A 54418-nucleotide genomic window follows, 5' to 3' on the forward strand; every position below is an offset into this window, starting at 1 on the left:
ATCTCGGTCTCGTAGGCCTTGTTGTCGGTGTCACCCGAGTCGCCCTGGATGAGGTTGATGTTGACGCCCTTGTTGGCGGCGTTGATATCGGATGCCGCGAGCTCGGTGCCCGCGATCTCGGGCGGGCCGAGGAAGGCGAGGTTACCCGTGACGGGCAGGGCCGTACCGATGTTGTACGTGAGGTCCTTGGCGGGGCCGGTCGAGGTCGACGAGTACTCGGGCGTGTACGAGGCGGGTTCGGCGGCGTTGCAGTCGATCGGGAAGTCGCCCCCACCGGCGGCGTTGCCGGAGTCGGACGGAGTGCTGGTGCCGGTACAACCGGCGAGGACGAGCGCGGTGACGCCGACCACGGCGAAGCCGCCGATGATCTTCGCCGCACGCGAACGGGAGAGGACACTCATATGGGTGCTCCTTGGTGAGGTGGAACCGCGCGGATAACCCGCTCGGATTGTGACAAACCTAATGGCGCACTTGTAGCCGTGATGTTGCAATGTGTTAACGGTCGATTACGCGACCTAATCGTTACTTTCGCGAGGCAATTGCGGGCCGAGAAACGAAGGAAAAGGCGTCACACGGGCTCGACGACATCGACCGGAGCCCGCCGATGACGACGCGAAGCGACGACGGAGTCGACGCTGAGGATCGCGAGAGCCGCCCAGACGAGGGCGAAACCGACCCAGCGCTCCACCGTCATGGGCTCGTGCAGCACCCACACCCCGATCGCGAACTGGATGATCGGCGCGACGAACTGCAGCAGGCCGATGACGGTGAGTGGCACGCGTCGCGCACCCGAGGCGAACAGCAGCAGGGGGACGGCCGTGACGGCCCCCGCCGAGAGGAGGAGAACCGTGTGCAGCGTTCCCGCCGTGCCCAGGGTGATCCCCGTGAGATTCGCGACGAACACCAATTGGATGGCGGCGACCGGCAGGAGCCAGAGCGATTCGAGGGTGAGCCCGCTGACGGCATCCACCGCCGGCCCGATCTGCTTCTTCACGAGACCGTAGAAGCCGAACGAGAAGGCGAGGGTCAGCGCGATCCAGGGGAACGCGCCGTAGCCGATGACGATCACCGCGACCGCGACGACGGCGAGGCCGATGGCGATCCACGGCACGAGGCGCAGCCGCTCGCGCAGCACGATGACTCCGAGCAGCACGGTCACGATCGGGTTGATGAAGTAGCCCAGGCTCGTCTCGATGACCCGATCGGTCAGCGCGCCGAATAGATAGGTCTGCCAGTTCACGTAGATGAGCACGCCGGCCACCGCGGTGAGCCCCATCAGACGCGGCTGGCGCACGATCGCGAGGAACGGCCGCCACATGCGCAGCACCGTCAACAGCAGCAGGCAGAAGACGAACGCGAGGATGATCCGCCAGGCCACGACCTCGAACGGGCCGGTGGGCTTGAGCTGCAGGAAGTAGATCGGCAGGACGCCCCACAACAGGTAGGCGCCGAGGGCGTACAGCGCACCGCGGGTGCTCCCACCGGTCGGAGCGGAGGGAGCGGAGGTCACCGATCCAGCCTAGGGCTCCGCTCGCGCGTCGGGCCGCCGACCATCGCGCCTTTCCTGCCAGAGGGAGCCGATGAGGGCCGGGGACGACGAAGGCCCCGGATGCCGTGGCATCCGGGGCCTTCGAACGATCTCACTCGATCAGCGGACGACGACCGCCAGGACGTCGCGAGCCGAGAGCACGAGGTACTCCTCGGCGCCGAACTTGACCTCGGTGCCGCCGTACTTGCTGTAGAGCACGCGGTCGCCGACGGCGACGTCGAGGGGGACACGGTTGCCGTTGTCGTCGATGCGGCCGGGGCCGACGGCGACGACTTCGCCCTCCTGCGGCTTCTCCTTGGCGGTGTCGGGGATGACGAGACCACTCGCAGTGGTCTGCTCAGCCTCGACCTGCTTGATGACGATGCGGTCCTCGAGCGGCTTGATGGAAACCGACACGGTCTACCTCTTCTTTCTCGTTACAGAAGACTTGTCAGCACTCACGCGGGGAGAGTGCTAATTCGAGTGTAGAGAAGCGCTGGCACTCACGCAACGCGAGTGCCAGCAACGACCCGCGCCTAGGCTGAATCGGTGGATACCACCGAGCTGACCGCCCTGCTCACACCCGAGGGCCTGCGCCTCCTCGACGAGGTGGGCGCCCTCGACTCGACCGACGAGGTCGCCCGAGCCGTGTCGCGCCTGCGAGCCGCCGGGCACTCTCCCGATCTCGTCTCGGCCGTCGTCGGGCAAGCGCGCCTCCGCGTCCGTGCGGCCGCGAAGTTCGGCCCCTTCGCCGAGCGGATGCTCTTCACGAAGGCCGGCCTCGAACAGGCCACGCGCCTGTCCATCGCCGCCCGACACGCGGGTCGCTTTCGCGCCGCGGGGATCGACCGCGTGACCGACCTCGGCTGCGGGATCGGCGGGGACGCCCTCGGGATGGCGGGTCTCGGCGTCCGGGTGCACGCCGTCGACGCCGACGAGGTGACCGCCGCGATCGCCGCCTACAACCTCGCCCCCTTCGGCGACGCGGCCACGGTGCAGCACGCGCGGGCCGAGGACGTCGACCTGAGCGGGACGGATGCCGTCTGGCTCGATCCCGCGCGCCGCACCGCGGGGCACGCCGAGACGCGACAGGTGTCGTCCGCCGAGTGGTCGCCGTCTCTCGAGTGGGTCTTCGAGCTGCTGAAGACGAAGCCGGGTGGGGTGAAGCTCGGGCCGGGATTCGACCGCACGCAGATCCCCGACGACGTCGAGGCGCAGTGGATCAGCGCCGACGGCTCGACCATCGAACTCGTCCTCTGGGCCGGATCCCTCGCCCGTGCGGGCGTGCGACGCGCCGCACTCGTGGTGCGGGGCGCAGACGCCTGGGAGCTCACCGCCCCGGCCGACAGCGCCGATGTCGCGGACCGCGAACTCGGCGCGTTCGTCCACGAGCCCGACGGCGCCGTCATCCGCGCACGGCTCATCGGCGAGGTCGGACGAGCCCTGGATGCCGGCATGCTCGCGCCCGGCATCGCGTACCTGACCTCCGACGCGGCGTTGACGAGCCCGTTCGTGTCGTCGTTCCGCGTGCGCGAGCAGCTGCCGTCCGACCCGAAGAAACTCGCTCAGGCCCTCCGCACCCGGGGCATCGGCACGCTGGAGATCAAGAAGCGCGGTGTCGATGTGGATCCGGCGGTGCTCCGCAAGAAGCTCGCGCTTCGCGGGGACGCGTCCGCCACGCTCATCCTCACGCGCGTGGGGTCGAAGCGGCTCGCCCTCCTGGCCGACCGCGTCTGACGACCCGGGTCACCCGACCGAGAGCTGCGAGAAACCCCAGATCAACCATCCGACGCTGAACGCAATCGACACCACCGCGAGAGCGAGAGCCCAGACGGCGACCCGTCGGCTGTCGTGCGCCCGGCGGAGGGAGACGGTCGCGAGGATCGCCCCGACGACACCGATCGGCACCAGCCACCCGGTGAACAGCGCCGCCGCGAGGGCGATGATCGCCACCCCCAGGGCCCAGGGCGCGACGGACGGCGGCTTCGGCGGAACGGGCGGCGCGTACGGGATCAGATGATCGCCGAACGCGGCCATCTCGAGTTGAGCGGTCGGCAGGCGACCGTCGTCATCGTCACCCGCGTCGGGGGTCGTCATCTCGGAACCCGCCGCCCGGACGTCGGCGGGCAGAGGTGGCACGGGAGGCAGCTCGACCGCGGGGGCGACGTCCTCCTTGCGGGCCCGACGCGTGGGCGGTGGCACCTCGGTCACGGGGTGGCTCCCGCGCGCGGCGCCGGGGTCTCGGCATCCGGATCCTCCGCCACCTGGATCTCGGTGACGGGGAGCGTCGAATCGGCCCCGAAGGCGAGGGTCGAGGGGCGACGGCCCGACGAGATGAGCTCCGCCGCGAGCGCAGCGATCATCGCGCCGTTGTCGGTGCACAGCCGCAGCGGCGGGATGCGCACGGCGACCCCGGCGGCCGCCGCACGCTCGAGAGCGACATCGCGCAGGCGCTTGTTGGCGATCACGCCACCGCCGAGCAGCAGACGCGGCACGCCGTGCCGCGCGCACGCGTCGAGGGCCTTCGTCACGAGCACATCGACGACGGCCTCGCGGAACGACGCGGCGACGTCGGCCACCGGCACGGGCTGACCCGCGGCCTCATGCTGCTCGACCCAGCGCGCCACGGCCGTCTTCAGCCCCGAGAACGAGAAGTCGTAGCGGTGGGATGCCATGTCGGAGGCGCGGGAGAGGCCGCGCGGAAAACGGATCGCCGTCGGGTCGCCCTCGGCTGCGGCACGATCGATCTCGGGGCCACCGGGGTACGGGAGCTTCAGCAGGCGGGCGACCTTGTCGAACGCCTCACCGGCGGCGTCGTCCATCGTCTCGCCGAGGAGCTCGACGTCGCTCGTCAGGTCGCGCACCAGCAGGAGCGAGGTGTGCCCGCCGCTGACGAGCAGGGCGACGGTCGGGTACTCCAGCTCCCCCGCGTCGGCGTCGAGGATGTCGGCGGCGATGTGCCCGACGAGGTGGTTGACGGCGTACAGCGGCTTGTCGAGGGCGACCGCGAGCCCCTTGGCGGCACCCACGCCGACCATCAGGGCACCCGCCAGGCCCGGCCCGCTCGTCACCGCCACGGCGTCGAGATCCGCGAGGGTCACACCGGCGTCGGCGAGGGCCGCGTCGATCGAGGGCTGCAGAGCCTCGAGGTGGGCGCGCGCGGCGACCTCGGGCACGACCCCGCCGTAGCGGGCGTGCTCGTCCATGCTCGAGGCGATCGTGTTGCTAAGCAGCTGTCGACCGCGCACGATCCCGATACCGGTCTCGTCGCAACTGGTTTCGATGCCGAGCACGAGAGGCGCGTTCATCAGCACCAGCCCTTTCCGGTGGTGGTCGGGGAGGACGGCGCCTCCGCGCCGTCGACGGGCGGAGAGCTCTCGGTCGAGGCGGATGCGGGGGCCGTCGGCTCCGCCCGCCGGACGACCCAGCCGCGCAGGTTCAGCTGCATGACGATCGCGTCGACGTCGTCGGGTTGGTAGTAGCGGGGGCGACGCCCCACCTCGGCGAACCCCTCCGAGAGGTACAGCTTCTGGGCGACGGAATTGTCGGCGCGCACCTCGAGGAACACGTCGTGGACCCCGCGGCGCGCGGCCTCGTCGAGCAGAGCGGTCAGCAGGGCTCGGCCCCGCCCCCGACCCCGGGCGGCCTCGGAGATCGTGATGGTCTGGATGTCGGCATCCCGAGCCCCGCGCACAGCGCGCAGACCCGCGTAGCCGAGGACCCGCCCTGCCTCTTCGGCGACGACGTACCAGCCGTGCGGCGACCCGAGCTCCTCGCGCATCATCGCCGGGCTCCACGCGTCGGTCGGGAACGAGGCGTGCTCGAGCGCCATGATCCCGTCGAGGTCGGCGACGGTGGCGGTCCGCGTCGCCATCAGCTCACCCGCTTCGGCGCGTGGGCGGCGACGACGTCGGGGCTGCGCAGGTACAGGGGCTCCGAGTCCGCGAGCGTGCGGCCGGCGTCGAGGGCTCGCGCCGCGGCGAGCGCGATCATCGCGGCCGACACGATCGTGGCATCGTACCGACGCGCACCGGCCGCATCGAGCCGGGCGTCGAGGTCGTCACGGGGGCTCAGCTGCGCACCGGAGACCCGAACGGGAAGACCGTCGTCGTCGATGCCCTCGTAGACGCTGTAGGCGAACTCCTTGCGGCGTGCATCGGTGACGACGGCGAACCGACCGGTATCGCCGCCCGTCAACGCGTCGGAGAGGAGGACGCCGAGGGCGATGCCGTCGTGGCTCGGCACGGGCAGGACCGGCACCCCGCGCCCGAGGGCGTAGACGCGGGCCGTGGCGATGCCCACCCGCAGCCCGGTGAAGGGTCCGGGGCCCATGCCGATCGCGACGTGCGTGGGGGCGGGCGCTCCGGCGGTCGCGCGGACCAGCAGATCGCCGATCACCTCCGCGTGGCCGAGGGGATTGCCGCTCTGCTCGTCGGCGAGCACTTCCCCGTCGCGGGCGATCGCGGCGACGGCGGTGCCGAGCGAGGTGTCGATGCCGAGAATCACGGTTCCAGGGTATCCGCCCCCTCTCCACGGCATCCGACCGCGCCCTCCGCTCCGAAGAAAGGGCATGGATGCCGACGACCTCGCGCTGCGGCGCGTCGTGGTCCCCACCGGGGTCGGGCCGCTGGTGGTGCACGCCGGCCGCCGGTCGGGCAGCCCCGTGGCGACGATCCTGGTGCACGGCGCCGCGGGGTCGTGGCGCACCTGGGGTGCCCTGATCGCGGCATCCGACGGGCTCCGGCTCCCCCTGTCGGACATCGTCGCGATCGACCTACCCGGCTGGGGCGAGACGCCCGGACCCGTGCCGGAGCCGGCCGAGATCGCCGTGGCGGTCGCCGCGGCCGCTCGCGCGCTCGGCTACCCGCGTTGGCGCGTGGTCGGGCATTCCCTCGGCGGCGTGATCGCTCTCGACGTCGCCGCCCGCTTCCCGCGCGAGACCGTCGCGGTCGGGGTCGTCTCACCGAGCGGAGCGGGGGCGCGGGCCATCGCGCGGCACCCCGTCCGCAGCGCCGCCCGGCTGCCCTGGCTCGCGGGGATGGTGCTCGCGATGCGGGTGCTGCGCGGACTCGGCCCCCTCGCCCGCCCGTTGCTGCGCCTGCTGCGTCGTACCGGCGCGTTGCGTCGTCTCGCGCGACCGCTGTTCCGGCACCCCGAGCGTGTGAGTCGGTCGGTGACCGACGACCTCGCCGAAGAGATCCGCCCGTCGGCCTTCCTCGCCGCGGCGCACCTCTCGACCGGCCACGACGACGGCGTCTGGCGTCGGATCACCTGTCCGGTGCGATCGGTGCGGGGCGCGCACGACGTGTTCGTCGCCGAGCGCGACGCTCGGGAATGGGGGCGCCTCATGAACGATTACGACGATCGCGTCCTCGACGACAGCGGGCACTTCGCCCACGTCGAGCAGCCGGTCGAGACGCTCCGGGCCCTGCGCGAGGTGTGGGCGGCAGACCGCGCTCCGGCTCCCCGCGGAGGATCCGGGCGCCCCCGCTCATCCATCGCGCGGCGCTCGAACCTCAGGGGCGACGCGAGATCGTGACCCGGCGCGGGGCGTCGGCGTCGAGTTCGACGGTGTGCACCGCGATCTCGCCGCACGCGTTGTCGACGCCTCGGCCCCCGACCTGACGATCGATCTCGATCTCCCACCACGAGTCGGCGAGGTATTCGGCGACACCGCGACCCCACTCGACGATCACCGCCGACCCCGCGACGTCGATGTCGAGGTCGTCGAGCTCAACGGCGGCTCCGAGCCGGTACGCGTCCACGTGCACCAGCGGCGTCCCGCCGACCAGGGACGGGTGAGTGCGGGCGATCACGAAGGTGGGGCTCTGAACGGGACCCCGGATGCCGAGACCCTCGCCGATACCTCGGGTCAGGGTCGTCTTTCCGGCGCCGAGGGGGCCGGTCATCACGATCACGTCACCCGGCTCGAGAGCGCGACCGATGCTCCGTCCGAGCTCCTCCATGTCGCCCGGGCCCTCGACGATCCTCTCGCCCAGCACACTATCGGGAACGCTCACGCGCGGACCTCCCGTCGGGGCACGCGCGCTCCCACGCGCGTGACGATCTCGTAATCGATGGTGCCGGCGGCATCCGCCCAGTCCCGTGCGGCGGGGACGCCCAGCGTCGGATCGCCGAAGAGCACCACCTCGTCGCCCACCGCGACCGGGTGATCGCCCACGTCGACGACGAACTGGTCCATCGCGATCCGACCCGCCACCGTGAAACGGCGACCGTTGATCGACACCGGCCCGCGCCCCGAGGCCTGCCGGGGCACGCCGTCGGCGTAGCCGAGCGGCACCAGGGCGAGCGTCGTCTCGCGCTCTGTGCGGTGGTCGTAGCCGTACGAGACGCCCGTGCCCGGGGGCACGCGCCGCACCGCCGCGACCGCGCCGCGCAGCGTCATTGCGGGGCGCAGCCCCAGGTCGGCGGACGAGCGGTCGTCGAAGGGCGAGATGCCGTACAGCCCGATGCCGATGCGCACGCACCCCAGGCGGGTCTCGGGGAGGGCGATGGCGGCGTTCGTGGCCGCGAGATGACGCAGCGGGGGGTTCAGCCCCACCGAGGCCGCGAGCACCACGCCCTCTTCGAAGCGCGCGAGGGCGGCACGATCGTCGTCGACACTCGTGTTCGACAGGTGCGAGAACAGACCGACGACCCGGAGTCGCCCGATGCGTTCGAGTCGCGCGGCCTCCGAGAACACCGTGCGCCAGTCCGCCGGGGCGATGCCGTTGCGCGACAGCCCCGTCTCGATCTTCAGGTGCACGGCGGCGGGGCGCTCACCGCGGGCCGCGTCGGCCGCGCGCAGAAGCTGGTCGATGTCGGAGATCCCCAGTTCGACCTCCTCGCGCACGGCCTCGACGAAAGAGGCCCCCGGCGCGTGCAGCCAGGCGAACAGGGGCGCCGTGATGCCCGCGCGACGCAGCGCCAACGCCTCGTCGATGTCGGACACGCCGATGCGCGTCGCTCCCCCGCGCAGAGCAGCGGCCGCGGCGCGGTATGCCCCGTGCCCGTAGCCGGCGGCCTTGACCACCGCGATGATCTCGGACCCCGTCAGCGCGCGCAGGTGGCGCACGTTCTCGGTGATCGCGTCGACGTCGATGACGGCTTCTCGCAGCACTCCCGGTTGCATCGTCATGCGCGGTCCTCTCGGAGGGGCGGGATTCGGGATGCCGACGACTCGGCGCCGACACGCGCCTCGGCGATGACGTACGCCGTCGCCAGGCCCGCATCGTGCGACATCGACAGGTGCAGGGCGGTGATGCCCCGCGCGGCGACCGTCGCGGCGGTCTCTCCGCTGAGCGAGAAGACGGGGCGTCCGGACGCCTCAGAGGTGACCTCAATGTCGGTCCAGTGCACGCCGTCCGACCCGCCGAGCGCCTTGATCAAGGCCTCTTTCGCGGCGTACCGGGCAGCCAGGGAACGGGGCTTCAGCACGCGCTCCGATGCCGAGAACAGACGAGGGAGCAGCCGGGGCGTCCGCTCCAGGTGCTCCTCGAACCGCGGCACGTCGACGAGGTCGACGCCGATACCGACGATCATGCGCCCTCCCCTCCTGGCATCCCTCTATTCTGCCGGTGCCCACCGACACCGAGACGACGAAGGGGCCGGATGCCACGGCATCCGGCCCCTTTTCGACGCGAGGTCTACTCGACCGTCACCGACTTGGCGAGGTTGCGCGGCTGGTCGACGTCGAGACCCTTCGCCTCGGCGAGGCCCATCGCGAAGATGTGCAGCGGAACGACGGCCAGCAGCGGCTCGAAGAGGGGGGCCGCGAGCGGGATCCGCAGCACCTCGTCGGCGGCGGGCAGCACGGCGACATCGCCCTCTTCGGCGATCGCGATGACGCGGGCGCCGCGGGCGCGGATCTCCTCGATGTTCGAGACGACCTTCTTGTGCATCTCGCCCGAGCCGCGGGGGCTCGGAACGACGACGAACACGGGCTGGCCGGGCTCGATCAGCGCGATGGGGCCGTGCTTGAGCTCTCCAGCGGCGAAGCCCTCGGCGTGGATGTAGGCCAGCTCCTTGAGCTTGAGCGCCCCCTCGAGGGCGATCGGGTAGCCGACGTTGCGGCCGAGGAACAGCACCGAGCGGGTGTCGGCCATCCAGTGCGCGAGCTGCTCGATGCGGGCCTGCTCGGTCTCGAGCACGCGAGCGATCTTGCCCGGGACGGCCTCGAGCTCGGTCACGGCTTCGACGGCGGCCATCGGGTCGATCGCGCCGCGCACCCGACCCACGTGCAGGGCCAGCAGGTACAGGGCGGTGATCTGCGCGACGAAGGCCTTGGTCGAGGCGACGGCCACCTCGGGACCCGCGTGGGTGTAGACGATCGCGTCGGACTCGCGCGGAATCGTCGCCCCCTGCGTGTTGCAGATCGACAGCGTCTTCGCACCGCGGGAGCTCGCGTACTTGACGGCCATGAGCGTGTCCATGGTCTCGCCCGACTGGCTGATCGACACGACCAGCGTGCGAGGGGTGAGCACGGGGTTGCGGTAGCGGAACTCGTGCGCCAGCTCGACGTCGACGGGAACACGGGTCCAGGTCTCGAGGGCGTACTTGCCGACCATGCCCGCGTAAGCGGCGGTGCCGCACGCGATGACGAGGATGCGATCGATGTCGGCGAGGAAGTCGTCCATCCCCTCGAGTTCGGGGATCTCGACGCGGCCCTCGTGGATACGGCCTCGGATGGTGTTGGCGACGGCCTCGGGCTCCTCCGAGACCTCCTTGGCCATGAACGACGACCAGCCGCCCTTCTCGGCGGCCGACGCGTCCCACGTGACCTCGAAGGCCTCGACCTCGACAGGAGCGCCCGAGAAATCGGTCACCTCGACACCCTCGGGGGTGATCGCAACGATCTCGTCCTGGCCGATCGCGAGCGCGTTGCGCGTGTGCTCGACGAAGGCGGCGACGTCGGAGCCGAGGAAGTTCTCGCCCTCGCCGAGACCGATCACGAGCGGCGAGTTGCGACGCGCACCGACGACGAGACCGGGGTGGTCCTCGTGCATCGCGAGGAGCGTGTAGGCCCCCTCGAGGCGCGAGACGACCGAACGGAAGGCCTGCACGAGGTCCTTCGTCCGTGCGTACTCGCGGCCGATCATAACCGCCGCGACCTCGGTGTCGGTCTCGCTGCGGAAGGCGAAGCCGTCACCCACGAGCTCGCTCTTGAGCTCGGCGAAGTTCTCGATGATCCCGTTGTGGATGACGGCGAGCTTGTCGTCGTCGGCCAGGTGGGGGTGGGCGTTGGCGTCGGTGGGGCCACCGTGCGTGGCCCAGCGGGTGTGGCCGATGCCCGTGGTGCCGTTGGGCATGGGCGTGGACTCGAGGTCGTCACGCAGGACGGCGAGCTTGCCCGCGCGCTTGCGCATGTCGAGCTGGCCGTCGCCGTCGATCACGGCGATGCCGGCGGAGTCGTACCCCCGGTACTCCAGACGCGACAGACCCGCCAGAAGGATGTCCTGGCTCTGCCGAGGACCCACGTAACCGATGATTCCGCACATGGGGTCGAGTCTACGTGGCGGGGCTGAGCAAACCCCTCCGCACCGAACCGAGGCGCGAACCCCGCCTGTTCCACGACCCGTCGCGGACCAGGAGCAAGTCGAGGGCGATCATCGCGAGCGAGAACGGCCACAGCCCCAGCAGGATCGCGATGCTCAGGTGCATTCCGGTGATGACGAACACCGCCGCGTAGCGCGTCGGCTTCCACAGGATGAGCACCGGGAACAGCATCTGCACCCAGAGCGCGGTCCAGGTCGCGAGTGCCACGACGGGCGCCGACTGCCAGGCGAGCTGGCTCAGGGCGGGCAGGACGTGGAACTGCTCGATGCTCAGCGCGTAGTAGATCGCCGTACCGTCCAGCCATTCCTCCCCCTGGAACTTCAGCACGCTCGAGACGACGTAGACGAGCAGGATCTGGAACACGCAGAGGATGAGCGCCGTGTTGTGGGCCCAGATCGCCAGCCACGGCGGCACCCAGGTCGGCATCCGTCCGGAAAGACGGGAGGGCCGGATGCCGCGGCGCCGGCGCATCCACGCATCCACCGAGAAGTGCCGACTCAGGTCGGCGAAGACGACGAAGAAGAGCACGATCCGCATGAGCGTGTCTCCGCCGTTGCCGAGCAGCGTGCTGTTGGTCGAGAGCCCCACCCAGAACACGAGCAGGACCGGGGTCACCCACCGCGTCTGGAATCCCACGACGAACAGGATCGCGAGAGCCAGCAGCACGTGGAACGAGAGGTCGAAGACCACCGCGTTGTCTTTCGGGAAGAGCATCCTCAGCGGTTCCCACCACCCACGCCGGTTGGCTTCGGGGTCGACCCACCAGGCTCCCGCACCCCAGAGGTAGTGGCGGTCGGCGTAGCTCGGCACCAGGACGATCAGCATCGCAACGCCGAAGAGCACGCGGAGGACGGAGAACCCGATCGTCGAATGCTTGCGCCCGGTCAGCCAGAGCTGCAGGCGCGGCCACAGCGTCGAAGGCGTGACGCGGTCCCGCCAGCCGGTCGTCGCGATGGTCTTCTCGTCGTCGACGGATGCCGATCGGTTCATCGTCCCGTGTACCTCTCGATGACTTCGTCGTAGATGGCCTGCACCTCATCCGATGGCGCGACCGCAGGTTGCCGCCACCCGAACGTCGTGTAGGAGGGTTCCGTCTGGCGCTCCGTGTCGAAGCGGTGGAGGAAGTCGTTCGGCCGATCGTGCTCGATGCGCCACCGGACGCGCTCGACATCGTGGTCGACGTACGCACTGCCGAAGGCGGACGAGAAGCGCACGAGCATGTAGTCGTACCGCAGGTAGCTCACCAGAGCGGCGCGGCTGCCCCCGAGATCGTCGAGCTCCTCGAGCAACGCCGACGGGTCCATCGGCGCGAAGGCGCCGTCGTTGACGCGGCGGATGAAGGTATCGCGCACGCGATCCCTCTGGTCGGTGCTGAGCGCCTGGTACCGCGTCAGGTAGGTCTGAGCGGCGTTGAAGCTGTTCTTCGAGATGCGAGAGGGAGTCGGGATGCCACGCGCCGCGGAGAACTCCGCGTCGGTGACGTCGACCCATTCGCTGCGCTGGAGCTCGCCGTTCTCCCGCCACTGCACCTGGATCTGGAGCGAGCGGTTCACCTTCATGATGTTCGGGGCGAACACGTTCCACCGTTGCTGGAAGTACGGGGCGAAGGCGGCCGACACGGCGGGACGCGTCGGGCTCGAGGGGACGGTGAACGACACCGCCACGAAGGCGTAGCCGAGGACGATGGCGAGGGTCATGGCGGCGGCGACCGCCGCCATGACCCCACCCGACCGCCGGGCGGAGGAAGGCCCCTCCGACACCCCCGCTTCGGGGGCTTCCTCCGCCGTGGTGGTCATCGTCAGCGCTGCTCTCCGCTGGCGCTCCGTCGACGCAGGGTCCACAGAGTCGCACCCGCGAGGATCAGTGCCGCAGCCAGGCCGCCGGCCAGAGGACCGTTGAGGTCCAGACCGGTGGCCGGAAGCGAGGAGCCCCCGCCGGTCCCCGCTGCGGCGGGCTGCGCCGTGACGGTGAAGGCGGTGTTCTCCCGCTCGGTCGGGAGTTCACCCGTGACCGAACCGCGCACCTCGACCCGGTGAGCGCCGAGCTCGAAGTCGGCGCCGACCGCGAAGGTCATGCGCGCCGTACCCGCGCCGTCAGCGATCACGGGCTTGAGCTCGAACGGAGTGGAGTTCACCGTCGCCGAGACCGTCTCGCCGGGCTGGAAGCCCTGGACGACCACGGTCTGGCTGACCCCGGTGCCGCGCACGATCTGCGGCAGCAGCACATCGGCACGCGCCTGCGTGGTGACGTCGCCGTCGGTCGCGTCGGCGTCCGTCGCGTCAGCGTCCGTGGCGTCAGCGTCCACAGCGTCGGCGTCCACAGCGTCAACGTCCACGGCGTCAGCATCGGCTGCGTCGGTGTCCGTCGCGTCAGCATCGGCTGCGTCGGTGTCCGTCGCGTCAGCGTCGGTCGCATCGGCGTCCACAGCGTCGGCGTCCGTGGCGTCAGCGTCCCCGGCGTCTGCGTCGGCTGCGTCGGCATCCATCGCGTCGGCATCCATCGCGTCAGCATCCATCGCGTCGGTGTCCGTTGCGTCCGAGTCGGTCGCATCGGCGTCCACGGCGTCAGCGTCCACAGCGTCGGCGTCTGCGTCCACAGCGTCAGCGTCAGCGTCAGCGTCAGCGTCAGCGTCAGCGTCAGCGTCAGCGTCAGCGTCAGCGTCAGCGTCAGCGTCAGCATCCATCGCGTCAGCGTCCGCCGCGTCAGCATCCATCGCATCAGCGTCCACGGCGTCAGCATCCGCCGCGTCAGCATCCATCGCGTCAGCATCCATCGCGTCCGCATCCATCGCGTCAGAATCCATCGCGTCCGCATCCATCGCGTCAGCATCCATCGCGTCAGCATCCATCGCGTCCGCATCCATCGCGTCCGCGTCCGCGTCGGCGTCAGCCGCGACCGCGGTCACCGAGAACGACGTCGTGTCGACCGAGCCGTCGATGTCCTGGATCGCGGTCACCGTGAAGTCGCCCACCGGAACCTCCGCGAAGGAGACCGACCAGAGGCCGAGTCCCGAGACGGTCGTCGTCTGCGCGCCCAGGGTCGGGATCGAGACGGCGATCTCGGCGCCGGCCTGGCCGGAACCGGTCACGGTCACCGAGCGCGTGGCATCCGGCTCTCCGACCTCGTACTCCGTGCCGGCGATGGGTGCCGTGATGTCGACGGCCTCGGCGAGCACGACGCTGAACGCGACGGTGTCGACCGAGTCGTCGGCATCCTGAGTCGCCGTCGCCGTGTAGTCGGCGATCGACAGACCGTCGAACACCACGTTCCAGGTACCGTCCGGGGCCGCGGTCGTCGTCTCGACGGCGCCGTTGTCGAGCTCGACCGTGACGGTCGCCCCCGGCGAAGCCGTTCCCGAGACGGTCACCGTGGTGACACCCTCAGCAGAGCCGACCGCGATCTCTGTTCCGTCAGCGGGCTCCTCGATCACGACATCGGGCGTCTCGGCGATCGAGAAGTCGACCGTGTCGATAGACCCGTCGAACTCCTGCGTCGCGGTCACCGAGTAATCGCCGATGGGCAGGCCCGGGAACGTCGCCGTCCAGGTTCCCTCCGCGGTCACGGTGACCGTCTGGGGGGAGCCGCCGACCTCGACGTCGACACCCGAACCCGCGTAGCCGGTTCCGGTGACGATCACGTCCGAGGTGTCGTCGGCCCCGGGGACGACGATGATCTGGTCGGGGGTCGGAGCGGTGATGACCACGTCCGGGGCCTCGATGACCGAGAAGTCGACGGCCGCGGTGGTGCCGTCCGCATCCTGAGTCGCGGTGGCCGTGTAGTCGCCGACCGGGAGGTCGGGGAACGTGACCGTCCAGGTGCCCTCGGGGGTGACCGTGGCGTCCTGATCCTCCTGACCGGGGATCGAGACCGTGATCACGGCCTCGGGCTCGCCGGTACCGGAGACGGTCACGTCCGAGACGTCGTCGGCTCCGGGAACGACGAACTCGTCGCCGCTCTCGGGAGCGGTGATCGTCACGTCGGCGTTCTCATCGAGCGCGTTCGGTCCGACGGTGGCGTTCGCCAGTTCGATCGTCGTGGCCGCCGAACCCGGCAGGACCGTCACGATGGCCCCGGTGATCGAAAAGACACCGTCGGCAGCCGTCGACTGGTTGTTGACGGTCACGCTCGCGACGGCGGGAAGCACGGCGCCCAGCGCGGGCGAGAGCAGCGTCGTCACCGGGGTGACGGTCGTGTCGACCGCAGCGCCGACGTTCCCGATCACGGTTTGCACCGGAGCGAGGATCGCGCCCGCCACGACACCGAGGCCGACCGGAAGGGTGATTCCGCCCAGCACCTGGATCCCGGAGGTGTTCCCGTCGAGCAGCTGCCCGATGGTGGTGTTCACGCTGAGGACCGGGATCTGCGGGGTGATCAGGGTCGGCGGGATGACGACCCCGCCGAGGACCGAGAGACCGCGCACGGCGTTCAGGACGGCCGTGTCGATCCGGTCGGTGAGGCCGCTGACGGCGTCGACGACGGCGGCCTGGATGTCGGGCAGTGTCTGCGATCCGAGCAGTTCCGTCCCCGCGGGGAGGCCGTTGAGACCGGCGATCTCGTCGAGGTCGACCGTGATCTCGCCCGTCCCCAGGTCGATCACCACGCCGGGGTAGTCCTCCGAGGTGATCTGGCCGGTCAGGAGACCGCTGATCGCGTCGGTCAGGCTGGTCGTGCCCACCTGCAGGTTCGCCTGCACGCCGAGGAGTCCGAGGGCGCTGCCCACAGCGGTGTCGACCAGACCGTCCACCCCGTCGAGCGAGTTCTGGAGGCCTGCCACCGCGGTGTTCAGCTCCGCGGTCAACGTCGACAGCGTCGCGCTTTCGACGACGAGCTGACCGCCCGCGATCGTGTAGCTGCTCGTCGCGTCGTCGGGAGCGTCCTGCGACGCCCTCGCCGACACGGCGCCCAGGGTCAGGTCCACGGCGGCGATCTCGTCGACGAGCTCAGCGGCCAGGGATCCCGCGAGGGAATCGACCGCGCCGCCCAGACTGATACTCAGCGGGCCGGTCGCCGGGCCGCCGGTGCCGATGACCCCGCCGTCGCCCACGGCGCCCGAGGCCCCGACCGACGAGCCATCGGGATCCGCGCTCGCGTACTGGCCGACGACGCCGAGCGATCCGAAGTCGATGGGAACCTGGATGCCGCCGGGCACGGTGACGTTGATCACGCCGAGGGCCGTGAGGTCGAGCGTGTTCTGGTCGGTTACCGTCGGGACGGACCCGGCGTTGGTGGCGACCGCGCCCTGGATCTGCGCCAGGTCGTCGAGATCGACGAGGCTGAGAATCGACCCGCCCACGAACGTGCCCGAGGCGTTCGACAGGTCACCGGGGGCGGCGTTCGAGGCGGTGACGCCGCCGAACAGGCTGAGAGAGGCGGCCCCCACCGCCGCGGCCGTCTTGACCGATGCCCGTCCGATCCGGGAGCGCGTCCACAGCGCACTCCGACTCCGTGTGGCGGTCCGTCCGGGCGATGCGCCGGACGCCCCCTGATTCGCGCGATCCATAGAAACACTCCTGTACGTGGTGCTCGGGACGCGCGTGTGCAGCGCCCTCTGCGGCCTTTCGACAGCCGTACGGGACATTCAAGGGGGCTCGGAGAACCCTGAGAACACGCTGAGCTACGGGGATCGGTACGGGTCCGCGCTCCCGGTAGTACCGAGGTCGACGGGCATGCGACGGCGCGCGCGAATCGCCCGGATCGACAAGCGGCCGGGCCGAAGCAACCCGCGATCGACGCCGATACCGGTGGCCCTCGGTATACCGACTCACTACCGTGCCCGCACCACGGCGGGCACCTCAGAGCTTGCGGAGCAGGACCGTTTCGACGGTGTGATCCGCACCCTTCTGCAGCACGAGCTTCGCGCGGTGTCGCGTCGGAAGCACGTTCTCTTCGAGGTTCGGGAGGTTGATTTCGCGCCAGTATCCGAGCGCTCGCTCGACGGCCTCTTCATCGCTGATGTCGGCGAAGACGCGGAAGAACGACGTCGGGTTGGTGAAGGCGTTGTCTCGGAGCGCGAGGAACCGGTCCACGTACCACCGCTCGATGTGCGCGGCGTCCGCGTCGACGTAGATCGAGAAGTCGAACAGGTCGCTCACCGCGACCTCGTTCGGAGACGGCGGCGGCTGGAGCACGTTCAGGCCCTCGACGATGACCACGTCCGGCCGATGCACGGTCACGTGCGCGTCCGGCATGATGTCGTATCGCACGTGCGAGTAGAAGGGCGCGCGCGCCTCCTCGGCACCGGACTTCACCTCGCTGAGGAACTCGACGAGCGCCCGCCGGTCATACGACTCGGGGAATCCCTTGCGGTCCATGAGGCCGCGGCGTTCGAGCTCCGCGTTCGGGTAGAGGAAGCCATCGGTGGTGACCAGCTCGACGCGAGGGGTGTCGGGCCAGCGGCTCATCAGCTCGCGCAGCAGTCGCGCGATCGTCGACTTCCCGACGGCCACGGATCCCGCGACCCCGATGACGAAGGGGGTCGTGGCGTCCGGTTCGCCGAGGAAGCTGCTCGTATCGGCGCCGAGGCGGCGCGTGGCGCGGGCGTAGAGGCTCAACAGCCGGCTGAGGGGGAGGTAGACCTCGGCGACTTCGCGCGGATCCAGCCGGTCGCCGATCCCGCGCAACTGGACGATCTCGTTCTCGGTCAGCGGCTGTGTCAGCCCGCCGGCCATGCGAGCCCAGTCGTCGCGGTCGATCTGGCGGTAGGGGCTCAGCGACGGTGCGGGAGCGGTGGTCTCGGCTGCGGACACCCGCTCATGCTACCCGGGGCGCCGCCCTCCCCCGCGGTCGGAGCCGTGCGCACCGCGCCCACTACGCTCGGACCGTGCGCTTGGGAGTCCTCGACATCGGTTCGAACACCGTCCACCTGCTCGTCGCGAACGCCCGAGCGGGAGGGCGCCCCACTGCCACCACCTCGCACCGTTCCGTGCTCCGCCTCATGCGTTATCTGCTGCCGGACGGATCGATTTCGGCGGAGGGTGTGCAGGGACTGGTGGATGCCGTGACCGCCGCGCGCGATCGCGCTCGCGCCGAGGGGGTCGACGAGTTGCTCGCCACCGCGACCTCCGCGGTCCGGGAGGCGACCAACGGCGACGAGGTGATCGCTCTCATCGAGGAGGCGCTCGGACAACCGCTCCAGGTGCTCGGCGGCGAGACCGAGGCACGGTTCACCTACCTCGCGGTCCGGCGCTGGTTCGGGTGGTCCGCGGGGCAGATCCTTCTGTTCGACATCGGTGGGGGATCCCTCGAGATCGCCGGTGGCGCGGACGAACTTCCCGACCTCGCCGAATCGGTCCCGCTGGGAGCGGGGCGGTCCACCGTGCAGTTCCTGCCCCACGATCCTCCGAGCGACGACGAGATCGATGCGCTCCGCCAGCATGCGGCATCCGTCCTCGCTCCTGTCGCCGAGCGATTCGCGGCGCTCCCCCGCCCCGATCACGTGGTGGGGTCGTCGAAGGCGATCCGATCCCTCGCGAAGTTGGCGGGCTACCCCGTGCCGGGGTGGTCGGGGATCGATCGCATGGTGCTCCCGCGCAGAGAGCTGAAGGACTGGATTCCGCGCCTGGCCCGCATCCCCGCCGATGCGCGCGAAGCCCTGCCGGGCATCACCGCCGACCGCACCTTCCAGATCGTGGCCGCGGCGATCGTCGTCGAGCGCGCGATGAAAGCCCTCGACGTCGAGGAGCTCGAGGTGTCGCCCTGGGCCCTGCGCGAGGGCGTCCTGTTGCGCTACATCGAATCGCTCGAGTACTGAGACGACGAAGGCCCAGGGCTCCGATGAACGGAGGACCCTGAGCCTGTCGAAGGGAACGGGACCTACAGCGCCAGACGTTCCCGGACGACGTCGGCGAGCCGGTCGGCGTGCGCGCGTGCGGTGTGTTCGTCGGCCGCTTCGACCATCACGCGAACGAGCGGCTCGGTGCCGGACGCGCGCAACAGCACGCGGCCCGAATCGCCGAGTTCGGCGGTCGAGACGGCCACCGCCTCCTGGACGCCCTCGTCGCTCACCCCGTCGCGGTCGACGCCGCGCACGTTGACGAGCACCTGCGGGTAGACGGTCATGATCGAGGCGAGTTCCGCGAGGGTCTTGCCCTGGCGGGCCATCTCGGCCACCAGGTGGAGGCCGGTCAACAGCCCGTCGCCGGTGGTCGCGAACTCGCTCATGATGACGTGCCCCGACTGCTCGCCGCCGAGGGAGTAGCCACCCTCGTTCATGGCCTCGAGCACGTAGCGGTCGCCGACCCCGGTCTGCAGGACCCGGATGCCATGGTCTTCCATGGCGCGGTGCAGGCCGAGGTTGCTCATCACCGTCGCGACGAGCGTGTCGTCGACGAGCGCACCGCGCTGCTTCATCGCGACCGCGAGGATCGCCATGATCTGGTCGCCGTCGACGATGTTGCCGTGCGCGTCCACGGCGAGGCAGCGGTCGGCGTCGCCGTCGTGGGCGATGCCGACGTCGGCTCCCAGACGGACGACGGCTTCAGCGAGCACGTCGAGGTGCGTGGAGCCCACGCCGTCGTTGATGTTCAGACCGTCGGGCTCGGCCCCGATCACGGTGACCTGGGCACCCGCGTCCTTGAAGGTCTCGGGCGAGACCCCGGCCGCGGCGCCGTGCGCGCAGTCGAGGACGACGTGGAGGCCGTCGAGACGGTGCGGAAGCGACCCGAGGAGGTGCAGCACGTAGCGGTCCTCGGCGTCGGCGAAGCGGCGGATGCGTCCGACGCCCGCGCCGGTCGGCTGCAGGCGCTCCCACTCGAGGGCGCGCTCGATGCGCTGCTCGACGATGTCGGGGAGCTTCGTTCCGCCACGGGCGAAGATCTTGATGCCGTTGTCGGGCGCCGGGTTGTGCGAGGCCGAGACCATCACACCGAAGTCGGCGTCGTGATCGGCGATCAAGAAGGCCGTCGCCGGGGTGGGGATGACGCCGGCGTCGAGGACGTCGACGCCCGAGGAGGCCAGTCCTGCGGCGACCGCGGCCGAGAGGAACTCTCCCGAGACGCGCGGGTCGCGCGCGACGACGGCCGTGAGTCGACGACCCTCGGCCTTTCGCGCCTCCGCAGAACGGCCCTGGCCCAGGACGACAGCAGTCGCCTGGGCCAGGTGCAGCGCAAGTTCGGCGGTGAGGAGGCCGTTGGCCAGCCCCCGCACCCCGTCCGTGCCAAAGAGAGGCATACGGAGGTTCGAACTCAGCGCTTGGAGTACTGAGGCGCCTTGCGGGCCTTCTTGAGACCGGCCTTCTTGCGCTCCTTGACGCGAGCGTCGCGCGAGAGGAAGCCGGCCTTCTTGAGGGTCGGGCGGTTGTTCTCGGCGTCGATCTCGTTGAGCGCGCGGGCGATGCCCAGGCGCAGCGCGCCGGCCTGACCCGAGGGGCCGCCACCGGAGATGCGCGCGATCACGTCGTACGAGCCCGCGAGCTCGAGCACCGTGAACGGGTCGTTGATCAGCTGCTGGTGCAGCTTGTTCGGGAAGTAGTCCTCGATCGTGCGGCCGTTGACCGTGATCGTGCCCGAACCGGGGACGAGACGCACGCGGGCGATGGCCTGCTTGCGACGGCCCACGGCTGCGCCGGGAACCGAGAGCACGGGGCGCTCGGTGGCGACGGCCGACTGCTCGGCCGGCGTCTCGGTGCTGTAGTTGCTGGAGTCGATGTTCGACACTGTTTCGTCCTTATCCGGCGGCGCTTACTGGGCGACCTGGTCGAAGGTGTATGCCGTGGGCTGCTGGGCACCGTGGGGGTGCTCGGCGCCGCGGTACACCTTGAGCTTCTTGAGCTGCGCCGCGCCGAGGCTGTTCTTGGGCAGCATGCCGCGGATGGCCTTCTCGACCGCGCGGACGGGGTTCTTCTCGAGGAGTTCCTCGTAGTTGACCGACTTGAGGCCGCCCGGGTAACCCGAGTGACGGTAGGCCATCTTCTTCTGGAGCTTCTGACCCGTGAGCGCCACCTTTTCGGCGTTGATCACGATGACGAAGTCGCCGGAGTCGATGTGGTTGGCGAAGGTCGCCTTGTGCTTGCCGCGGAGGAGGACCGCCGCGTGCGAGGCCAGACGGCCGAGAACGACGTCGGTGGCGTCGATAACGACCCACTCGCGCGTGACCTCAGCGGCCTTGGGGGTGAAAGTGCGCGTCACAGTAGTGCTGCTTTCTTGATCGAACGGAGGAGTTCGTGAATCCCGCTCCGGTGGTCCGTTCACCGCTTGAGGGCGATGGAACAGGGCCGGTGGAGGGCTCACGTTCGGGTGACCCGCTCGCAGAGAGGCAGGCACCAAAGATCAAGACTACGTCATCCGGATGCCATGACCAAACAGAACCGATCGCGCCCAGTCCACCCCCGGGAGGGCCCCGGAGTGTCACCCAGCGCCTCACCCGCTTGCTCGGACTTCTGCCCCGAACGCCGTGATGCCCCGTCACCGATGAGGCGACGAGGCATCATGGCATCCGCTCATGCCCTCCGCGAGTGCGGGCGAGAGGTGAGGGCGTGAGCGGAGGCGGGTTCAGCGCTTCAGGAAGTCGAGAAGCACGCGATTGAACTCGTCGACGTGGCTGACGTTGACTCCGTGCGGAGCGCCCGCGACGACGTGGAGCTCGCTTCCGGCGATCGCCTCGTGGGTCCGTTTGCCCGAGCCCTCGAAAGGGACCGTCGCGTCGCTGTCGCCGTGGATGACCAGGGTGGGCACCGTCACGTTCGGCATGTCGTCGCGGAAGTCGGTGGTCGCGAACGCCTCCATCGCCTTCAGCGCGGCGTGGTGGTCGGCCTGGTTCGCCAGGCGCTCGGCCTCTGCACGGTCGGCCTCCGAAACCATGAGCTCCCCGTCGACCGAGAAAAAGTCGGTCGTGAACTGGTGGGAGAACGCCTTCTGGTCGTCCTTCAGACCCTGCTTCATCCCGTCAGCGGTCGCGTCGTCGAGCGGCCCCTCCGGGTTGTCGTCGGTCTGGGCCAGGTAGGGCGGAACGGCCGCGGCGAAGACGACGCTGTGCACGCGGTCGGAGCCGTGACGCGTCAGGTAACGAGCGACCTCGCCGCCTCCCATCGAGAACCCGACCAGGGTCGCATCGCGCAGGTCGAGAGCCTCCAGCACCGCCTCGAGGTCGTCGCTGAACGTGTCGTAGTCGTACCCGGTGCGCGGCTTGTCGCTGCGACCGAATCCGCGCCGATCGTAGGTCACGACCCGATATCCGGCACCCTCGAGGGCGGGGACCTGGTGCGCCCACGACTCGCCGGAGAGGGGCCAGCCGTGGATCAGGACGACGGGGCGTCCGGTGCCGCCGGTGTCGTCGACGTGGAGGTCGATGTCGGTCAGAAGTCCGTGGTGTGCAGTGATCTCGCTCATGGACGTCATGATTCGAGTCCCGCCTGAATGTTCGGCACCTGTTGACGGCTTGCGGCTCGCTTGATATGCCCGCGCTACGCACACGTCACGGTCGACGCGCAACACCTCGGGAGGGCGCCCGGCCGCTGACTAGCCTTCCCCCATGGCCCCGAGTCGCATTCCTGCCGCCGCCCTGTTGCTCGCCGCGGTCGCCCTGGTGGCGACCGCCTGCGGTTCCGACACCTCCGGGAGTGCCGCCGCGAACGATCGCGAAGCCGTTCGCGCGATCACGACCGCCGAGTCGACCGCGGGCGGACGAGCCTTCCAGCTCGAGGCGGATGACGGGGCGTGGGAGGTGCACGTGGCATCCGGCGATCGCGAGGTCGAGGTGCGCGTAAGCGCCGACGGAGGTTCGGTGCGTTCCTCCTCGGACGGTCGGGCCCTCGACGCCGAGGATCGCGTGGCGCTCGATGCGGCGAGCACCACCCTCGCCGATGCCGTCCGCATCGCCGCCGCCCAGGGCACGGGCGGCGCCGTCGAGGATGCCGAACTCGAGCGGGACGACGCCACCGCTCGCTGGAGCGTCGACCTCGCGGGCGACGTCACGGTGCGCGTCTCGGCGGCCGACGGCAGTGTGGGCTGAGCAGAATCCGCGCATCCACGCAAGCCCGCCGGCCTCTGCCGGTGGCGAGCGCGGCGCTCATTAAACTCGGCGCATGAAGCACGCCCCCGACGCCGACGGCCACAGTCCACGCGCCCGGGTGACCCCGGGCGACACTCTCTCACCCGCCGGGGCGGTGCGCCGATGAACGACCTCGTCCTCAACATCGTGCTGGTCGTCGTCTTCGTCCTGATCGGCGGGGTGTTCGCGGCCACCGAGATGGCGCTCGTCACCTTGCGCGAGAGCCAGGTGAACGCCCTCGCGGCCCGCGGTCGCCGCGGCCAGAAGGTCGCCGATCTGGCGCGCACCCCCAACACCTTCCTCTCCGCCGTGCAGATCGGCGTGACGGTCGCCGGATTCGCCTCGGCGGCGTACGGGGCCTCCTCCATCGCCCCCTCGGTCACGCCGTTGTTCACCGGTCTCGGTCTCGAGCAGGGGGTCGCCGCCACGGTCGCGACCATCGCCCTCACCCTGGTCATCGCGTACCTGTCTCTGGTTCTCGGCGAACTGGTCCCCAAGCGGCTTGCCATCCAACGCAACGCGGCGTTCGCGTACGCGGTCGCGCCGGTCCTCAACGGCTTCGCCACGCTCATGCGCCCCGTCATCTGGCTGCTGTCGATCTCGACGAACGTGCTCGTGCGCCTCCTCGGGGGCGACCCGAACAAGACCGGCGAGGAGCTCACCGAAGAAGAGCTCCGCGACATCGTGTCCAGTCACGAAGGACTCCCCGCCGACGAGCGGCGCATCCTCGACGACGTCCTCTCGCTCCGTGATCGCCACGTGAGCGAGGTCATGCGGCCCCGCCCCGAAGTGGTGACCCTCGACGCCGGCGGCACGGTCGCCGAGGCCTACGAGCGGGTCCGCGACCTCCCCTTCTCGCGTTACCCGGTCGCGGAGCAGACGATCGACGACGTCGTGGGTTTCGTGCACGTCCGGGACCTGACCGACGATCCCGAACGCGCGCTCAGCGCCGTCATGCGCGAGATCCGGTACATCCCCTCCACCGCCCGCGTCCTCCCGACGCTCACGTCCATGCGCGCGGACGGGAGCCACATCGCTGTCGTCGTCGACGAGTACGGGGGGACGGACGGCATCGTCACCCTCGAAGACCTCGTCGAAGAGGTCGTGGGAGAGATCTTCGACGAGTACGACACGGATGCCGAACAGCCGCTGTCCGAGGGAGAGCACGGCACCGTCGAGGGGCGTTTGAACCTGCAGGACTTCGAGGAGGCGACGGGGGTCCCGCTTCCGCGCGGGGCGTCCGACACCGTGGCCGGCTTCGTGGTCGAGCGGCTCGGCCGCCTGGCCCACGTCGGCGATGTCGTCGAGGTCGAGGGCGCGACACTGAAGGTGAGCGCGGTGGATCGTCGCCGGGTGGCCGAGCTGCTCGTGACCCGGCATCCCGTCGACGAGCCCGCGGAGGAACGCGACGGCTCGACCGCCGACTGATCGCCCGGGGCGGGCCGAGGACGCGAGCTCGTCAGCCCGCACGGGTGGTGGTCAGGCGAGGTCGCCGGCGAGCGGGGCGATCGACCCGCCCAGGTCGAAGTGGTGCCCGTTGATGGCGAACAGATCCCGGTCCCCGTCGGGGAGGAACCCCGGGGGCGCGGCTGCGCTCGCGTCACTGCGGCTGATCATGGGACCCATGCTCCGTCGTGACGGGGCTCGATGTCAGGGCTTGACATCGTCGGTGTGGGGCTGATCCTCACGATTCAGTTGTGCGCAATTGAGTTGTGTGCAATAGTTTTCGCATGCCCGCCGTCGACCAGCTCGTGTGCTTCGCGCTCTACGCCGCCAACCGCACGACCACGCAGGCGTATCGGGCGCTGCTCGAACCGTGGAACCTCACGTACCCGCAGTACATCGCCCTCGTGACGCTCTGGAACGACGGCGATCAGACGGTCGGCAGTCTCGGCGAGGCCCTGCAGCTCGATTCCGGGACCCTCTCCCCCATGCTCGCCCGCATGGAAAGCGCCGGCTATCTGACCCGATCACGTCGCGCCGATGACGAGCGCGTGGTGTCCGTCACGCTCACCGCCCGCGGCACCGAGCTGCGCACCGAACTGGCCCACATCCCCCGGTGCATCGCCGCGGGGTCGGGGATCACCGACGCCGACAGCGCCCGAGAGCTCATCGACGCACTGCACCAGCTCACCGAGGCCATGAAAGGCCTGCGAGACCACCCCGACGAGGTGCGCGACGCCGACGCGGCGCGACACCCGGCCTGACGGCCGCACCCCCATCCGTCCCCAGAAAGGAACACCATGGACGTTCTCTACACCGCCGAAGCCGTCTCCACCGGCCAGGGCCGCCTCGGCCACGTGACCGCCGGCACCTACCTCGACCTCGATGTCGCTCCCCCCAAGGAGCTCGGCGGCTCCGGCGCCGGCACCAACCCCGAGCAGCTCTTCGCCGCGGGATATGCCGCCTGCTTCCACAGCGCGCTGCACTCCGTGGCCCGCGCCCGCAAGGTCGCCATCGCGGACTCGTCCGTGGGTGGCCGCGTCCACATCGGCCCCAATGGCCAGGGCGGCTACCAGCTCGCCGTCCTGCTCGAGGTCGTCCTGCCCGGCATCGAGTCCGAGCTCGCTCAGCAGCTCGCCGACGAGGCGCACCAGGTCTGCCCGTACTCGAACGCGACGCGCGGCAACATCGAGGTCACCGTCACCGTCTCGGAGGACTGACCTCTCCCCGACCCCGGGGCGAGGCGCTGAGCCCCACGTATCGTGCCTCGTCCCGGCCTGCCGCCCCGTATCCCGCGGGGCGGCTTCGTCGTATCGGCGTACAGTGACTGGCGTGATCCGGGTTGTTGTCGTCGACGATGAGGCCCTCGTCCGCTCCGGCTTCGCCTTCATCCTCAACGCCGCCGACGACATCGAGGTCGTCGCGGCCGTCGACGGCCCCGACGCGCTCGACGCGATCCGCGCGCTCCGCCCCGACGTCGTGCTCCTCGACATCCGGATGCCGGGACTTACCGGCCTCGAGATCCTCGCCGAGGTGCGAGGCGATGACGATCCGCCCGTGGTCGGCATCCTCACGACGTTCGCGGCGGACGAGTCGATCGCGAGAGCCCTGAGAGAGGGCGCGACGGGTTTCCTCGTCAAGGACACCGACCCGGAACACCTCGCCGCGATGGTCCGCTCTCTCGCGGCCGGCGGCGTCGTGCTCTCTCCGGAGGTCTCTCGAACCCTCGTCGACGGGTTCTCGGGCGGCCCCGACCTCGACGCCGCGCGCCGCGTCGCTCTCCTGACGGAACGCGAGCGCGACGTGCTCGAGTGCCTCCCCACCGGAGACTCCAATGCCGAGATCGGGCGCCGGCTGCACTTGAGCTCCGCCACGGTCAAAGACCACGTCAGCTCGATCCTGAGCAAGTTGTCGGTCTCGTCCCGGGTCGAGGCCGCTCTCATCGCGGAGCGCGCGGGCTCTCCCGCTTCGCGACGCTGACCCGCCTCGAACCGCGAGGCGTCAGGTGAGGCGCAGCTCGGCCTCGGTCTTTCCGTACGAACGACGCAGCCACTGCCCGAACCCCGGCTGCGCGAGGCAGGCGGCGGCGCCGTCGCACGTGACCACCGGGTCCTGGGCGGCGTAGGTGGCGTACACGTCGACCTTTGCATCGAGAGCGTCACCCTCGACGTTGACCGGCTCGTGCTGCGAGGGATACCCGATGTAGTACGTGACCGCTTCCGGGGCGATCCCCGAAACGGGGGCGACGGCGCGGACGAGCGAGCCGACGCACGAGTGGTCGGGGTGGTCGCCGCGCGCGAAGGCGCTCTCGTGCGGGATGTTGGTCGTGATGTGGTCGGGGCGACCCGCGTGGATGAGCTCGGCGACCGTCTCGGCCAGTCTGCTCGCGTCGAGCGTCGGCCCGTCGTCGATCGGGGCGAGCGCGGGGACCGTGCCGTTGATGAGCTGGGTGAGTCCCGCTTCGCCCGTGGTCGCGAACCCCTTTCCGCTGAGGTTGCCGTCGGGGAGGCGCAGCACCGTGATCGACAGGCGCGGGTCATCGGACGGCACGAATCGGGTGACGCGTGCACCGCTCCGGAGGGTCAGTTGGGCGGTGTTCCACGGCTGCGTGCTGCCGCGCATCTCGTCGTACGCGGCCCGGATGCCGGCCTCGCGCTGCTTCGCGTAATCGAGGCCGCGGCCGGCGTCACCGGCGGTGACGAAGATCGTGCGCAGGGTCGCACCGGAGCCGATGATTCCGGCGAGGTGCGGGTTGGCGAAGATGATGTCATCGTCGGCGTGCGCCCAGACCGCCACCGTGGTGTCGCTTCCCGGCTCCTCGGAGGCCGGTGACACGGGCCGCGGTGAGGCTTCGGGCACCGGGACGATGGGGCTAAGTTTCACCCAGGTCCCCTCCGGCGGCGCTGAGCGACGGATCTCGCGGTAGACGAGCGCGCCGCCGCCGAGCGCGGCGAGGCCGCCCACGGCGATGCCGCCGAACACGAGGGCTCTGCGGGAGATCCCGGAGCGACGCGGTGCCGCGGAGTCGACGGGTGCCTGATCGGCGCCCGAAGGCTCGTCGATGTCACTCACGGCGACTCCGTCCTGTACTTCGCCCCCCGGCGACGGATTGCGGGTTCCCCCTCGCCCTCGGGCGCCTTCCGACGCTATCGCGACGGTGCCGGTTTCCGGATCCGAAACCCCGCAGCCCCGCCACCCGGCGGGGTGGGGTGAAACCGATCGGCGGATCACGCTCCCACACGGGCGGCGCGATGAGGACGCCGCGCACCGTACGCATCGGCGATCCTCAGCGCGCACCTAGAGAGGGTGACGACACTCGCCCTATGCAGACGTCCACACCGCCGCGGTCATTGTCGCCCGTAGCCCTGCGCATCCGCGCCGTCCTCAACGAGTGGGATCCCATCGGGGTCCACCACATCGGTCAGGGCTGGCCCGATGACGAGTACGACGACCTGATCCTGCCGATCCTCGAGGCACTCGACACAAGGCCCTCGGTCGATGAACTGGCCGCGGAGTTGCGGACGGTCGTCGAGAACGACTACGGCCTTCCTGCTCCCGAGGGGTGCCGCGAGACCGCGCACTCTCTTCTCCGCCTGCACGGCTGAGCGCTATCCGGCGTCGGGCCGGGATGCAAGCCCTGCTCCCCGGCCACCGGGCGGTTCTAGCGTGCCTGCATGGCTGATCTCTCCCGACCGCAGACCCCCGATCCGTACCCGCTCCTTCCGTCCGTGCCGTCCTTCGCGGTGACCAGCGACGACATCGCCGACGGTCAGCCCCTGAAGGACGCCCAGGTCGCCGACAAGGGCAACACCTCCCCGCACCTGGCGTGGTCGGAGGTCCCGGAGGGCACCAAGTCCTTCGTGATCACGGGCTTCGACCCCGACGCGCCGACCCCGAGCGGCTTCTGGCACTGGGTCCTGGTCGACGTTCCGGCGGATGTCCGCGAAGTGGCCTCGGGCGCCGCTTCCGGAGAGCTCCCGGGCGCGGCCTTCCACGTTCGCAACGACGGCGGCGAGAAGGGGTTCCTCGGGGCGGCTCCCCCGCAGGGCGACCAGCCCCACCGCTACTTCTTCGTCGTGCACGCCGTGGGCGAGGAGACGCTCGGCGTCGACTCGGATGCCTCCCCGGCCGTCGTCTCGTTCAATCTGGCGTTCAAGACGCTGGGGCGGGCGATCCTGCACGGCACCTACCAGCACTGAGGATCCGGACCATGACGAAGCGCAACGAGGGTTTCGACAAGGACGAGACGGTCGCCGGAGTCGAGGAGCGCGTCCAGGCGCGCTTCCCCGACGCCCAGCCGGAGGTGGTTCACGAAGAGGCCGTCGTCGCGGTGGACAAGTACGCCGAAGCTCCCGTCAAGGACTTCGTCGACATCATCGCCGAGCGTGAGGCCCGCGCGGCCGTCGAGGAATCCCTCGCCGCCGACTCCTGAGTTCGGGCATCGGGACCGATTCACCCCATCTGCAGGTCGGCTTCGGCCTTCGGATAGGACCGTTGCAGCCACTGGCCGAACTTCCGGGTCTTCAGGCACGCGCTGCGATCGGCGCACCGGACCACCTGATCCTGCTGCGTGTAGATGCGGTAGGTGTCGACCTTGGTGTCGAGCACCGCGCCCTCGAGATTCGCCGGCAGGTTCTCGGAGGGGTACCCCACGAAGTACCGGATGCCGGGCCCCACCGCCGCGTCGAAGGTCAGTGAGTCGCGGATCAGGGTTCCCACCGCCGAGTGATCCGGGTGGTCCCCGGGGGCGAAGGCGCTGCCACGCGGGATATGGGTGAGCGTCCCTTCCGGGTGGAATGCCGACACCAGCTCCCGGACGGACGCGATGAGCTGATCGCGGGTCACGGCCGGTCCCCCGTCGACGGGTGCGAGGGTCCCCGCGGCTCCGTCGTAGAGCTTGCTCAGGGTCGCGTGCGCCGTCGCGTCGAATCCCTCGCCGGTGAGGTTCCCGTCCGGGAGGCGGAGATACAGAACCGACAGGCGCGGATCGTCCTTCGGAACGAGCCGCCGGACCTGCATTCCCGTGCCGAGCGTGATCTCGGCGGCATCCCACTCCCCGTCTTTGCCGCGCATGGCGTTGTACGCGCGCAGGATGCCGAGCTCCCGCGCCGCCACGTAGTCCAGGCCCTTACCGGCGTCGCCCGCGGTCACGAACACCGTCCGCACGCACCGACCGGTGGCGATGGCGTCCGAGATGGTCGGGTTGGCGAAGATGATGTCGTCGTCGGGGTGCGCCCAGATGGTCATGAGGGTCGACGACCCCTCGCATGCCTGTGCCGCGGGTGACGATGGGACGGGTGACGGGGGCGGCGGGATCGTCACGGTCGGCGAGGCCGACGGGGAAGGTGCAGCAGTCGTCGCCGACGACGACGGGGGCGGTGTCGGTGCCGACGTCGCCGCGGGCTCCGGACGGAAGAGGGCGAAAGCGAAGACGCCGCCGACCGCCAAGACCACCACGGCGGCGATCGCGATCGCGACGACGAGGCCGGCCTGCACCCGACGAGGGCGAGAAGTCGACGACGAGGCTCGTGGCATCGGAACCTTTCGGACGGGGTGTGACGACCCCACCGTGCGGCACGATCTCGCGGCAGCCGAGTTCGGCTGATCCGCGCCCGAGTGTAGAGGAACGCCCTTACCTGACCAACACGTCACCCGCCAGGTGAATTGCACACGCCTATCGTTCAGGTTTCCTCCGTATGACAAGAGATGAAGGGTGACTTGACGGGTGAATTTCGCCTGTTACTGTTCGCGGGAGGGCTCCCACGTGCGCGTGGGATGGGGGGAGGAAGACACATGGCGATGTCCGACCTGCGCCCCGGCGCGTCCTCCGCAGATGCGGATCCGGTCGGTGCCACCGCCCCGGCATCCCGGACCGTACCGACCGAGGTCTCCGCCGGAGTGACACCGGTGACGGCACCTCCCCCGTCGCACGTGAAAGACCGCTGGCGCGGTCGGTACCGGCGCAATCTGGTCCTCACCGACTTCGCCGCGCTGGTCTGGGTCGTCTACGGCACCCAGCTGCTCTGGTTCGGCCTCGGGAATGCGCAACTCGCCGCGGGCAGCGACAGCCGCATCAGCGATCTCTCGTATTGGGCCTTCTCCGCCATCCTCATCGTCACGTGGATGTGGGCGCTCGCCTTCGTCGAGTCCCGCAGCGACCGGGTCATCGGCACCGGCTCGGCCGAGTACGTGCGCATCGCCGACGCCAGCTTCCGCCTGTTCGGCGCTGTGGCGATCATCGCCTTCCTGACCCAGATCGACGTGGCCCGCGGCTACCTACTGGTCAGCCTGCCGTCCGGCATCCTGGTCCTCTGCTTCACCCGATGGATGTGGAGGCAGTGGCTCGTCGTGCAACGGTCCCGCGGTCGGTACTCCGCGCACGTCCTCCTCGTCGGTTCACTCCCCTCGGTGACGCAGCTCGCGCGAGAGTTCGCCCGCACGCCCAGCGCCGGCTACCGCGTCGTCGGCGCGTGCGTGCCTCACGCCAAGACGGCCGACACCATCCCCGGCACGGAGATTCCGATCATGGGACACGTCGGCGACGTGTCGCGGGCCCTGGCCGCGACCGGGGCCGACACGGTCGCCATCACCAGTGCCGACGAGCTGCCCGCCGAGAAGGTCAAAGAGATCTCGTGGAGCCTGGAGGCGGGTCGCCAGCACCTCGTGCTCGCCCCGAGCATCGTCGACATCGCCGGGCCGCGCTTGCACACCAGGCCCGTCGCCGGTCTCCCCCTCATCCACGTCGAGACGCCGAAATTCTCGAGGGGACAGAGTTTTCTCAAGAGATCCGTCGACCTCGCCGCGGCGAGCCTCGGGGTGGTGCTGCTCAGCCCCCTGCTGCTCTTCCTCGCCATCGCCGTGCGATTGTCGAGCGAGGGGCCGGTCCTGTTCCGCCAGACCCGCGTCGGCTTCCGCGGCCGCGAGTTCACCATGTTCAAGTTCCGTTCGATGGTCGTCAACGCCGAGGAGCTGCGCGCACAGTTGATCGCGCAGCAGCGGGATTCCGGCAACGAAGTGCTGTTCAAGATGAAGAACGATCCACGGGTCACCCCCATCGGCAGGGTGATGCGCAAGTTCAGCCTCGACGAGCTTCCACAGCTCTTCAACGTGGTGGGTGGCTCGATGTCGCTGGTCGGACCGCGCCCCCCGCTTCCCTCGGAGGTGGCGGTCTACGCCGACCACGTGCACCGGCGGTTCCTCGCCAAGCCCGGCATCACCGGCCTCTGGCAGGTCAGCGGGCGGTCCTCCCTGTCCTGGGAGGAGTCCGTACGGCTGGACCTGTCGTACGTGGAAAACTGGACCCTCCTGGGCGATTTCGTCATCCTCGGCAAGACCGCCCGCGCGGCACTCGCTCCCGGCGAGACCGCGGCGTGACCGTCGCCACCACCCCGTTCCGGTTTCCGGACCGTCGCCGTCGGTTCTCGCCGCGGATATCTGAAAGGCTTTGATCGTGCGTCTGTCTGTCGTGGGTTGCGGATATTTGGGAGCTGTTCACGCGGCGGCGATGGCCTCCATCGGCCACGACGTGGTGGGCATCGACGTCGACGAGCGCAAGATCGCGACGCTCTCGCGGGGAGAAGCACCGTTCTTCGAGCCCGGCCTGCAGCAGATCCTCACCGAGGGGATCGCCTCGGGACGGCTCTCGTTCACGACGGACATGTCGGCGGCTCGAGGTGCCGCGGTGCATTTCATCGGCGTCGGTACACCCCAACAGGCGGGCGGCCACGCTGCGGATCTGACTTACGTGGATGCGGCCGTCGACGCGCTGCTCCCCTTCCTCGCCCCCGGCGACGTCGTCGCGGGCAAGTCGACCGTTCCGGTCGGCACCGCCGCCCGTCTGGCACCCCGGGTGTCCGAGCGCGGCGCGGTGCTCGTCTGGAACCCGGAGTTCCTGCGCGAGGGCTGGGCGGTGCAGGACACCATCGACCCCGATCGGCTCGTCGCCGGCGTTCCTTCGATCGACGGCTCTCCGACGGCGGAGGGTGAGCGCACCGCACAGATTCTGCGCGAGGTCTACCACCCCTCGATCACGAAGGGAACGCCCTTCATCGTGACCGACTACGCCACGGCCGAGCTGGTCAAGGTCGCGGCGAACGCCTTCCTCGCCACCAAGATCAGCTTCATCAACGCGATGGCCGAGATCGCCGAGGTGACGGGGGCCGATGTGACCACGCTCGCCGATGCCATCGGCCACGACGCCCGCATCGGGCGCCGCTTCCTCGGAGCCGGCATCGGGTTCGGCGGAGGGTGCCTCCCCAAGGACATCCGGGCCTTCTCCGCCCGGGCCGAAGAACTGGGCCGCGGCGAGTCCGTCGCCTTCCTCCGCGAGATCGACGCCATCAACCTCCGCCGCCGGGACCGCGCCGTCGAGCTCGCGACGACCGCTCTCGGCGGAAGCGTCTTTGGAGCGAAGATCGCCGTACTGGGAGCGGCCTTCAAGCCGCACAGCGACGACATCCGCGACTCTCCCGCGCTCGATGTGGCCGTTCGGCTGCACGGGCTGGGGGCCCAGGTCACCCTGACCGATCCCGCGGCGATCGAGAACGCGCGACGGGTGCACCCGCAGCTCACCTACGACACCGACCTGGACGCCACCCTCCGCGACACGGACGCGGTCATCGTCGTGACGGAGTGGGACGAGTACCGACGCGAGCTGAGCCCGAAGCACGCCGCCTCGCTCGCGCGAGGTCGCGTCGTGATCGACGGACGCAACTGCCTCGACCCGGCGGCGTGGCGCGATGCCGGCTGGACCTATCACGGCATGGGGCGCCCCTGACCCGGACACGGTCCGCCTGAACGTGAACGCGTCTGCTCCGAAGGGCGTCGCGCCCCGCGCGCGCGATGACAGACGTCGGCGCCGTCGACCTTTCCTCCACGGCGCGTGACGAATCAGCCGCTCGCCACGTCTCCTTGGTGACGGATCTCGCGCCGAGGGCCCCCTCCCGGCGAAGTGCATCGAGATCCTCGACGACAAGGAGGATGCCATGCGCAACAAGCTCATCGTGATCGGCGCCGTCGCCCTGATCGCCTACGCGGTCGGCACCCGGACCCCGCGCGTCCAGGTGAAGAACCGGGAGTCCGTCGGCCACCAGATCGTCCGACTGTGGAACGACCCGCGCGCCCGCAAGCGTCGCCACAAGGCGGCGAAGAAGGCTGCCGCGGCTGCGGAGAAGCGCGCGAAGAAGACGTTTCACGACCTCCGGAAGTGATCCGCCCGTCCCTCGAACGGAGGCTCCCCATGTTTCGTTCCTCCTCGAGCGGGACCCTGCTGCAATCGCGGCGCAGCGTCATCGCGGGAGCAGTCGGGGCCGGCGCCGTCGCGATCATCGCGCTGGCGCTGTACCTGCCACTCGTCGGCTTTCTCGGCGGGGCGACGGCGAGCACAGCCGGTATCGTGCCCTTCCCCGCCCTCAGCGTCCTCGCGGTCACCGTCGTCGGTGCCGTCGTGATCGCGGGGCTTCTCGCCCTCGCGATCACGCGGCACCGGGCACCCGCCGCATGGACGCTGGCGGTCATAAGCGTTCTCGTGGCGCTGGCCGTGACGGCCTTCCCGCTCGTCGCCGTCGTGCTCGGATCGGCCCAGCGCGTCGGCGAGATCGGACCAGTCGTCGCGATCCTGTGGGAGCAGGTGTCGGGGATCTTCTGAGCAGCGGCCTGTGGATAACACAGGTGCCCGCACATGCGCATGTCAAAATAACTCATGTCCATCTTGGCCTCCGGCGACCGACCCGTGTTTCAGGATGACGGCGACGACGAGATCGCGGGCTTCGCCCCCGCCTGCGCGTCCTGCGGGGGCGTGACCGAACCCGTCCAGCGAGGCTCTGCAGCCTGGTGGGCCTGCCACCGCTGCGGGCTCGCCCGGATCGCCTGAGCCTCGCCCGGCTACGCTGACCACGTGATGGCCAGCCTCCTCATCTCGATCACCGCCGTCGTCTCGGCGCTCCTCGTCGGGTTCGTCGCGCGTCGCGTCCTCGGCACGGCGGTGGGCTGGCCGCGCAGTATCGTCGTGGGTCTGCTGGTCTTCCTCCTGGGAGTCCCCTCGGCCGGATGGACGCTGCGACAGACCGGGTTCCCCGATTCCTCGGCATCCATTCCCGCGGAGGACGGCTGGATCTGGGCGGGCCTGATCGCGCTCTCGCTGGCATGGGTCTTCGCCCTCGGCGTCGCCGCCCTCGTGGCGAGCGAGGCGATCTTCCCGACGCGCCCCCTCCCGAATCCGATCGACGTCGTGCGGGCAGCGCTCCGCCAGCGCAAACGGACCCGGCGGTACCTGGAGATCCTCGCGATCGCCTCTCGGCACGGGGTCGGGTGGCTCTTCCACGGCGGCCGCGCGCGCGTCGAGGAGCAACTGAGCACCTCGGAGGAACGGGCGCGAGCCATCGTGGCGACGATCAACGATGCCGGGGTGAGTTTCGTCAAGCTCGGCCAGGTGCTCTCGACCCGTCGTGACCTCGTTCCCGAGCCGTATCTGAGCGCCCTCGCCTCCCTGCAGACGAGCGCGACGACGCTTCCCTGGGAAACGGTGCGCGCGGTCATCGAGAGCGACCTCGGCCAGTCGATCGATGCGGTCTACGCCGAGGTCGACCCGGTCCCCCTCGCCGCCGCCTCCGTCGCACAGGTACACCGCGCGCGGCTGCTCGACGGTACCCACGTCGTCATCAAGGTCCAGCGGCCCGCCGCGCGGGCGCAGGTGGAGGCGGATGCCGACATCATCGGCCGCCTCGCGCACCGGGCCGAGGCGCGCACACGCGTCGGACGCGATCTCCGCATCGAATCGGTCGCCCGCGGCTTCACCACCACCCTCCTCGAAGAACTCGACTACCGCATCGAGGCCCGCAACACGCAGATGATCGGTTCGACCCTCGAACTGATCGATCGCGCCGAACCCGGACGCCGCGGGCTCGTGAGCGTTCCGCGCATCTTCTCCGACGCGTCCGGCCAACGCGTGCTCACGATGGGTCTCGTCGACGGAACGGCCTTGAGCGACGCGGCGCCGCTGATCGCCGACCTCGATCCGTCGCAGCGCGATCGCCTCGCCGAGACGCTCATGGCGACCGTCCTCGAGCAGATCCTCGTGTACGGGGTCTTCCACGCGGACCTCCATCCCGGCAACGTGCTGCTGAAGAGGGACGGGACCCTGGGGCTCATCGACTTCGGCGCCGTCGGCGTCATCGAGCGCAGTCGACGTCAGCACATGACGGCTTTCCTCCTCGCCGCCCTCAGCGAGAACGACGTCGCGGCGACGGACGCCCTGCTCCTCATCGTCGATGTCCCCGACGACGCCGACCTCGACGCCTTCCGACACGACGTGGGAGTGGTCCTCACCACCGAGCACCTGCGCACCAGCGGGCACGGATCGATCTTCACGCGGATGGTCGACGTGATCCGCCAGCACCACATCGCTCTGCCCGGCGAACTCGCCTCGGCCTTCCGGAGCTTCGCCACGCTCGAGGGGTGCCTGCGCGTCATCGTCGACGACTTCGACATGGTCGGTCGAGCGCTCCCACTCATGCCGAGCCTCCTTCGTCGGACGGTGTCGGTCAAGCGCATGGCCACCGACCTCCAGGCGCAAACGGTCATCGCCCTCGCTCGCCTCGAGCAGATCCCCCGTCGCCTCGACGCCCTGCTCACCGGTGTCGAGAAGGGATCCATCGGGATCACGTTGCGCAGCGCCGACGGCGAGGACGTCAGCGGCATCCTCGGCCGGGCGACGGGTGAGATCGCCACCACGCTCGTCTCGATCGCCGCCGTGGTCCTCGCCGTCGTCCTGGTGATCGCGGGGGGCGGGCCGGTCCTCGGCGGGTCCATCACCCTGTTCGCCGTCCTGGGCGCCGTCGTCGGCCTGTTCGGCTTCCTCGGCCTCTTGCGCATCGTGCGCAGGACGTTCGGCCGCCGCGGCTGACTCGTCGCGGACCGACGAACGGTCCCGTCGACGCCTCCGCCGTCGGCGCGCTGTCCTTCCTGCGCAGGAGATCAGTGGGTCTCGGGTTCGGGAGCGAGGAGGGCGACGAGTTCCCCCTCCTCCTGAAGACCGATCGCGAGTTCGCGGACCGCGCTGACCGGGAGGGAAACGGACGCCCCGATCCCGGTCTCCACGATCACCCACGTCTCGGCATCGGTGGTCCGTCGCAGCAGACCGATCTCCACCTCCGCGAGGAGGCCGGGGCCGAACCCCATCGCGTCTCGCACCCTCGCGCTGACTCCGACGCCTGCGCTGCGGTGATCTTCGTCGTCGGGATGAGCGGTCGAGCCGTGCTCTGTGACGCACCAGCGGAAGGCACACCTTCGGGCACCGGAGGTCCGTTTGGCGCGAGACTGCCGAGTCATGCATGACACCTTTCCGTCGGGGTCGCCGCGGGCGGCGAACCGAACACTGGTGGGCACGAACGCATTACATCGCGAACCTCCGACACCGCCGTCACCGTCCGGGCGGGAGCCCCTTCGGCGGGGTGGGGATCAGGTCGGGCAAAGCGATCCCGAGGACATCCGACAGGGCCACCAAGGTGCGCAGACGCGGGTTCGCGGCGGTCCCGGGATTGGACTCCCCCTTCTCGAGCTTCCGATAGGTGAAGGTCGCGAGCCCCGCTTCGTGGGCGACCTGCTCCTGAGACATCTGCTTCTCGGCGCGGGCGCGGAGCATGCGCACGCCCAACTCGCGGGCGAACTCTGTCCAGGGGTCGGGCGCGTCGTTCATGAGACCAGCTTGATCGGAAGTCAACGCTCACATGAACATGCATACATGCCCGGCCGGTGGGCGCGACCCCCATGGTGGGGATCGAGGCGGGCGGAGGACGGGCGGCCGGAGGTGGAACGCGCCAGGCAGTCTTCGTGTCGTCACCCGACCGCCCGCGCCCCGCGCAGAGAGCGAAGCCCCCGGAATGGAGCCCGAGCCGGTCATTCCCGCGTACCCGCCCCCGCGCGGCGCACCAGCCCAGGGGCGCCGGCGCCGGGGCGGCACCACGCCCCCGCGCCCGCCCACTCCCCTGATCAGAGCGCCGGGAGGCCACCGTGCATCGGACGCGGATCACGAGAGACGGCAAATATTTCACCCGCGGCATCACCCGGACGACCGACGACGGCTCACCCAACGCCCCCTCTTCCGAGCACGGCGAGGCGACGCCGCTCTTGACGCGAGAACGGCGAGCGACCAGGCGAAGGACGTACCGGCCCGAGAGGGTGATGCGGAGGGGGTGAATCGGGGATGACGCGGGGGATGAAACCTGCGAGATTCGTCCGACCATCGTGCGCAAAACCCGCAGGATCTTCTCGACGGGGTGGGAGTTCACCGCGTCGACCGCAGCCCCACCTCAGAAGGGCGGCAGTCCTTTCGCTCTTGGAGGTCCCGATGTTGATCGGTGTAGATGACATGGTGATCGGCGTTCGAGCCGCCCGCCGCACGAGCCGGTTCTGGGCACCGCGTCCACAGGCGCTGGGCCGTCTCGAAGCGGCATTGCGCACCGATGTCGTCCTGCTCCGTGGACCGACCGGCGTGGGGAAGACCGCGCTGCTGCGCCAGTTCGCCGACGCTCTTGCCTCGGACACCGAGCATGGCGTACAGCTCATCGACGGCGCCCTCACCTCGCCGGAATCCCTTCCGCATATCGCGGAGGCATTCGCAGACGGGCCCGCCTCCCATGTTCTCCTCGTGGACGATCACGTCGAAGGACGCGGGGTTTCGACCCACCATCTGCTCGATCTGCTGCGCGCCGACCGCAACCTTCGAATCGTCGTCGCCACCCGTCAGCCGACGGGTTTCGAGAATCCCCTCGTCGCACTGGAATTCGATGTGCAGGCGCTCCCCTCAGGAGACCTGCTGATGACCCGGGAAGAGGTCGCATCGGTCCTCGCCGTGAACGGGGTCGAGTCGACCGACACCGCCACCGACGAGCTCGCCGCACTCACGCACGGGTGGCCCGCCCTCGTCCAGCTGGCCAGCACTCGGCTCCGCCTGGAGGGCCTCCCCCTCCACACGCGCGGCGAAGCCGCCACGGCGGCCGCCTACGCGAGCGCCGCGCTCACCCGCGACATGGAGGCGCGATTGGGCGCACCGGTCACGGACGATCTCCGCCTCCTCGCTCTCGCCCCCTACGTCACCGAGCCCCTCGCCCGCGCCCTCGGCGTCGAGTCGCAGAATGGGGCCACCCCCGATCTTCTCGATCGGCTCCAGAGCGCGGGTGTGGTCTGGCCCGGCACGACGCGCGCGCTGTTGGCCGAGCCGATTCGCGAGCGGTGGTTCCAGGAGATCGCCGCGAAGCAGCCTTCCCGGGTGTCCGCAGCCCGGCTCCGGCTGCTCGAGCATCTCGTGTCGAACGGCGAGTCCCTGCTGGCGACCCGGCTCGCCGCGGACGCGCGACAGTGGACGACCCTGGCCGGGATCCTGCGCAGGTCGGGGTCCGAGGTCTGGGCGCGCAGCGCCGACGGCTTTTCGAGCGCCCTCGCGCGGCTCCGATCGAGCGCGTCCTCAGCTCCGGTGGTCGTCGAGGCGCTGCTCTCCCTCGACCCCGAGACCGCTGTGTCAGCAGAGACACCCTCGCTCGTGGCCTCCGCTCTCAACCGCCTGTCCGACGTCTCGAGCGTCACAGCGGGCCGCCCCGACGCCCTGATCATCCGTGTGAGTCTTCTTCGCGCCGCGGGGCGATTCGCACTCGCCTCCGAAGCGTCGGACATGCTTGCCGACGCCCTCGGCCGCGCGCGAGATCTCAAACTCGAGACGAAGGCCGAGGGGTGGTATCAGGTCGCGATGACCTTCCTCGCCATGGGGCAGCTGCGCGCGGCGAGCGAGTGCATGTCACGGGCCGAGCAGACGGCGCTACCTGCGCAGCGGCTGCGGGCGCGCGGCGCCCTCGCCGTCATTGCTCTGCTCGAAGGTGACGTGCGCACCGCGCGAGCACTCGTCGAGGCGGAGTGCTCGGACACCTGGGTGGCGTCTCCCTGGGGTGAAGGCCTCCGACTGGCGTCCGCGTGGGTCCTCCTCGAGGCCGGCGAAGCGGAAGAGGCGCGCCCGCTCTTCGACGCCCTGTCTTCCACCGCCGCGGCTCGCGAACTGTGGCCCTACGCGGCGTCGGCCCACGTCCTGACGCTCCTCGTGTCGGGCGCCGCATCCGACGCGCTCGAAGTGCTGCGCACGTGGACGACAGCAATACGCAGCACACCCCCCTCGCACTTCCAGTCGACGCTTCTCCTGACGACGCGAGCGAAAGTGCTCATCGCGCTCCGGCAAGCACGGGACGCTCTCGCCCTGTTCGAGGGCCCGTTCATGCTCTCCCCCCTCACCGCTCCCGCCATCGCGCTGTCTCAGCTGTACGCCGGGCGAGCGCACGACGCCTTCGTCCTGAGCATCAAGTGGGGCCGCCAGCACGAGCCCTCCCCACGCACGACTCTCGAGAGCCTCGTCGTCAGTATCGTGGCCGAGGTGCGCTTGCGTGGGGCCGCCTCCCGCCGCCCCACCCTGGAGCGCGCCGAAGCGCTGAGTATCCGACACGATCTGTGGAGCCCCTGGAGCGCGTTGGCACCAGAAGACCGCGCGGTGGTCGCGAAGACGCTGTCGTCCACGTCGCGCGCTCACATCGAAGCGCGCGCGTCTTACTTCGTGTCATCGGCGAGCGTGCCTCAACTCACCACCCGCGAAAAGGTGGTGTTGGACCACCTCACACCGTCGGCGACGATCGCCGTCATCGCCCGCGAGCTCTCCGTTTCCCCGAATACGGTCAAGACGCAGCTGCGGAGTCTTTACCGGAAGCTCGAGGCGTCGGATCGGTCGAGTGCGATCCGAGCGGCCCACGCGTGGGGACTCGTCGAGAGCCCCGAGGACGTGTGACGGAGCGGTCGCGCCGATGACGGCGAGCTCGTCCGATCAACAGGCGCGCGACACCGAGAAGGATGATCGCGAGCACGATGCCGGGGAGTGTCAGCGGTACGCCCGCTGACCGGACAACCGCGAGGATGACGGCGAATGCGGCCAGGGGTGCAAGCCACCCCGCGATGCGCCGCAGTCGCCGGAACGCATCTCCTGGGGTACTCACGCGCGCACGCCGAACACATCCGGGTGGCTTCGCCGAATGTCAGAGGCGACCTGCAGGCCCCAGACCCCGAACCACGCGATGGCGAGCGTCGCGGCGGCGAACTCCAGGTTGCCGCCGAGCACCGTGTCACCACGGGAAAGAGCGATCATCGCGCCGGTCAGCGATGTGGCACCGACCGCGACGAGCGTGAAGACGGAGGCCGCGCGCATCCAGGGACGCCGAGGCCTCGCGGCAACCTGTCCCATGGCGACGATCGCCGACAGGAACCCGAGGACGGCGAAGGAGATGTGGATCAGGTCTTGGGGAAGGGCGCCCTCGGTGAAAGGAATGGGGCATCCGGGCGAGCAGGTGACGACGGATGCCACGGCGAAGCACAACCCGCACACGAGCAGCGTCGTGGCGACGGGCCACCCGGCACCGTAACCTTCGCCCCGCCCGGCGAGCGATCTATCGAGCAGGACCGTGGCGATCGCGAGCAGAAGCAGCGCCGTGTTGAACAGGGGCGCGGTGGGCATCGCCGTCGCACCGAGCTGACTCACGTACTGCACACCGGGCTCCCAGAGGCGGCATATCCAGATGAGCGCAGCGCTGACGAAAGCGGCCGAACCGCCGATCGTCGCCGCGAGGGCGGGTGGTGCGCTTCGGAGCCCCTGCGCCCGAGCGAGGGGCCGCTCGGCGGTTTCGGTCATCGGCTCCTCCTGCAACGGGCTCGGCCACCCTATCGCTTCGATCGCGCGCACCCGTCATCGATGGCCACTCAGCCTCGGCGAAGAGGTGTCCCTCCGTGAACGCCGGCCGATGAGCTCGTTCCGGCGGGGAGAGCCTCGACCTCACGGAAGAGGTCAGCGTTGCGCGCGGGCCAGCCCCCGTGACGTCGGGAATGGCCCCGACTCGCGTCTGTCCACGCCGCTCCTCCCGGCACTCGTCTAGGCTGGCGTCACGTCAGCATCCGGAGGGGTCCGATGAATTCGCGATCACCACGTCCGATGGGTTTCGTGCTCTGCGTCGTCGCAATGGCCGTTCTGGCCGCCCCGACCCTGGTCTTCCCCGCCGATTCGCCCACCGGGCCCCGACTGATCTTCGGAGCCCTGGGAGGGGTCTGCTTCGCGGTCGCCGTTCTGCTCGTTCGAAAAGAACCCGCGGCGCGGGGGCCCGTCGACCGGTCAGGCGAGGACGTCACCGAGAACCGGGAACCGGAGGATCCCCCGGGTCGGTGATGCGGACCGTCCCGTGGGTGCGTCCCACGTTGGGGTTTCGGTCATGACTGCGCCCTGAAGAGTCTGGCGATCGTCGCACTGCGGCTGACCTCGCGGAGGAACTGCATCCCGCGGACGGCCGGGTTCTCGCGTCGATCCCGGGCGTGGCCGCCCAATGCCGACCGCGCCGCATCGGCGTGGGCGAAGGTGCCGATGTGCCGCCCGTGCGGGTCGAAGGCGAGGAACGTCCCGAGGGAGCGGCGATCGACGTACCCGGCGAAGTCGCCATCGCGCGTGGCGACACAGAGGTCGGCGTCCACCCGTGACCAGACGACCGCCCCGTTGGACGCGTGCGGCGCAGAAGGAGTCACGCCGCGCGGACGAGGGAACGCGTCGACTTCGACGCAGAGGCCGACACCCGCGGCGGGACGACTTTCTCCGCGGGCTCCTCGAGGGCGATGTCGAGGCTGAGGCCGCGCGAGGAGTTGGCATCGTTGGCCATGCGCTTGAGAAGGTTCTGGTCGAGCGCCTCCGGCTGCTCCGAGTCGAAGACGAACCGCAGAGGAATGGACGGCTGCAGCCAGATCGTCGATCGTCCCACCGGCTCGTCGGCGCCGTGCACCCACGAGAGCGTGAAGCTCTCACCGCGGCGGAGCTTGGTGGCGACGACCACCTTAACGTGCGCCAACATGCGGTCGTCGATGCGGATCGGCTCGGTCGTCGTGCCGTAGTAGAGCTTCGCCATGATGTACCCCTCTGCTCGTTGCTCACTGATGAACTTACTAGGTAGACTAGCGAATAGGCAAGCGAGATATTAGGAGATCGATGTCCAGCGAGCACGCGGCACCTCCGTCGTACTGGTACAGCGACAGCGTCGAAAACGAGCGCGGGGCGCGCGTCATGGAGGCGATGCGCGCGTACCGTTCAGCGGAGATGGCGATGCGTCGCCGCACTCAGGACTCCATGTCGATGGGCGAGAACGAACTCCTCGTCCTGCGCTTCCTCGCGAGGGCCAGCGGCGCGGGCCGGGACGTCACCCCCATCGACCTCGCCCGCCATCTCGGAGTGTCGACGGCGTCCGTGACGGCCCTGCTCGATCGGCTCGAGCGGTCGGGGCACCTCCGGCGCACGCCGCACCCCTCCGACCGCCGCAAGGTGGTCATCACCGCCACCCCGCACGCCGACGAGGAGATGCGCGAGACCCTCCGGTCGATGCACGCGCGCATGATGCAGGCGACCCGCGGGATGTCCGAGAGCGAGACGGTGGCCGTGACGGCGTTCCTCCAGCGCATGCGATGCGCCGTCGCCGATGCCTGCGAGGTCTCGGGCCGCTCCTGCTGTGCGCTGTTCGCTCCCCCTGTTGCCGCGCCCTCGATCCTTCGGACGGTCGCGGCGGCCACCCCCAGCGCCGCGGCCTGAGCGCTGCGTTCCCTCGACCGCGCACCAGACTCCGCCGCAGGGGGGATCCGCTCGCAACGGGCGGCCGGATAGCGTCTGAGCATGCCGAGCCTCGCCTCCTCGCCTTTCCGGGTCCGCCGCTCGTGGGCGGCCGTCGCCATCGTCGCGTTGGCGTTGCTCATCGCGCTCGCATCGCCTCGTCCCGCTTCGGCCGATACGAGCGACTTCACCTTCGACTCCTTCGACGCGCAGATGACGCTCACTCGGGCGGCCGACGGTCACGCCGAGCTCGCGGTGACCGAAACGCTCGTCGCGCGGTTCCCCGACGAAGACCAGAACCGCGGCATCATCCGGTCGATACCCGATGACTACGACGGGGTGCCCCTGCAGACCCGTGTCGTCTCGGTCGTGGACGCCGCGGGCGCGGCAGTTCCTTTCGAGGTCGAGTCCGACCGCCGCGAGGTGAGGGTGCTCACCGGCGACGACTCCTACGTCCGTGGCGTGCAGACGTACGTGATCTCCTACACGCAGCGCGACACCATCCGCTCCTTCGCGGATACGGACGCCGATGAGTTCTACCGCGACGTGAACGGCACGCAGTGGGAGCAGCCCTTCGGCGCGGTCTCGGTGCGCTTGTCGGTCGACGCGGCGCTCGTCCCCTTCCTGCGAGAGGGGGCGGCCGCCTGCTACGTCGGCTCGGAGGGATCGGACCGTCGGTGCGACATCGCGAGCGGATCCGGCGCCGCCGGCGTCGTGTTCTCGTCGCAGGAGCAGTCGCTCGGCCCCGGCGAGAACGTCACGGTCGCCATCGGGTTCGCCCGCGGGACGTTCATTCCCGGGGAGGTGGTGCGAACACCCCTCGAGCAATTCTCGGTCGACGCGGCCCCCGCGCTGGCCGGCAGCTCGATCGCGGCGGTGGGGATCGGCCTCGCGGGGGTCGGCGTCGCCGCCGCCGCTCGTCGGCGCGGTCGCGATGCGGACGGACGCGGCATCATCGTTCCCGAGTACGGGCCGCCCTCCGGAGTCGACGTGATCGAGGGCGCCGAACTGGTGCACCGGTCGGGTGCCGGCATCCCGGCCGCCCTTCTCGACACGGCTATCGCGGGCCATCTGCGCATCATCGAGACACCGGGGGAACCCGGCTCGCTCGAGCTCGAGTTCGTCGACGACGCGGGGGCGACACCGCTTCGGGCCGCCGTCGTCCGCGCCGTCTTCGGCGACGCCCCCGCCGCCGGGCAACGAGTGAAGCCCGGGCCCGCCCGTCAGGATGTCGCCCTCGCTCTGCGGCGGCTGCCGGCCGCGGCCTCGGCGGAGCTCCGCTCGCGCGGCTGGACCGCGAAGCAGAGACCGGGCACCGCGATCCTCGCCGCGGGCATCGTCGTCCTGGCCTTCGGGATCTCGGTGGCCGCCCTGATCCTCGCTGCAGCGGGCAGTGCACCGGCCTGGTGGCAGATCGTCGCGATCCCCGCGACGGTGGTTCTCGGCATCCTGGCCTTCGTCGTCCTGCGCTATCGGGATCGGATCACGGATGCCGGAGCCCCGGCACGCGATCACCTTCGGGGCCTGCGCGACTACCTGAGCCTCGCCGAAGCGGATCGCCTCCGCGTCCTGCAGAGCCCGGAAGGCGCCGAGAGGACCTCGATGGACCCGGGTGACCGGACGCAGGTGCTGCACCTGTACGAACGGCTCCTCCCCTGGGCGGTCGTGTGGGGCGTGGAGAAGGAGTGGGCCGAGGCCCTCGACACCCGCGTTCGCGAAGCGGGCGCGGATCTGGGGTGGTACAGCGGCGGCAGCGGGTTCTCGCCCGTGGCCTTCACGGGCATGATGGGGTCGCTGCACACGGCGAGCGCCCCGGCCGTGGCGACGACGAGTGGGTCGGGGAGCTTCTCCGGCGGCTCGTTCGGCGGCGGCTTCTCGGGCGGCGGAATGGGCGGCGGAGGCGGCGGAGGGCGCTGAACCGACCGCTCACTCCGCGGCGCGCAACACTTCGGCGATCACCCGCGGATCCTCCAGGACGCGGAAGTGCCCGCCGCGCGCCAGGACGATGTTCCTCGCCCCCGCGAGCTCGCTCCCCTCGGGAATGTGGGGGTCGAACGGGCCGAAGATCGAGACGATGCGAGTGTTCACGTCCGCTGAGGCGGCGAGCGCGCGCATCGTCGCGTCACCCGAGGCGAAGGCGCGCAGCGAGGGGGTCGGCATGAGCCTGCTGTAGCGCGACCCGCCGAACGGAGTGGCGACGGCGACCATCCCCCTCACGCGAGCGCCTGCGGGGCTGAACGCCATGACGTGCTTGCCGATGAGCCCGCCCTTGCTGTGCGCGACGAGCAGCACGTCATCGAGGCCGCGAGCGATCAACAGCTCCGCCACGCGCCCGGCGGATTCGGCGATCGGCCGACGGTTACCGCCGAGCTCCGTCACGACGTGCACGGGATGGCCGCGGTCGTGAAGGGCACGCGCGAGCGGCTCCATGAACCGCCAGGTCTCGTAGATGCCCGGAAGCAGGACGATCGGGGTGCCCTCCCCCGCGGCGAGGGAATCGGGGGCACCACGATCCCGCAGAGCGCGCGCCTGCGCCCGCACCGCGTAGACGTAGTCCTGCGCCCACCACCCGGCATCGCGCGCGGCGACGCGCACTCGTTGCGGCAGGGTCGTCACGGCATCCCTCGTCATATCCCCATCGTGTCGCGCTCGGGACGACGATACGGGCGGGTTGCCGCGCACATCGGCTCGTGCGACACAAGCCCGGGATCGCGGGAAGGGCGCCGACCGTACCGTGTGGCCATGGACATCTCAGACATCCGCTGGAACGAACCCGCCCGCCAGAAGATCCTCGACGACGCCGACGCCGTCCTGCGCGAGGCCGTCGTCGCGATCGCCCGGGACAGCGAGGGCATCTCGTCGGACGAGGCCTTCGCGCAGATCAACGCGCGCATCAAGGATCGCTTCATCGATTACGAGCCCGGCCCCGACATCCGCACCTACGCCGACGCGATCGCGGCGGGCGAGATCCCCACGACATCCTGAACCCCCGAGCGACGAAGGCGGTCCCGCGAGAATCCGCGGGACCGCCTTCGTATCGCCTGAGAGAACGCGACCGGAGTGAGGCACCGGCGTAGCCTGCCGGTACCCGGCCCCGGCATCGCCGGCGCGGATGACGCCACTTTCGGCGTCCCCGACGACTCCCGCCCGTCGAGCCCGTCCCCCACTCGGCTCCGGACGGGAGCCGTCGTCCGCCTAGCGGTCCTCGCCGTATCCGCGAATGCTGCGGAGGTCGTCCTCCAGGTCCTGTTGCGCGGGCTCGTCGTCGTGAACGGCGGCGTCCGCCGCGCGCTGCTGCTGCGCTCCGGCCTTCTTCTCCTCCACGCCGGCGTCGGTGGCGCCGTCCATGACGGGGGCGTCCTGCGTCTCTTCACGATCGGTCATCGTCGTCCTCCTCGGAATTGGTCCTTCCCGGCATCCTGTTGCTTCCGCCCCCACGGGAGCCGGGGCTTGCGCCGCCCGGCCGCGGGTGCTCAGGACCCGTGATGCCCGGGGTGGCGCCGCTCGAGAGCGGCCCCTTCGACGTCGACATCGGGAACGATCCGGTCCAGCCACTTCGGAAGCCACCAGGCGGACCCGCCGAGGACGTGCATGATCGCCGGCATGAGCAGCATCCGCACGATGAACGCGTCGAAGAGCACGCCGAGCGCGAGACCGAGGCCCATCGACTTGATGATCACGGAGTCCGAGGCGATGAAGCCCGAGAACACCGCCACCATGATGATGGCGGCCGCCGTCACGACCGTGCGCCCGGCTCGGAAGCCCTGGGCGACGGCCACGCGCGGCGCCGCTCCGTGCGCCCACGCCTCGCGCATTCCCGTGGCCAAGAACAGCTGGTAGTCCATCGCGAGCCCGAACAGGATGCCGACCAGGATCACCGGCAGGAAGCTCAGGATCGGGCCGGGGTTGTGCACGCCCAGCACGCCACCGAGCCACCCCCACTGGAACACCGCCGTCACGGCGCCGTAGGTCGCGAACAGCGACAGGACGAACCCGAGGGTCGCGATCAGCGGCACGAGGAGCGAGCGGAAGACCATCACCATGATGAGGAACGACAGCCCCACCACCACGACGAGGTAGATCGGCAGGACGCTCGCCAAACCCTCGGAGATGTCGATGTTGATCGCCGCGGCGCCCGCCACCCCCAGGTCGATGTCACCGTCCACGGGCGGGATCGCCCGCAGGTCGCGCACGAGCTGTTCGGTGGAGACGGCGTTCGGCCCCTCCTTCGGGATGACCTGGAACGCCGCGAGCGTGCGGTCGTCGGAGACCGCGACCGGGGCGACGGCGGCGACATCGTTCTGCGAGAACAGCTCGCGGGCGACGTCGAGCTGGATACCTCGCACCTCGTCCTCGGCGGTTCCCCCGGGAAGGGCGGCGGTCACGAGCAGCGGGGCGTTCGCACCGGCACCGAACGCCTGCTCCGTCCAGGTGAAGGCCTTGTACGCCGTCGAGTCCTCGGCCTCCGATCCGCCGTCGGGAAGACCGAGGCGCATCGACAGCGCGGGGATCGCGACGACCAGCAGGACTATCGTGGCCACGACCATCGTGACGACGGCACGGAACGTCGACATTGGCTTCACCCCGGCCGCGGCGACCGGGACGGCACCCGTGCGAGCGGCGCGTCGAGGGTGCTCCTGGACGTCCGAGGGCGCGATGCCCTCGCGGGCCGCCCGACGAGGGTGCGCTTCGGCCGCTGCGGCGACGAGTCGCCCGCGCGCGCGTCGGCTCAGGATGCGCGTTCCCGCGAGGCCGAGCAGGGCCGGTGTCAACGACACGGCGATGAGCACGGCGACAAGGACGCTCACCGCACCCGCCGTCCCCATCAGCCCGAGGAACGGGATGCCGGTGATGTTCAGCGCCAGGAGGGCGACGATGACCGTGGTGCCGGCGAACACCACCGCATTACCGGCGGTGCCGTTGGCGAGGCCGATCGAGTCGACGACGTCCGCGCCCTGCAGGAGCTGGCGCCGGTGCCGATACAGGATGAAGAGCGAGTAGTCGATGCCGACGGCCAGCCCCAGCATCACGCCCAGGATCGGCGTGACGGATGCCATCTGCACCAGACCCGAGAAAGACAACGTGGCCATCGCGCCGATCGCGACCCCGACCAGTGCGGTGATGATCGGGAACGAAGCCGCCAGGAGGGATCCGAGGACGACGATCAGAACGATCGCGGCGATCGCGACGCCGATCGCCTCGCCCACGCCGAGGATCTCCGGGACCCCCTGCGAGATCTCGGCGTTGAAGGCGACCTCGACCCCGTCGACGGGCGCGGCGGTGAAGTGCTCGACCACGGCGTCCTTGGACGCCTGGGAGAGCTCGAGACGGGGTTCGCTGAACGAGACGTTCACGATGGCCGTTGATCCGTCCGCCGCGACCAGGCGGATGGCATCCGCGAAGCCGAGCAGCTCCGACCCGTCATCGAGTTGTGTCTGTTGGGCGTCGATCTGCGCGAGGCCGTCGCTGAGCTGAGTCTGCTGCTGCTCGAGGCCGGACCGCTGCTGGTCGATCTGCTGCTGCTGCGCCTCGAGGGCCGTCAGCTGGGCCTGCTTCTGCGCGGCCGGGAGCGGCGCGGATTCGATCTGCGCCTTCGCCTCGTCGAGCTTCTGCTGTCCCGCCTCGAGCTGAGCCCTTCCGGCGTCGAGCTGTTGCTGACCGGACTCCGCCTGCGCTCGGGCCTGGTCGATCTGCTGCCTGCCGTCGACGACCTGTTGCCGCTGCGCGTCGAGCTGCTGCTGGGCGGTGAAGGGGTCGGTGACACGGGCCACGTCGGGGAGGTCACCCGCCGAGGTCACCAGCGCCGAGATCGCGGTCTTCTGCGCGTCGGTGAGGGGCGAGCCGTCATCGGTACGGAAGACCACGGCGCCCGAGGCGCCCGCGAAATCAGGAAGCTCCCCCTGCAGTTCGGAGATCACCTCTCCGGATGCCGTTCCCGGGATGTCGAAGCTTGAGCTGAGGCCTTTGAATCCGACGAGGAACCCGCCCACGACGATCCCCAGGATGACCAGCCACGCGACGATCACCGTCCACGCGCGACGAGCCGCGAATGTTCCGAGGCGGTGCAGCAGTTCAGCCATGCGGGGTGTTCCTCTCGTGCGGTGCGCGCGAGGGAGCACCGTCGGCTCCGACAAGTCCGGGCAAAGATAACACGCACCGTCTCGTCTCGCTTTGCCCCGCGATCGTCCAGAATGTGTGACATGACTCTTCCGCGCAGTGGACCCGTGCGCAGCGAGGCGGCGCGTCTGGCGATCCTCGACGCCGCGGTGGCGCTCTTCGTCGAACGCGGATACGACCACCTCACGGTCGAGGGCATCGCCCGACGCGCGGGCGTCGGCAAGCAGACGATCTACCGCTGGTGGGCGAGCAAGGGCGACGTCATCGCGGAGGCGATTCTCGAGGGCCGCCTGCTCGGCGGCCGACGCGAGCTCCCCGACACCGGCGACCCGCGCACCGATCTCGCTGCGTGGCTCACCGATCTGTTCACTCTGCGGGCGAGCGCGGACGGCGAGGGGATGCTGCGCTCTCTCGTCGCTGCGGCCGCCGGCAGCGCCGAAACCGGCCGGCGGCTCCGCGCGGAGATCCTCGCTGCCCCTCTCGTCGAGAGCCTCTCGCAGGCCATGGGCGGCGTCTCGGGCCCGCGGCTCGACGCCGCCGCCGACGCCCTGGTGGGGGCGGTCATCCTGCGCGCCCTCAGCCGCGAGCAGTTCGACGCCGTCGACATGCTGGCCCTCGTCGACGCCGTCGTGGGCGGCGCTCCCCCGCGTTGAGGCGCACCACCGTCGAACGCCGAGGTCCGGCATCCACCCCCGGTTAGCACAGCGGGCGGATCGTCGTCCAGTCCCGGAACGCAGAGCCGGATGCCGTACAATCGAGCCCAGCAAGGGGAGTACTCCCACCGCGACGTTCTCGTCAATACGGATCACGCCATCGTGAGCCCGGGACGTCGGCCCATCTCGCCGGGTGGAGGAGACCTTGGTGTCTTGCCGTACACCTATTTCCCTTGGAGGCCGCCATGGGCGTCACCCCTCTGATCTGGATCATCACGATCGCGATCACCATCGCCTTCTTCGTGTTCGAGTTCTTCGCGCACGTCCGAAAGCCTCACGAGCCCTCGATCGCCGAATCCGCCCGCTGGTCGGCGTTCTACATCGGCCTCGCGCTCCTGTTCGGCGTCGGCATCGGCGTGTTCTCCGGTTGGACGTTCGGTGGGGAGTACTTCGCCGGTTATCTGACCGAGAAGGCGCTGTCGATCGACAACCTCTTCGTGTTCCTGATCATCATGACCGGGTTCGCCGTGCCGAAGATCTACCAGCAGAAGGTGCTGATGATTGGCATCGTGATCGCTCTGATCATGCGCGGTGCCTTCATCGCCGTGGGCGCCGCCCTCATCGAGAACTTCTCCTGGATCTTCTACATCTTCGGCGCGCTGCTGCTGTTCCTCGCCTATCGTCAGGCGTTCGCGCACGGTGAGAGCGACCCCGCGAACGGCAGATTCATGAAGTTCGTCCGCCGCGTCCTGCCGGTGAGCGAGGAGTACAACGACGACAAGCTGACCGTGCGCAAGAACGGCAAGCGATTCGTCACCCCGATGCTGCTCGTGATCATCGCCATCGGCTTCATCGACCTCGTCTTCGCCGTCGACTCGATCCCCGCGATCTACGGCCTGACGAACGAGGCGTACATCGTCTTCACCGCCAACGCGTTCGCACTGATGGGTCTGCGCCAGCTCTACTTCCTCATCGGCGGCCTGCTCGAGCGCCTGGTCTACCTCGCGCAGGGCCTCGCGGTCATTCTGGCGTTCATCGGCGTCAAGCTCGTCTTCCACGCTCTGCACGTGAACGAGCTGCCGTTCATCAACGGCGGCGAACCGCTGCTGTGGGTGCCCGAAATCCCCATCTGGTTCTCGTTGCTGTTCATCGCGGCGACGGTGGCAGTGGCGACCTTCCTCAGCCTGCGCAAGACCCGCAACGACGACAAGAAGAAGGAGCGGGAGACCTTCGAGGGCGAGAAGGTCATCCACGCTCCCGAAGACTGACCTCGTCACGGAGGGCCCGCGGCGCGGACCGCGGGCCCTCCGTCGTGTCTGCCGCATCTGCGTGGCGAACGCAACCCCGGCGAGCGCGCGATTCCCCCGCCCTACCGTGGCCGACATGACGCGATTCGGCTACACCCTCATGACCGAGCAGAGCGGCCCCAAGGCCCTCGTCGACTACGCCGTCGGTGCCGAGCGCGCCGGCTACGACTTCCTCGTCTCGAGCGACCACTACTCCCCGTGGCTCACCAGCCAGGGCCACGCGCCCTACGCCTGGACGGTGCTCGGAGCGGTCGCACAGGCCACCACCGACGTCGAGCTGATGACGTACGTGACCTGCCCGACCGTTCGCTATCACCCCGCCGTGGTGGCCCAGAAGGCGGCGACCCTTCAGCTCTTGTCCGACGGTCGTTTCACTCTGGGCCTGGGATCCGGCGAGAACTTGAACGAGCACGTCGTGGGTGAGGGGTGGCCCGCCGTCCACGCGCGTCAGGACATGCTCGTCGAGGCGATCGAGATCATCCGCGCGCTGCACACGGGCGACCTCGTCACCTACGACGGCGAGTATTTCCGCGTCGACTCCGCGCGCGTGTGGGACGCCCCCGACGGTGGCGTCCCCATCGGTGTGGCCGTGTCGGGCGAGCACTCGATCGAACGCTTCGCCCCGCTCGGCGACCACCTGATCACCACGGAACCCGACGGCGATCTGATCGCCGGATGGGATGCGCACCACGAGGGCCCCTCGCGGAAGATCGGCCAGATCCCGATCAGCTGGGATCCGGACAAGGATGCCGCGGTCGCCCGCGCCCACGATCAGTTCCGGTGGTTCGCCGGCGGCTGGGCGGTGAACGCCGATCTGCCCACTCCGGCCGGCTTCGCGGGTGCGTCGCAGTTCGTGCGGCCCGAGGACGTCGCGGAGTCGATCGCCTGCGGCCCGGACCTCGACGAGCTCGCCGAGAGCGTCCGCCCCTTCATCGACGCGGGGTTCACCGACATCGCGATCGTCCAGGTGGGCGACGAGCAGCAGCAGCGCTTCGTCGACGAGATCGCGGCCCCACTTCTCGAGAAGCTCCGCGCGCTGTGAGGGGTCGGGGTGCGCACTGCGCGCACCCCGGCATCACGCGCGTCCGACGTACCCCGCCTCGGCGACCCACCGCTCGAGCTTCCAGACGGGGAAGCGGAAGATCCGGGCGACGGTGACCACGTCGTAGTCCGCCTCGGCGACGGCCGCGACCGCGAATTCCCGGAGGGAGCGGAACTCCCGACCTGCGAGAACCCCCTCGCGCAGATCGGAGAAAGTCCGCGGTTCGCGGGCGACACCCGCATCCTGAGCGACGAGGACGTAGCGCGAAGTGGGCGGGGGCGCGTCGCTCTCGACCACGAGAGGAGCCGGAGGCGCCACGCCGATCTCCGTTCGGACGATCGTGGCGGTGGACGCGGGCGAGACGACCGTCGTCGCCGCCGGGGCGCTCCCCATCCACGGCGCCGGAGGAAGAGCGCCTCCCCACGACTTCTCCGTCGGTTCGATCGGGGGCGACGCGGGCGCAGGGTCGACTCGCGGCGGCGTGACGGAGGTCGTCTGCGGCGCCGAGGTGCCTCTCACCCACGGGGCGGCGGGGAGCTCCCCTCCCCAGATCACCTCACTGGGCACGACATGGGGGCTCGACGCGGGCGCGGGCGCGGCCGACGTCATCCACGGCGCCGGAGGGAGGTCCCCGCCCCAGGTCACCTCGCTCGGCACGACGTACGGGCTCTGGGGTTCTCGATCGCTCCGGTCCCGAGCCGTCTCGCCGAACAGCTCCGACAGATCGATCTCGAAGGCTTCCGCGAGAGCGACGAGGGTCGCCAGCGAGGCCGTGGTGCGTCCGGATTCGATCGCGCGAACACGCGACTCCGAGATCCCGGCTTCGTACGACAGAGCCGTGACGGACAGGTCGCGCTCGCGCCGCAGACGACGGACTCGGTCAGCGAGGGTGTTCAGGACGGCGTCGAGGCGGTCGTCGACGGACATCGAGGTCACCTTCCGGCCTCAGTGCACTGCACCGATACCGCGCCCCGCGCGGGAGATGGCCCCGAAGGACGCCGGTCTCGAGTCGGAGAACCCGCCTCGACCGCGCCGTGTGATCGTGCCGACACCGTTCTCCCCCTCAGGCACCAAGCCGTCGACTCATGTCCGGGGGAGACACTGAACACTATCGCGTCCGACGAGCGCCGTGTGAACGCCGCGCGCACCCCCTCGTGTGCGCCCGCGCGGTGCCCGCTCCGCCGGCGCCGACCCACCGGACTGACCGCCGACGACTCGTGGGCGGTCAGTCCGGTTCGTCTTCACGCGCCGTCGCGCAGGTCGCGGAAGAACGTGTCGACGTGGGCGCGCAGCGCCTCGACCCGTCGATCGCGAGCGGCCGCGGCGTCATGCCCGAGGTAGGCGGGCGGATCGAGCCGCCGAACATTCCGCGAGCACTCGAACCGCGCGCACACGAGGGTTCCGACGGTGTTGCCCGCGCGCCCGGCCTTCCCGGCGCGGCGGGCGGCGAAGAACACGACGTCGTTCGGCAACGTCACATCGGAGCACCACGAGCATTGCGGGCGCGTGCGCGTCGGTTGCTCTGCTTGTCGCAGTTGAAGACCGACGGGGCTCCCGTCGATGTCGGCGACCACGAATCCGAGGAGCGGGGTCTTGGCGTCACGCCAGCCGAAGTAGTCGAGGCGGTCCCACGGAGCCGCGTCGAGGTCGGTGGGGATGACGATGGAGCTGCGCTCACGCGTGGAGACGTTGACGAAGCTGGAGCGGAGATCGGAGGCAGAGAAGGCGTGCATGGAAAGTCCCGTCGGTGAACCGCGTCGCGCGGGGCGGAGCGGCGACGAACGCGCGGGAAATCGCGCGGCGATAGGCCCGCCTCGAGAGGACGGGCGAGGTGGGCGCGTGCGGCGAAGCCGAGCGCCCGCGCCGGTCACCCGGCGAGGAAGGCGGCGTGCACGGCGCCTGTGCCGTCGGCGCTCCGCGCGCCGACGACCCCCTCACGCCCGGAGGGCATCGACGAGGTGACGGGGGACATGGACCCCACCATACGCCTCTCAGCCTCGGAAAACGGCCGAGCCGAGGACGCGCTCGACGGTCATCTCCAGGACGACCCGATCGGGGTTGACCCGCGGCTGCCGGTAGCGGGCGGCGTACAACTCGACCGCGTGGCTCACGGCATCCGGATCATCGCTCACC

Annotated in this window: 56 protein-coding genes (2 of these 56 only partly in view); 23 read left to right on the forward strand and 33 right to left on the reverse strand. The window is 70.0% G+C overall.

What is annotated here, in order from left to right; translation table 11 throughout:
* From AB6V31_RS12335 to groES, 3 genes are all read right to left on the reverse strand, one after another.
* Positions 1-401 carry the beginning of an ABC transporter substrate-binding protein gene (locus tag AB6V31_RS12335; protein ID WP_056226462.1) on the reverse strand. It extends 949 nt beyond the left edge of the window, so 401 of the gene's 1350 nt are visible here — the first part of the coding sequence; its start codon is at positions 399-401; its stop codon lies off the left edge, out of view.
* A gap of 167 nt (positions 402-568) precedes the next feature.
* Positions 569-1510: an EamA family transporter RarD gene (rarD, locus tag AB6V31_RS12340; protein ID WP_056226459.1), complete on the reverse strand. Its 942-nt coding sequence runs from the start codon at positions 1508-1510 to the stop codon at positions 569-571.
* A gap of 138 nt (positions 1511-1648) precedes the next feature.
* Positions 1649-1945: a co-chaperone GroES gene (gene groES, locus AB6V31_RS12345; RefSeq protein ID WP_013583903.1), complete on the reverse strand. Its 297-nt coding sequence runs from the start codon at positions 1943-1945 to the stop codon at positions 1649-1651.
* Between the two features lie 132 nt (positions 1946-2077).
* Here groES and AB6V31_RS12350 point away from each other — a divergent pair, with 132 nt between their 5' ends.
* Positions 2078-3265 (forward strand): class I SAM-dependent methyltransferase, encoded by a 1188-nt coding sequence (locus AB6V31_RS12350; RefSeq protein WP_074696503.1) that lies wholly within the window; start codon positions 2078-2080, stop codon positions 3263-3265.
* A gap of 9 nt (positions 3266-3274) precedes the next feature.
* On the opposite strand, the gene AB6V31_RS12355 is transcribed toward AB6V31_RS12350, so the two are convergent.
* Genes AB6V31_RS12355 through tsaB form a run of 4 tightly spaced genes read right to left on the reverse strand, consistent with a single transcriptional unit; the run spans position 3275 to position 6034 of the window.
* Positions 3275-3739: a hypothetical protein gene (locus tag AB6V31_RS12355; RefSeq protein WP_369365973.1), complete on the reverse strand. Its 465-nt coding sequence runs from the start codon at positions 3737-3739 to the stop codon at positions 3275-3277.
* The gene (tsaD, locus tag AB6V31_RS12360; protein ID WP_369365974.1) at positions 3736-4836 is read right to left on the reverse strand and encodes a tRNA (adenosine(37)-N6)-threonylcarbamoyltransferase complex transferase subunit TsaD; all 1101 of its coding nucleotides are present in this window, start codon (positions 4834-4836) and stop codon (positions 3736-3738) included. The genes AB6V31_RS12355 and tsaD overlap by 4 nt, the downstream gene beginning before the upstream one ends.
* Positions 4836-5402: a ribosomal protein S18-alanine N-acetyltransferase gene (rimI, locus tag AB6V31_RS12365; RefSeq protein ID WP_369365976.1), complete on the reverse strand. Its 567-nt coding sequence runs from the start codon at positions 5400-5402 to the stop codon at positions 4836-4838. Before rimI ends, tsaD begins: the two co-directional genes overlap by 1 nt.
* Positions 5402-6034, reverse strand: coding sequence for a tRNA (adenosine(37)-N6)-threonylcarbamoyltransferase complex dimerization subunit type 1 TsaB (gene tsaB / locus AB6V31_RS12370; RefSeq protein ID WP_369365978.1), 633 nt, complete (start codon positions 6032-6034; stop codon positions 5402-5404). Before tsaB ends, rimI begins: the two co-directional genes overlap by 1 nt.
* A gap of 64 nt (positions 6035-6098) precedes the next feature.
* On the opposite strand from tsaB, the gene AB6V31_RS12375 reads away from it, so the two are divergent.
* On the forward strand, positions 6099-7067 hold the full coding sequence (locus tag AB6V31_RS12375; protein WP_369365981.1) for an alpha/beta fold hydrolase: 969 nt from the start codon (positions 6099-6101) through the stop codon (positions 7065-7067).
* On the opposite strand, the gene tsaE is transcribed toward AB6V31_RS12375, so the two are convergent.
* From tsaE to coaA, 8 genes are all read right to left on the reverse strand, one after another.
* Entirely contained in the window at positions 7045-7494 is a 450-nt protein-coding gene (tsaE, locus tag AB6V31_RS12380) for a tRNA (adenosine(37)-N6)-threonylcarbamoyltransferase complex ATPase subunit type 1 TsaE (protein WP_056228324.1), read from the reverse strand. The genes AB6V31_RS12375 and tsaE overlap by 23 nt on opposite strands.
* Before the next feature lie 50 nt (positions 7495-7544).
* Positions 7545-8666, reverse strand: a complete 1122-nt coding sequence (alr, locus tag AB6V31_RS12385) for an alanine racemase (RefSeq protein ID WP_369365982.1) — start codon at positions 8664-8666, stop codon at positions 7545-7547.
* Positions 8663-9070 carry a holo-ACP synthase gene (locus AB6V31_RS12390; RefSeq protein ID WP_369365984.1) on the reverse strand — a complete coding sequence of 136 codons (408 nt, stop codon included), beginning with the start codon at positions 9068-9070 and terminating at the stop codon, positions 8663-8665. The genes alr and AB6V31_RS12390 overlap by 4 nt, the downstream gene beginning before the upstream one ends.
* 104 nt (positions 9071-9174) lie before the next feature.
* Positions 9175-11025: a glutamine--fructose-6-phosphate transaminase (isomerizing) gene (glmS, locus tag AB6V31_RS12395; RefSeq protein ID WP_144782708.1), complete on the reverse strand. Its 1851-nt coding sequence runs from the start codon at positions 11023-11025 to the stop codon at positions 9175-9177.
* A 10-nt stretch (positions 11026-11035) separates the two neighbouring features.
* Positions 11036-12073 carry an HTTM domain-containing protein gene (locus AB6V31_RS12400; RefSeq protein ID WP_369365986.1) on the reverse strand — a complete coding sequence of 346 codons (1038 nt, stop codon included), beginning with the start codon at positions 12071-12073 and terminating at the stop codon, positions 11036-11038.
* Positions 12070-12879, reverse strand: a complete 810-nt coding sequence (locus AB6V31_RS12405; RefSeq protein WP_369365988.1) for a DUF5819 family protein — start codon at positions 12877-12879, stop codon at positions 12070-12072. The genes AB6V31_RS12400 and AB6V31_RS12405 overlap by 4 nt, the downstream gene beginning before the upstream one ends.
* A 2-nt stretch (positions 12880-12881) precedes the next feature.
* Positions 12882-16463, reverse strand: coding sequence for a choice-of-anchor G family protein (locus AB6V31_RS12410; RefSeq protein ID WP_369365990.1), 3582 nt, complete (start codon positions 16461-16463; stop codon positions 12882-12884).
* A gap of 412 nt (positions 16464-16875) precedes the next feature.
* On the reverse strand, positions 16876-17829 hold the full coding sequence (coaA, locus tag AB6V31_RS12415) for a type I pantothenate kinase (RefSeq protein WP_056226432.1): 954 nt from the start codon (positions 17827-17829) through the stop codon (positions 16876-16878).
* 74 nt (positions 17830-17903) lie between these two features.
* On the opposite strand from coaA, the gene AB6V31_RS12420 reads away from it, so the two are divergent.
* Positions 17904-18833, forward strand: a complete 930-nt coding sequence (locus AB6V31_RS12420; protein WP_056226429.1) for a Ppx/GppA phosphatase family protein — start codon at positions 17904-17906, stop codon at positions 18831-18833.
* Positions 18834-18895: 62 nt separating this feature from the next.
* On the opposite strand, the gene glmM is transcribed toward AB6V31_RS12420, so the two are convergent.
* The 4 genes from glmM to AB6V31_RS12440 all read right to left on the reverse strand — a co-directional run bounded on the left by glmM (position 18896) and on the right by AB6V31_RS12440 (position 22407).
* A complete protein-coding gene (glmM, locus tag AB6V31_RS12425; RefSeq protein WP_056226426.1) occupies positions 18896-20251 on the reverse strand; it encodes a phosphoglucosamine mutase in 1356 nt (451 codons plus the stop codon).
* A 14-nt stretch (positions 20252-20265) separates the two neighbouring features.
* Complete coding sequence (gene rpsI, locus AB6V31_RS12430) at positions 20266-20727, reverse strand: 30S ribosomal protein S9 (RefSeq protein WP_270352606.1); 462 nt, start codon at positions 20725-20727, stop codon at positions 20266-20268.
* Positions 20728-20760: 33 nt separating this feature from the next.
* On the reverse strand, positions 20761-21207 hold the full coding sequence (gene rplM, locus AB6V31_RS12435; RefSeq protein ID WP_056226423.1) for a 50S ribosomal protein L13: 447 nt from the start codon (positions 21205-21207) through the stop codon (positions 20761-20763).
* A gap of 363 nt (positions 21208-21570) precedes the next feature.
* A complete protein-coding gene (locus AB6V31_RS12440; RefSeq protein WP_369365991.1) occupies positions 21571-22407 on the reverse strand; it encodes an alpha/beta fold hydrolase in 837 nt (278 codons plus the stop codon).
* 142 nt (positions 22408-22549) lie between these two features.
* Here AB6V31_RS12440 and AB6V31_RS12445 point away from each other — a divergent pair, with 142 nt between their 5' ends.
* Both AB6V31_RS12445 and AB6V31_RS12450 read left to right on the forward strand, forming a co-directional pair.
* Complete coding sequence (locus tag AB6V31_RS12445) at positions 22550-23029, forward strand: PepSY domain-containing protein (RefSeq protein ID WP_369365992.1); 480 nt, start codon at positions 22550-22552, stop codon at positions 23027-23029.
* A gap of 162 nt (positions 23030-23191) precedes the next feature.
* The gene (locus AB6V31_RS12450; protein WP_369365994.1) at positions 23192-24496 is read left to right on the forward strand and encodes a hemolysin family protein; all 1305 of its coding nucleotides are present in this window, start codon (positions 23192-23194) and stop codon (positions 24494-24496) included.
* Between the two features lie 51 nt (positions 24497-24547).
* On the opposite strand, the gene AB6V31_RS12455 is transcribed toward AB6V31_RS12450, so the two are convergent.
* Positions 24548-24685, reverse strand: a complete 138-nt coding sequence (locus AB6V31_RS12455) for a hypothetical protein (protein ID WP_369365997.1) — start codon at positions 24683-24685, stop codon at positions 24548-24550.
* Positions 24686-24798: 113 nt separating this feature from the next.
* Here AB6V31_RS12455 and AB6V31_RS12460 point away from each other — a divergent pair, with 113 nt between their 5' ends.
* From AB6V31_RS12460 to AB6V31_RS12470, 3 genes are all read left to right on the forward strand, one after another.
* Entirely contained in the window at positions 24799-25275 is a 477-nt protein-coding gene (locus AB6V31_RS12460; RefSeq protein ID WP_056226414.1) for a MarR family winged helix-turn-helix transcriptional regulator, read from the forward strand.
* A gap of 36 nt (positions 25276-25311) precedes the next feature.
* Positions 25312-25731: an organic hydroperoxide resistance protein gene (locus AB6V31_RS12465; protein WP_056226410.1), complete on the forward strand. Its 420-nt coding sequence runs from the start codon at positions 25312-25314 to the stop codon at positions 25729-25731.
* A 112-nt stretch (positions 25732-25843) separates the two neighbouring features.
* Positions 25844-26491 (forward strand): response regulator transcription factor, encoded by a 648-nt coding sequence (locus AB6V31_RS12470; protein ID WP_056226408.1) that lies wholly within the window; start codon positions 25844-25846, stop codon positions 26489-26491.
* Positions 26492-26512: 21 nt separating this feature from the next.
* Here AB6V31_RS12470 and AB6V31_RS12475 read toward each other — a convergent pair whose 3' ends face one another.
* A complete protein-coding gene (locus AB6V31_RS12475) occupies positions 26513-27583 on the reverse strand; it encodes a PIG-L family deacetylase (RefSeq protein ID WP_056226403.1) in 1071 nt (356 codons plus the stop codon).
* A gap of 251 nt (positions 27584-27834) precedes the next feature.
* On the opposite strand from AB6V31_RS12475, the gene AB6V31_RS12480 reads away from it, so the two are divergent.
* From AB6V31_RS12480 to AB6V31_RS12490, 3 genes are all read left to right on the forward strand, one after another.
* Positions 27835-28116 (forward strand): hypothetical protein, encoded by a 282-nt coding sequence (locus AB6V31_RS12480; protein ID WP_056226400.1) that lies wholly within the window; start codon positions 27835-27837, stop codon positions 28114-28116.
* A gap of 69 nt (positions 28117-28185) precedes the next feature.
* Entirely contained in the window at positions 28186-28710 is a 525-nt protein-coding gene (locus tag AB6V31_RS12485) for a YbhB/YbcL family Raf kinase inhibitor-like protein (protein ID WP_056226397.1), read from the forward strand.
* Between the two features lie 11 nt (positions 28711-28721).
* On the forward strand, positions 28722-28943 hold the full coding sequence (locus AB6V31_RS12490; RefSeq protein WP_056226394.1) for a three-helix bundle dimerization domain-containing protein: 222 nt from the start codon (positions 28722-28724) through the stop codon (positions 28941-28943).
* Positions 28944-28963: 20 nt separating this feature from the next.
* On the opposite strand, the gene AB6V31_RS12495 is transcribed toward AB6V31_RS12490, so the two are convergent.
* Positions 28964-29758: a PIG-L family deacetylase gene (locus AB6V31_RS12495; protein WP_369366001.1), complete on the reverse strand. Its 795-nt coding sequence runs from the start codon at positions 29756-29758 to the stop codon at positions 28964-28966.
* 546 nt (positions 29759-30304) lie between these two features.
* Between AB6V31_RS12495 and AB6V31_RS12500 the strand changes: the two genes are divergently transcribed.
* The 5 genes from AB6V31_RS12500 (at position 30305) to AB6V31_RS12520 (ending at position 36413) form a co-directional block, all read left to right on the forward strand.
* On the forward strand, positions 30305-31885 hold the full coding sequence (locus AB6V31_RS12500) for a sugar transferase (protein ID WP_369366002.1): 1581 nt from the start codon (positions 30305-30307) through the stop codon (positions 31883-31885).
* 76 nt (positions 31886-31961) lie between these two features.
* Complete coding sequence (locus AB6V31_RS12505) at positions 31962-33287, forward strand: UDP-glucose/GDP-mannose dehydrogenase family protein (protein WP_369366004.1); 1326 nt, start codon at positions 31962-31964, stop codon at positions 33285-33287.
* A gap of 208 nt (positions 33288-33495) precedes the next feature.
* Positions 33496-33720, forward strand: a complete 225-nt coding sequence (locus tag AB6V31_RS12510) for a hypothetical protein (protein WP_056226389.1) — start codon at positions 33496-33498, stop codon at positions 33718-33720.
* A 29-nt stretch (positions 33721-33749) separates the two neighbouring features.
* The gene (locus AB6V31_RS12515; RefSeq protein WP_056226387.1) at positions 33750-34157 is read left to right on the forward strand and encodes a hypothetical protein; all 408 of its coding nucleotides are present in this window, start codon (positions 33750-33752) and stop codon (positions 34155-34157) included.
* A 252-nt stretch (positions 34158-34409) separates the two neighbouring features.
* Positions 34410-36413 carry an AarF/ABC1/UbiB kinase family protein gene (locus tag AB6V31_RS12520; RefSeq protein WP_056226380.1) on the forward strand — a complete coding sequence of 668 codons (2004 nt, stop codon included), beginning with the start codon at positions 34410-34412 and terminating at the stop codon, positions 36411-36413.
* Between the two features lie 71 nt (positions 36414-36484).
* Here AB6V31_RS12520 and AB6V31_RS12525 read toward each other — a convergent pair whose 3' ends face one another.
* On the reverse strand, positions 36485-36688 hold the full coding sequence (locus AB6V31_RS12525) for a hypothetical protein (protein ID WP_074696459.1): 204 nt from the start codon (positions 36686-36688) through the stop codon (positions 36485-36487).
* Positions 36689-36929: 241 nt separating this feature from the next.
* A complete protein-coding gene (locus AB6V31_RS12530) occupies positions 36930-37205 on the reverse strand; it encodes a helix-turn-helix domain-containing protein (protein WP_056226374.1) in 276 nt (91 codons plus the stop codon).
* 651 nt (positions 37206-37856) lie between these two features.
* Here AB6V31_RS12530 and AB6V31_RS12535 point away from each other — a divergent pair.
* Positions 37857-40328, forward strand: coding sequence for a LuxR C-terminal-related transcriptional regulator (locus AB6V31_RS12535; RefSeq protein ID WP_369366007.1), 2472 nt, complete (start codon positions 37857-37859; stop codon positions 40326-40328).
* A gap of 201 nt (positions 40329-40529) precedes the next feature.
* Here AB6V31_RS12535 and AB6V31_RS12540 read toward each other — a convergent pair whose 3' ends face one another.
* From AB6V31_RS12540 to AB6V31_RS12550, 3 genes are all read right to left on the reverse strand, one after another.
* Positions 40530-41222 carry a DUF998 domain-containing protein gene (locus AB6V31_RS12540; protein ID WP_056226368.1) on the reverse strand — a complete coding sequence of 231 codons (693 nt, stop codon included), beginning with the start codon at positions 41220-41222 and terminating at the stop codon, positions 40530-40532.
* 569 nt (positions 41223-41791) lie between these two features.
* Positions 41792-42049 carry a hypothetical protein gene (locus tag AB6V31_RS12545; protein ID WP_369366009.1) on the reverse strand — a complete coding sequence of 86 codons (258 nt, stop codon included), beginning with the start codon at positions 42047-42049 and terminating at the stop codon, positions 41792-41794.
* A 47-nt stretch (positions 42050-42096) separates the two neighbouring features.
* Positions 42097-42474: a hypothetical protein gene (locus AB6V31_RS12550; RefSeq protein WP_268103277.1), complete on the reverse strand. Its 378-nt coding sequence runs from the start codon at positions 42472-42474 to the stop codon at positions 42097-42099.
* Positions 42475-42554: 80 nt separating this feature from the next.
* Here AB6V31_RS12550 and AB6V31_RS12555 point away from each other — a divergent pair, with 80 nt between their 5' ends.
* Entirely contained in the window at positions 42555-43148 is a 594-nt protein-coding gene (locus AB6V31_RS12555; protein ID WP_369366012.1) for a MarR family winged helix-turn-helix transcriptional regulator, read from the forward strand.
* Between the two features lie 81 nt (positions 43149-43229).
* Positions 43230-45083 carry a DUF2207 domain-containing protein gene (locus tag AB6V31_RS12560; RefSeq protein WP_369366014.1) on the forward strand — a complete coding sequence of 618 codons (1854 nt, stop codon included), beginning with the start codon at positions 43230-43232 and terminating at the stop codon, positions 45081-45083.
* A gap of 9 nt (positions 45084-45092) precedes the next feature.
* Here the strand turns inward: AB6V31_RS12560 and AB6V31_RS12565 are convergent, their stop codons facing one another.
* Complete coding sequence (locus AB6V31_RS12565; protein ID WP_369366016.1) at positions 45093-45797, reverse strand: esterase/lipase family protein; 705 nt, start codon at positions 45795-45797, stop codon at positions 45093-45095.
* A gap of 111 nt (positions 45798-45908) precedes the next feature.
* On the opposite strand from AB6V31_RS12565, the gene AB6V31_RS12570 reads away from it, so the two are divergent.
* Positions 45909-46151 carry a hypothetical protein gene (locus AB6V31_RS12570; protein WP_056226351.1) on the forward strand — a complete coding sequence of 81 codons (243 nt, stop codon included), beginning with the start codon at positions 45909-45911 and terminating at the stop codon, positions 46149-46151.
* Positions 46152-46361: 210 nt separating this feature from the next.
* Here AB6V31_RS12570 and AB6V31_RS12575 read toward each other — a convergent pair whose 3' ends face one another.
* Positions 46362-46550, reverse strand: a complete 189-nt coding sequence (locus AB6V31_RS12575; RefSeq protein ID WP_369366018.1) for a hypothetical protein — start codon at positions 46548-46550, stop codon at positions 46362-46364.
* Between the two features lie 89 nt (positions 46551-46639).
* A complete protein-coding gene (locus AB6V31_RS12580; protein WP_369366020.1) occupies positions 46640-49246 on the reverse strand; it encodes an MMPL family transporter in 2607 nt (868 codons plus the stop codon).
* Positions 49247-49366: 120 nt separating this feature from the next.
* On the opposite strand from AB6V31_RS12580, the gene AB6V31_RS12585 reads away from it, so the two are divergent.
* From AB6V31_RS12585 to AB6V31_RS12595, 3 genes are all read left to right on the forward strand, one after another.
* On the forward strand, positions 49367-49936 hold the full coding sequence (locus AB6V31_RS12585) for a TetR/AcrR family transcriptional regulator (protein ID WP_369366022.1): 570 nt from the start codon (positions 49367-49369) through the stop codon (positions 49934-49936).
* 245 nt (positions 49937-50181) lie between these two features.
* A complete protein-coding gene (locus AB6V31_RS12590) occupies positions 50182-51204 on the forward strand; it encodes a TerC family protein (protein ID WP_056226338.1) in 1023 nt (340 codons plus the stop codon).
* A 115-nt stretch (positions 51205-51319) separates the two neighbouring features.
* Positions 51320-52285, forward strand: a complete 966-nt coding sequence (locus AB6V31_RS12595; RefSeq protein ID WP_369366023.1) for an LLM class F420-dependent oxidoreductase — start codon at positions 51320-51322, stop codon at positions 52283-52285.
* 33 nt (positions 52286-52318) lie between these two features.
* Here AB6V31_RS12595 and AB6V31_RS12600 read toward each other — a convergent pair whose 3' ends face one another.
* The 3 genes from AB6V31_RS12600 to AB6V31_RS12610 all read right to left on the reverse strand — a co-directional run.
* Positions 52319-53212: a helix-turn-helix domain-containing protein gene (locus tag AB6V31_RS12600; RefSeq protein ID WP_369366025.1), complete on the reverse strand. Its 894-nt coding sequence runs from the start codon at positions 53210-53212 to the stop codon at positions 52319-52321.
* Between the two features lie 314 nt (positions 53213-53526).
* A complete protein-coding gene (locus AB6V31_RS12605; protein ID WP_056226331.1) occupies positions 53527-54018 on the reverse strand; it encodes an FBP domain-containing protein in 492 nt (163 codons plus the stop codon).
* A gap of 258 nt (positions 54019-54276) precedes the next feature.
* Positions 54277-54418, reverse strand: the final stretch of a protein-coding gene (locus AB6V31_RS12610; protein ID WP_369366027.1) for a PPOX class F420-dependent oxidoreductase. The gene runs 236 nt beyond the window's last position; the window shows 142 of its 378 coding nt (coding positions 237-378); the start codon falls outside the window, past its right edge; it ends in the stop codon at positions 54277-54279.

The sequence above is a fragment of the Microbacterium sp. 16-032 genome (genome assembly GCF_041079455.1).
Lineage (GTDB): Bacteria > Actinomycetota > Actinomycetes > Actinomycetales > Microbacteriaceae > Microbacterium > Microbacterium testaceum_A.

What these genes read in the sequence shown, in the direction of transcription:
- AB6V31_RS12490 (WP_056226394.1), top strand. Translation starts at nt 28,722, where the DNA reads ATGACGAAGCGCAACGAGGGTTTCGACAAGGACGAGACGGTCGCCGGA.
- AB6V31_RS12570 (WP_056226351.1), top strand. Translation starts at nt 45,909, where the DNA reads ATGGACATCTCAGACATCCGCTGGAACGAACCCGCCCGCCAGAAGATC.
- AB6V31_RS12445 (WP_369365992.1), top strand. Translation starts at nt 22,550, where the DNA reads ATGGCCCCGAGTCGCATTCCTGCCGCCGCCCTGTTGCTCGCCGCGGTC.
- AB6V31_RS12460 (WP_056226414.1), top strand. Translation starts at nt 24,799, where the DNA reads ATGCCCGCCGTCGACCAGCTCGTGTGCTTCGCGCTCTACGCCGCCAAC.
- AB6V31_RS12440 (WP_369365991.1), bottom strand. Translation starts at nt 22,407, where the DNA reads ATGAGCGAGATCACTGCACACCACGGACTTCTGACCGACATCGACCTC.
- tsaE (WP_056228324.1), bottom strand. Translation starts at nt 7,494, where the DNA reads ATGGAGGAGCTCGGACGGAGCATCGGTCGCGCTCTCGAGCCGGGTGAC.
- AB6V31_RS12390 (WP_369365984.1), bottom strand. Translation starts at nt 9,070, where the DNA reads ATGATCGTCGGTATCGGCGTCGACCTCGTCGACGTGCCGCGGTTCGAG.
- AB6V31_RS12405 (WP_369365988.1), bottom strand. Translation starts at nt 12,879, where the DNA reads ATGACCACCACGGCGGAGGAAGCCCCCGAAGCGGGGGTGTCGGAGGGG.
- alr (WP_369365982.1), bottom strand. Translation starts at nt 8,666, where the DNA reads ATGACGATGCAACCGGGAGTGCTGCGAGAAGCCGTCATCGACGTCGAC.
- AB6V31_RS12455 (WP_369365997.1), bottom strand. Translation starts at nt 24,685, where the DNA reads ATGATCAGCCGCAGTGACGCGAGCGCAGCCGCGCCCCCGGGGTTCCTC.
- AB6V31_RS12525 (WP_074696459.1), bottom strand. Translation starts at nt 36,688, where the DNA reads ATGGGGTTCGGCCCCGGCCTCCTCGCGGAGGTGGAGATCGGTCTGCTG.
- rimI (WP_369365976.1), bottom strand. Translation starts at nt 5,402, where the DNA reads ATGGCGACGCGGACCGCCACCGTCGCCGACCTCGACGGGATCATGGCG.
- AB6V31_RS12480 (WP_056226400.1), top strand. Translation starts at nt 27,835, where the DNA reads ATGCAGACGTCCACACCGCCGCGGTCATTGTCGCCCGTAGCCCTGCGC.
- AB6V31_RS12375 (WP_369365981.1), top strand. Translation starts at nt 6,099, where the DNA reads ATGGATGCCGACGACCTCGCGCTGCGGCGCGTCGTGGTCCCCACCGGG.
- AB6V31_RS12510 (WP_056226389.1), top strand. Translation starts at nt 33,496, where the DNA reads ATGCGCAACAAGCTCATCGTGATCGGCGCCGTCGCCCTGATCGCCTAC.
- AB6V31_RS12585 (WP_369366022.1), top strand. Translation starts at nt 49,367, where the DNA reads ATGACTCTTCCGCGCAGTGGACCCGTGCGCAGCGAGGCGGCGCGTCTG.
- AB6V31_RS12580 (WP_369366020.1), bottom strand. Translation starts at nt 49,246, where the DNA reads ATGGCTGAACTGCTGCACCGCCTCGGAACATTCGCGGCTCGTCGCGCG.
- AB6V31_RS12540 (WP_056226368.1), bottom strand. Translation starts at nt 41,222, where the DNA reads ATGACCGAAACCGCCGAGCGGCCCCTCGCTCGGGCGCAGGGGCTCCGA.
- AB6V31_RS12565 (WP_369366016.1), bottom strand. Translation starts at nt 45,797, where the DNA reads ATGACGAGGGATGCCGTGACGACCCTGCCGCAACGAGTGCGCGTCGCC.
- AB6V31_RS12590 (WP_056226338.1), top strand. Translation starts at nt 50,182, where the DNA reads ATGGGCGTCACCCCTCTGATCTGGATCATCACGATCGCGATCACCATC.
- AB6V31_RS12605 (WP_056226331.1), bottom strand. Translation starts at nt 54,018, where the DNA reads ATGCACGCCTTCTCTGCCTCCGATCTCCGCTCCAGCTTCGTCAACGTC.
- AB6V31_RS12560 (WP_369366014.1), top strand. Translation starts at nt 43,230, where the DNA reads ATGCCGAGCCTCGCCTCCTCGCCTTTCCGGGTCCGCCGCTCGTGGGCG.
- AB6V31_RS12595 (WP_369366023.1), top strand. Translation starts at nt 51,320, where the DNA reads ATGACGCGATTCGGCTACACCCTCATGACCGAGCAGAGCGGCCCCAAG.
- AB6V31_RS12485 (WP_056226397.1), top strand. Translation starts at nt 28,186, where the DNA reads ATGGCTGATCTCTCCCGACCGCAGACCCCCGATCCGTACCCGCTCCTT.
- AB6V31_RS12515 (WP_056226387.1), top strand. Translation starts at nt 33,750, where the DNA reads ATGTTTCGTTCCTCCTCGAGCGGGACCCTGCTGCAATCGCGGCGCAGC.
- glmS (WP_144782708.1), bottom strand. Translation starts at nt 11,025, where the DNA reads ATGTGCGGAATCATCGGTTACGTGGGTCCTCGGCAGAGCCAGGACATC.
- glmM (WP_056226426.1), bottom strand. Translation starts at nt 20,251, where the DNA reads ATGCCTCTCTTTGGCACGGACGGGGTGCGGGGGCTGGCCAACGGCCTC.
- AB6V31_RS12400 (WP_369365986.1), bottom strand. Translation starts at nt 12,073, where the DNA reads ATGAACCGATCGGCATCCGTCGACGACGAGAAGACCATCGCGACGACC.
- AB6V31_RS12530 (WP_056226374.1), bottom strand. Translation starts at nt 37,205, where the DNA reads ATGAACGACGCGCCCGACCCCTGGACAGAGTTCGCCCGCGAGTTGGGC.
- AB6V31_RS12495 (WP_369366001.1), bottom strand. Translation starts at nt 29,758, where the DNA reads ATGACCATCTGGGCGCACCCCGACGACGACATCATCTTCGCCAACCCG.
- AB6V31_RS12535 (WP_369366007.1), top strand. Translation starts at nt 37,857, where the DNA reads ATGTTGATCGGTGTAGATGACATGGTGATCGGCGTTCGAGCCGCCCGC.
- tsaD (WP_369365974.1), bottom strand. Translation starts at nt 4,836, where the DNA reads ATGAACGCGCCTCTCGTGCTCGGCATCGAAACCAGTTGCGACGAGACC.
- AB6V31_RS12575 (WP_369366018.1), bottom strand. Translation starts at nt 46,550, where the DNA reads ATGACCGATCGTGAAGAGACGCAGGACGCCCCCGTCATGGACGGCGCC.
- AB6V31_RS12555 (WP_369366012.1), top strand. Translation starts at nt 42,555, where the DNA reads ATGTCCAGCGAGCACGCGGCACCTCCGTCGTACTGGTACAGCGACAGC.
- AB6V31_RS12550 (WP_268103277.1), bottom strand. Translation starts at nt 42,474, where the DNA reads ATGGCGAAGCTCTACTACGGCACGACGACCGAGCCGATCCGCATCGAC.
- AB6V31_RS12520 (WP_056226380.1), top strand. Translation starts at nt 34,410, where the DNA reads ATGGCCAGCCTCCTCATCTCGATCACCGCCGTCGTCTCGGCGCTCCTC.
- AB6V31_RS12600 (WP_369366025.1), bottom strand. Translation starts at nt 53,212, where the DNA reads ATGTCCGTCGACGACCGCCTCGACGCCGTCCTGAACACCCTCGCTGAC.
- AB6V31_RS12500 (WP_369366002.1), top strand. Translation starts at nt 30,305, where the DNA reads ATGGCGATGTCCGACCTGCGCCCCGGCGCGTCCTCCGCAGATGCGGAT.
- AB6V31_RS12450 (WP_369365994.1), top strand. Translation starts at nt 23,192, where the DNA reads ATGAACGACCTCGTCCTCAACATCGTGCTGGTCGTCGTCTTCGTCCTG.
- AB6V31_RS12465 (WP_056226410.1), top strand. Translation starts at nt 25,312, where the DNA reads ATGGACGTTCTCTACACCGCCGAAGCCGTCTCCACCGGCCAGGGCCGC.